At 66.7% G+C, this 55,402-nt stretch carries 55 protein-coding genes and 1 riboswitch (1 of these 56 running past the window's edge); of the genes, 40 read left to right on the forward strand and 15 right to left on the reverse strand.

All coding sequences use genetic code 11. The features are described from left to right. The first annotated feature begins 59 nt into the window (after positions 1–59). Positions 60–1,859 (forward strand): WG repeat-containing protein, encoded by a 1,800-nt coding sequence (locus tag HG262_RS06230; RefSeq protein ID WP_169270182.1) that lies wholly within the window; start codon positions 60–62, stop codon positions 1,857–1,859. 15 nt (positions 1,860–1,874) lie between these two features. Here the strand turns inward: HG262_RS06230 and HG262_RS06235 are convergent, their stop codons facing one another. Continuing rightward, positions 1,875–2,780 (reverse strand): LysR family transcriptional regulator, encoded by a 906-nt coding sequence (locus tag HG262_RS06235; RefSeq protein WP_169270183.1) that lies wholly within the window; start codon positions 2,778–2,780, stop codon positions 1,875–1,877. Between the two features lie 163 nt (positions 2,781–2,943). Between HG262_RS06235 and HG262_RS06240 the strand changes: the two genes are divergently transcribed. Together HG262_RS06240 and HG262_RS06245 are read left to right on the forward strand one after the other, a co-directional pair. Further along, positions 2,944–3,432 (forward strand): VOC family protein, encoded by a 489-nt coding sequence (locus tag HG262_RS06240; protein ID WP_169270184.1) that lies wholly within the window; start codon positions 2,944–2,946, stop codon positions 3,430–3,432. Between the two features lie 17 nt (positions 3,433–3,449). Then, entirely contained in the window at positions 3,450–4,118 is a 669-nt protein-coding gene (locus HG262_RS06245) for a flavin reductase family protein (RefSeq protein WP_169270185.1), read from the forward strand. 87 nt (positions 4,119–4,205) lie between these two features. Here HG262_RS06245 and HG262_RS06250 read toward each other — a convergent pair whose 3' ends face one another. After that, a complete protein-coding gene (locus HG262_RS06250; RefSeq protein WP_169270186.1) occupies positions 4,206–5,138 on the reverse strand; it encodes a LysR substrate-binding domain-containing protein in 933 nt (310 codons plus the stop codon). Positions 5,139–5,309: 171 nt separating this feature from the next. Between HG262_RS06250 and HG262_RS06255 the strand changes: the two genes are divergently transcribed. The 6 genes from HG262_RS06255 to HG262_RS06280 all read left to right on the forward strand — a co-directional run bounded on the left by HG262_RS06255 (position 5,310) and on the right by HG262_RS06280 (position 10,563). Next, positions 5,310–6,221, forward strand: coding sequence for an amino acid ABC transporter substrate-binding protein (locus HG262_RS06255; RefSeq protein ID WP_169270187.1), 912 nt, complete (start codon positions 5,310–5,312; stop codon positions 6,219–6,221). Between the two features lie 84 nt (positions 6,222–6,305). Beyond that, a complete protein-coding gene (locus HG262_RS06260) occupies positions 6,306–7,055 on the forward strand; it encodes an amino acid ABC transporter permease (protein ID WP_169270188.1) in 750 nt (249 codons plus the stop codon). 8 nt (positions 7,056–7,063) lie between these two features. Continuing rightward, a complete protein-coding gene (locus HG262_RS06265) occupies positions 7,064–7,753 on the forward strand; it encodes an ABC transporter permease subunit (protein ID WP_169270189.1) in 690 nt (229 codons plus the stop codon). Between the two features lie 63 nt (positions 7,754–7,816). After that, positions 7,817–8,551, forward strand: coding sequence for an amino acid ABC transporter ATP-binding protein (locus HG262_RS06270; RefSeq protein WP_169270242.1), 735 nt, complete (start codon positions 7,817–7,819; stop codon positions 8,549–8,551). A 5-nt stretch (positions 8,552–8,556) separates the two neighbouring features. After that, a complete protein-coding gene (locus HG262_RS06275) occupies positions 8,557–9,615 on the forward strand; it encodes a GntG family PLP-dependent aldolase (RefSeq protein ID WP_169270190.1) in 1,059 nt (352 codons plus the stop codon). 42 nt (positions 9,616–9,657) lie between these two features. Continuing rightward, on the forward strand, positions 9,658–10,563 hold the full coding sequence (locus tag HG262_RS06280; RefSeq protein ID WP_169270191.1) for an EamA family transporter: 906 nt from the start codon (positions 9,658–9,660) through the stop codon (positions 10,561–10,563). A 74-nt stretch (positions 10,564–10,637) separates the two neighbouring features. Here the strand turns inward: HG262_RS06280 and HG262_RS06285 are convergent, their stop codons facing one another. Continuing rightward, positions 10,638–10,934, reverse strand: coding sequence for an acylphosphatase (locus HG262_RS06285; RefSeq protein WP_169270192.1), 297 nt, complete (start codon positions 10,932–10,934; stop codon positions 10,638–10,640). Between the two features lie 163 nt (positions 10,935–11,097). On the opposite strand from HG262_RS06285, the gene HG262_RS06290 reads away from it, so the two are divergent. Then, positions 11,098–11,994: a phytanoyl-CoA dioxygenase family protein gene (locus tag HG262_RS06290; protein WP_169270193.1), complete on the forward strand. Its 897-nt coding sequence runs from the start codon at positions 11,098–11,100 to the stop codon at positions 11,992–11,994. Positions 11,995–12,201: 207 nt separating this feature from the next. Beyond that, positions 12,202–13,365, forward strand: a complete 1,164-nt coding sequence (locus HG262_RS06295; RefSeq protein WP_169270194.1) for an alpha-hydroxy acid oxidase — start codon at positions 12,202–12,204, stop codon at positions 13,363–13,365. A 70-nt stretch (positions 13,366–13,435) separates the two neighbouring features. Here HG262_RS06295 and HG262_RS06300 read toward each other — a convergent pair whose 3' ends face one another. Next, on the reverse strand, positions 13,436–14,278 hold the full coding sequence (locus tag HG262_RS06300) for an IclR family transcriptional regulator (protein ID WP_169270195.1): 843 nt from the start codon (positions 14,276–14,278) through the stop codon (positions 13,436–13,438). Between the two features lie 216 nt (positions 14,279–14,494). Between HG262_RS06300 and HG262_RS06305 the strand changes: the two genes are divergently transcribed. The 9 genes from HG262_RS06305 to HG262_RS06345 all read left to right on the forward strand — a co-directional run bounded on the left by HG262_RS06305 (position 14,495) and on the right by HG262_RS06345 (position 23,663). After that, a complete protein-coding gene (locus HG262_RS06305; RefSeq protein ID WP_169270196.1) occupies positions 14,495–15,562 on the forward strand; it encodes an ABC transporter ATP-binding protein in 1,068 nt (355 codons plus the stop codon). Between the two features lies 1 nt (position 15,563). Next, positions 15,564–16,451 (forward strand): ABC transporter permease, encoded by an 888-nt coding sequence (locus HG262_RS06310; RefSeq protein WP_169270197.1) that lies wholly within the window; start codon positions 15,564–15,566, stop codon positions 16,449–16,451. A gap of 15 nt (positions 16,452–16,466) precedes the next feature. Next, entirely contained in the window at positions 16,467–17,261 is a 795-nt protein-coding gene (locus HG262_RS06315) for an ABC transporter permease (RefSeq protein ID WP_169270198.1), read from the forward strand. A 37-nt stretch (positions 17,262–17,298) separates the two neighbouring features. Next, positions 17,299–17,640: a (2Fe-2S)-binding protein gene (locus HG262_RS06320; RefSeq protein ID WP_169270199.1), complete on the forward strand. Its 342-nt coding sequence runs from the start codon at positions 17,299–17,301 to the stop codon at positions 17,638–17,640. Then, a complete protein-coding gene (locus HG262_RS06325; protein ID WP_169270200.1) occupies positions 17,637–19,022 on the forward strand; it encodes an FAD/NAD(P)-binding oxidoreductase in 1,386 nt (461 codons plus the stop codon). The genes HG262_RS06320 and HG262_RS06325 overlap by 4 nt, the downstream gene beginning before the upstream one ends. Further along, the gene (locus tag HG262_RS06330; protein WP_169270201.1) at positions 19,019–20,191 is read left to right on the forward strand and encodes an FAD-dependent oxidoreductase; all 1,173 of its coding nucleotides are present in this window, start codon (positions 19,019–19,021) and stop codon (positions 20,189–20,191) included. Before HG262_RS06325 ends, HG262_RS06330 begins: the two co-directional genes overlap by 4 nt. Then, on the forward strand, positions 20,188–21,258 hold the full coding sequence (locus tag HG262_RS06335) for an ABC transporter substrate-binding protein (RefSeq protein ID WP_169270202.1): 1,071 nt from the start codon (positions 20,188–20,190) through the stop codon (positions 21,256–21,258). The genes HG262_RS06330 and HG262_RS06335 overlap by 4 nt, the downstream gene beginning before the upstream one ends. Positions 21,259–21,354: 96 nt before the next feature. Then, positions 21,355–22,290: a glyoxylate/hydroxypyruvate reductase A gene (locus HG262_RS06340; protein WP_169270203.1), complete on the forward strand. Its 936-nt coding sequence runs from the start codon at positions 21,355–21,357 to the stop codon at positions 22,288–22,290. 539 nt (positions 22,291–22,829) lie between these two features. Further along, complete coding sequence (locus HG262_RS06345; protein ID WP_169270204.1) at positions 22,830–23,663, forward strand: AraC family transcriptional regulator; 834 nt, start codon at positions 22,830–22,832, stop codon at positions 23,661–23,663. Positions 23,664–23,672: 9 nt separating this feature from the next. On the opposite strand, the gene HG262_RS06350 is transcribed toward HG262_RS06345, so the two are convergent. After that, positions 23,673–24,554, reverse strand: coding sequence for a LysR family transcriptional regulator (locus HG262_RS06350; protein WP_169270205.1), 882 nt, complete (start codon positions 24,552–24,554; stop codon positions 23,673–23,675). A 174-nt stretch (positions 24,555–24,728) separates the two neighbouring features. On the opposite strand from HG262_RS06350, the gene HG262_RS06355 reads away from it, so the two are divergent. The 3 genes from HG262_RS06355 to HG262_RS06365 are packed head-to-tail and all read left to right on the forward strand — an operon-like array spanning position 24,729 to position 29,520. Beyond that, positions 24,729–25,709, forward strand: coding sequence for a tripartite tricarboxylate transporter substrate binding protein (locus tag HG262_RS06355; protein ID WP_169270206.1), 981 nt, complete (start codon positions 24,729–24,731; stop codon positions 25,707–25,709). A 38-nt stretch (positions 25,710–25,747) separates the two neighbouring features. Next, entirely contained in the window at positions 25,748–27,802 is a 2,055-nt protein-coding gene (locus HG262_RS06360) for a hydantoinase/oxoprolinase family protein (RefSeq protein WP_169270207.1), read from the forward strand. Beyond that, positions 27,799–29,520, forward strand: a complete 1,722-nt coding sequence (locus tag HG262_RS06365; protein ID WP_169270208.1) for a hydantoinase B/oxoprolinase family protein — start codon at positions 27,799–27,801, stop codon at positions 29,518–29,520. Before HG262_RS06360 ends, HG262_RS06365 begins: the two co-directional genes overlap by 4 nt. Here HG262_RS06365 and HG262_RS06370 read toward each other — a convergent pair. After that, the gene (locus tag HG262_RS06370; protein WP_169270209.1) at positions 29,507–30,310 is read right to left on the reverse strand and encodes a GntR family transcriptional regulator; all 804 of its coding nucleotides are present in this window, start codon (positions 30,308–30,310) and stop codon (positions 29,507–29,509) included. The genes HG262_RS06365 and HG262_RS06370 overlap by 14 nt on opposite strands. Positions 30,311–30,441: 131 nt before the next feature. On the opposite strand from HG262_RS06370, the gene HG262_RS06375 reads away from it, so the two are divergent. From HG262_RS06375 to HG262_RS06415, 9 genes are read left to right on the forward strand one after another with little or no spacing between them, the layout of a single operon-like run. Continuing rightward, the gene (locus HG262_RS06375) at positions 30,442–31,473 is read left to right on the forward strand and encodes an ABC transporter substrate-binding protein (RefSeq protein WP_169270210.1); all 1,032 of its coding nucleotides are present in this window, start codon (positions 30,442–30,444) and stop codon (positions 31,471–31,473) included. A gap of 55 nt (positions 31,474–31,528) precedes the next feature. After that, positions 31,529–32,590: an ABC transporter ATP-binding protein gene (locus tag HG262_RS06380; RefSeq protein WP_169270211.1), complete on the forward strand. Its 1,062-nt coding sequence runs from the start codon at positions 31,529–31,531 to the stop codon at positions 32,588–32,590. Further along, positions 32,587–33,453, forward strand: a complete 867-nt coding sequence (locus HG262_RS06385; protein WP_169270212.1) for an ABC transporter permease — start codon at positions 32,587–32,589, stop codon at positions 33,451–33,453. The genes HG262_RS06380 and HG262_RS06385 overlap by 4 nt, the downstream gene beginning before the upstream one ends. Before the next feature lies 1 nt (position 33,454). Then, complete coding sequence (locus tag HG262_RS06390; protein WP_169270213.1) at positions 33,455–34,255, forward strand: ABC transporter permease; 801 nt, start codon at positions 33,455–33,457, stop codon at positions 34,253–34,255. Next, complete coding sequence (locus HG262_RS06395; RefSeq protein ID WP_169270214.1) at positions 34,255–35,412, forward strand: FAD-dependent oxidoreductase; 1,158 nt, start codon at positions 34,255–34,257, stop codon at positions 35,410–35,412. The genes HG262_RS06390 and HG262_RS06395 overlap by 1 nt, the downstream gene beginning before the upstream one ends. Beyond that, the gene (locus tag HG262_RS06400; RefSeq protein ID WP_006227750.1) at positions 35,396–35,704 is read left to right on the forward strand and encodes a (2Fe-2S)-binding protein; all 309 of its coding nucleotides are present in this window, start codon (positions 35,396–35,398) and stop codon (positions 35,702–35,704) included. The genes HG262_RS06395 and HG262_RS06400 overlap by 17 nt, the downstream gene beginning before the upstream one ends. Beyond that, entirely contained in the window at positions 35,701–37,143 is a 1,443-nt protein-coding gene (locus tag HG262_RS06405) for an NAD(P)/FAD-dependent oxidoreductase (protein WP_169270215.1), read from the forward strand. Before HG262_RS06400 ends, HG262_RS06405 begins: the two co-directional genes overlap by 4 nt. A gap of 4 nt (positions 37,144–37,147) precedes the next feature. Next, a complete protein-coding gene (locus HG262_RS06410) occupies positions 37,148–38,311 on the forward strand; it encodes an FAD-dependent oxidoreductase (protein ID WP_169270216.1) in 1,164 nt (387 codons plus the stop codon). Further along, entirely contained in the window at positions 38,308–38,697 is a 390-nt protein-coding gene (locus tag HG262_RS06415; protein ID WP_169270217.1) for a RidA family protein, read from the forward strand. Before HG262_RS06410 ends, HG262_RS06415 begins: the two co-directional genes overlap by 4 nt. Here HG262_RS06415 and HG262_RS06420 read toward each other — a convergent pair. The 5 genes from HG262_RS06420 to HG262_RS06440 all read right to left on the reverse strand — a co-directional run bounded on the left by HG262_RS06420 (position 38,672) and on the right by HG262_RS06440 (position 44,765). Further along, the gene (locus HG262_RS06420) at positions 38,672–39,952 is read right to left on the reverse strand and encodes an amidohydrolase family protein (protein WP_169270218.1); all 1,281 of its coding nucleotides are present in this window, start codon (positions 39,950–39,952) and stop codon (positions 38,672–38,674) included. The genes HG262_RS06415 and HG262_RS06420 overlap by 26 nt on opposite strands. Before the next feature lie 168 nt (positions 39,953–40,120). Next, positions 40,121–41,071 carry an ABC transporter permease gene (locus HG262_RS06425; protein WP_169270219.1) on the reverse strand — a complete coding sequence of 317 codons (951 nt, stop codon included), beginning with the start codon at positions 41,069–41,071 and terminating at the stop codon, positions 40,121–40,123. Positions 41,072–41,081: 10 nt separating this feature from the next. Further along, positions 41,082–42,155, reverse strand: a complete 1,074-nt coding sequence (locus HG262_RS06430; RefSeq protein WP_169270220.1) for an ABC transporter permease — start codon at positions 42,153–42,155, stop codon at positions 41,082–41,084. Positions 42,156–42,204: 49 nt separating this feature from the next. Then, positions 42,205–43,734, reverse strand: coding sequence for an ABC transporter ATP-binding protein (locus HG262_RS06435; RefSeq protein ID WP_169270221.1), 1,530 nt, complete (start codon positions 43,732–43,734; stop codon positions 42,205–42,207). Beyond that, the gene (locus HG262_RS06440) at positions 43,731–44,765 is read right to left on the reverse strand and encodes a BMP family protein (RefSeq protein ID WP_169270222.1); all 1,035 of its coding nucleotides are present in this window, start codon (positions 44,763–44,765) and stop codon (positions 43,731–43,733) included. The genes HG262_RS06435 and HG262_RS06440 overlap by 4 nt, the downstream gene beginning before the upstream one ends. 432 nt (positions 44,766–45,197) lie before the next feature. On the opposite strand from HG262_RS06440, the gene HG262_RS06445 reads away from it, so the two are divergent. The 6 genes from HG262_RS06445 (at position 45,198) to HG262_RS06470 (ending at position 49,622) form a co-directional block, all read left to right on the forward strand. After that, positions 45,198–46,112 carry a DedA family protein/thiosulfate sulfurtransferase GlpE gene (locus tag HG262_RS06445; RefSeq protein ID WP_169270223.1) on the forward strand — a complete coding sequence of 305 codons (915 nt, stop codon included), beginning with the start codon at positions 45,198–45,200 and terminating at the stop codon, positions 46,110–46,112. A 132-nt stretch (positions 46,113–46,244) separates the two neighbouring features. Continuing rightward, a complete protein-coding gene (gene panE / locus HG262_RS06450) occupies positions 46,245–47,171 on the forward strand; it encodes a 2-dehydropantoate 2-reductase (protein WP_169270224.1) in 927 nt (308 codons plus the stop codon). A 157-nt stretch (positions 47,172–47,328) separates the two neighbouring features. After that, entirely contained in the window at positions 47,329–47,940 is a 612-nt protein-coding gene (locus HG262_RS06455) for an NAD(P)-dependent oxidoreductase (protein ID WP_169270225.1), read from the forward strand. A gap of 129 nt (positions 47,941–48,069) precedes the next feature. Next, complete coding sequence (locus HG262_RS06460) at positions 48,070–48,528, forward strand: nuclear transport factor 2 family protein (RefSeq protein ID WP_169270226.1); 459 nt, start codon at positions 48,070–48,072, stop codon at positions 48,526–48,528. A gap of 9 nt (positions 48,529–48,537) precedes the next feature. Then, the gene (locus HG262_RS06465; protein ID WP_169270227.1) at positions 48,538–49,107 is read left to right on the forward strand and encodes a flavin reductase family protein; all 570 of its coding nucleotides are present in this window, start codon (positions 48,538–48,540) and stop codon (positions 49,105–49,107) included. A gap of 5 nt (positions 49,108–49,112) precedes the next feature. Next, positions 49,113–49,622, forward strand: a complete 510-nt coding sequence (locus tag HG262_RS06470; protein ID WP_169270228.1) for a nucleoside 2-deoxyribosyltransferase — start codon at positions 49,113–49,115, stop codon at positions 49,620–49,622. Positions 49,623–49,692: 70 nt separating this feature from the next. On the opposite strand, the gene HG262_RS06475 is transcribed toward HG262_RS06470, so the two are convergent. Further along, positions 49,693–50,400: a TetR/AcrR family transcriptional regulator gene (locus HG262_RS06475; RefSeq protein WP_248293254.1), complete on the reverse strand. Its 708-nt coding sequence runs from the start codon at positions 50,398–50,400 to the stop codon at positions 49,693–49,695. Positions 50,401–50,550: 150 nt separating this feature from the next. Between HG262_RS06475 and HG262_RS06480 the strand changes: the two genes are divergently transcribed. After that, positions 50,551–51,756, forward strand: a complete 1,206-nt coding sequence (locus tag HG262_RS06480) for an MFS transporter (protein WP_169270229.1) — start codon at positions 50,551–50,553, stop codon at positions 51,754–51,756. A gap of 117 nt (positions 51,757–51,873) precedes the next feature. Here HG262_RS06480 and ribB read toward each other — a convergent pair whose 3' ends face one another. After that, the gene (ribB, locus tag HG262_RS06485; RefSeq protein ID WP_169270230.1) at positions 51,874–52,587 is read right to left on the reverse strand and encodes a 3,4-dihydroxy-2-butanone-4-phosphate synthase; all 714 of its coding nucleotides are present in this window, start codon (positions 52,585–52,587) and stop codon (positions 51,874–51,876) included. Between the two features lie 111 nt (positions 52,588–52,698). Continuing rightward, positions 52,699–52,853: riboswitch (FMN riboswitch) on the reverse strand. A gap of 464 nt (positions 52,854–53,317) precedes the next feature. Beyond that, positions 53,318–53,893, reverse strand: coding sequence for an SET domain-containing protein-lysine N-methyltransferase (locus HG262_RS06490; protein WP_169270231.1), 576 nt, complete (start codon positions 53,891–53,893; stop codon positions 53,318–53,320). 104 nt (positions 53,894–53,997) lie between these two features. Between HG262_RS06490 and HG262_RS06495 the strand changes: the two genes are divergently transcribed. After that, positions 53,998–54,918: a bestrophin family ion channel gene (locus HG262_RS06495; RefSeq protein ID WP_169270232.1), complete on the forward strand. Its 921-nt coding sequence runs from the start codon at positions 53,998–54,000 to the stop codon at positions 54,916–54,918. A 52-nt stretch (positions 54,919–54,970) separates the two neighbouring features. Here the strand turns inward: HG262_RS06495 and HG262_RS06500 are convergent, their stop codons facing one another. After that, positions 54,971–55,402: the 3' portion of an Lrp/AsnC family transcriptional regulator gene (locus tag HG262_RS06500; RefSeq protein ID WP_105559432.1), read on the reverse strand. Its footprint extends 39 nt past the window's final position; 432 of the gene's 471 nt are visible here — the last part of the coding sequence; the start codon falls outside the window, past its right edge; it ends in the stop codon at positions 54,971–54,973.

A 55,402-nucleotide genomic window follows, 5' to 3' on the forward strand; every position in this document is an offset into this window, starting at 1 on the left:
GTAGCGAAGGCCAGCCTTGACGGGCTGGCCTTTGTTTTTTCTGTTGCAAGGATGCAGTGATGGGTAATCGGGCGTGGTTGGGTTTGCAGTCGGAACACGATCGCCAGGCGGTGTCGGCGGAAATCGCCAGCGCCAACGGCAATTTGCCGACCTTGTGGCAGGTGCTGTTGGCCGATGGCGAGTTGTCGCAAGCGGACACGTCGCAGCGGGTGTTCGGCGATGCCGGCGCCGCGGGACTGGCAGCGCCGGCGCACGCGGCGCATGACCGCTTGTGCGAGGTTGCGGCGTTCTTGCTGTCGCATGCCGCAAGCGGCGATGCGCCCTATTGTCTGCAGCTGGATGCCGCAGCCACGTATCTGGCCGAACGGATCGACGGGGAACCCGAAGACGCCCCCTTGTGGATAAGCGCGAATCTGGACGAGCTGGCGTGGATGCATGACGGCGGCGCGGCGGCGTATGCCGGCCATGTGCGCGATCTGTGCAACCGGCGTTGGCTGGCGTTGCGCGAGGCGATGGCGGCGCAAGACGTGGCGGGCGTCCTGCGCTTGCTGGAAGTGCGCGATGTGGATGATGCCTCGGGGTGGGCGTGGCGCTTCGGGTTTGGCGGCCTGGATCATCCCTACTTCGTCGAGCAGGAGCCGGCGCGTGCCGTTCGGTATGAAGACTTCGTGGCTGATGCCGGCGAAGGGGGCGACGACGACCGCGACGATACGCACCTGGGCGAAGGATTGCATCGCTTTGTTGTGGACAACGCGTGGGGCGTGCGCGTTGGGCCGGCCGATGGCGGACCGGTGGTGTTGGCGCCGCAGTTCGACGCGATCTGGCCATTTGAGGACGGCGTCGCCACGGTGTTGAAGGACGACAGGCTGGGTTTGATCGACACCGGGGGCCGTGCGCTGATGCCGTGCGTGCTGGATGAGGTGTGGAGTTATGCACAGGGTCTGGTGATGGCGCGCGTCGGGGAGAGAATCGGGTTTGTGGATAAGCAGGGGGCGTGGGCCATCCCGCCGCGTTTCGAGTCCGCAGGCGATTTCTCGCCCGGAGGTTTGGCCCCCGCGTATGAGGCCGGGCAATGGGGCTTGATCGACTTGCACGGCGCGTGGCGGGTGCCGCCGCAGTGGGACGACATCAATTGGGAAGACGCGCTGCATGCTTATGTGACGCAGCGCGGCGCAATGCAGGGGTTGATCGATGTACAGGGATGCCAGGTGCTGGACGCCGTGTACGACGCAATGGGGCCGGTGGATACCGAGACGGATGCCGCGGCGCAATGGGCCAACGGCCAGATGCGGATCCGCGTCCTGACCGGGGACAACCAGCGCGGAATCGTCGACGGCCAGGGCAAGGTGCGGGTGCCCGTGGCGTACACCGATCTGGGCGACATCGTGTGGTTGCCGTCGGACGATCCCGCCGAAATCACCCCCGCGCCTGCCGGGCAGGCTGGCCGGTATGTGCGCGTGTTGCAGTGCGAGGACCACTCGGAATGGGACGCGTGGTTCCAAGGCGTCTACGACATGCGGGAAGGCCGCGAGGTGGTGCCTTGCGCGCAGCAGATGGTGTTCGGCTTGAAATGGGGGGTGGCCTACGGTTGGTTATGCGCGGCGGCGCCCGAGACCCCTTCAGAACACAGCCCGGACGGTTTGCAGGTGGGCATTGCGGCGGCGGATGGCGCCTGGGTGCATGAACCGGTCTACGCCTGGATCGGCGCGCCGGCCTCGTTGCGGACGGTTGACGGCATCCATGGCGGGCCGCCTGAGATTACGCGGCAGTGGGGTCAGGGGCTGGCCGTGCGGGCGGCACGGGCAGACACGGGAACGTTGGAGTGGCTGTATCCGGATGGCCGGACGGCGCGTTCGTAGGGGTATCGCCGGGCGCTAGGCCGCCACGTCGCACACCTGCTTGATCGTCTGCCGCAACCACCGGTGCGCCGGGTCGCTGTCCAGGCGCGGCGGCCAGGCCTGCACGACTCGCACGGGTGGCATGGACAGCGGCACGGGAAAGCTGCGCAATGCCAAGCCCAGCCGTTCAATTCCGGGCATCAGATGCTGCGGCATGGATGGCAGGATCAGGTCGGAATCGGCCAGGGCGAAGATAGCGGCGTGGAACGTGGGCGTGATGAGCGAGACGCGCCGGGTCAGGCTCAGATCGGCCAGCGCCAGGTCGATGGGCCCTTGCGCCCGGCCGCGGCGGGACACGCTGATGTGGTCGTAGGCCGTCAGGCGCTGCGGGGTGATGGCGCCTTTGAAGATGGCGTGCTCGGCGCGCGCCAGGCCGCAGAATGAGGTGGTGAAGAGCGTTTGCACCTTGATGTCCGCGCCGAATTTCTGCGACGAGCCGATATAGAGGTCGGCGTCGCCGCTGAGCGCGTCGCTGTCGTCTTCGCCTTCGGAAAGAAAGCGCAGCACGCTGTGGGGAGCATAACGGCGCAGGTGTTCGCGCAGGCGGCCGCCGAAGGCGCCGACGAACACGTCATTGGCGCGCAGGGTGAAGACGCGCGTCAACGTGCCCAGGTTGACGTCCTGGCTGAAGGCGGAGAACACGGATTGCGCCTGCTCGACCACGCTGCGCACCTGGTCGCGCAGTTCAAGCGCGCGCGGCGTGGGCGCCAGGCCCCGGCCTGAACGCACAAGGACCGGATCGCCCACCGCTTCGCGGATGCGGGCCAGGGTGCGGCTCATGGCCGGGGTGCTCAGGTTGAGCCGGCGCGCGGCACCGGCGACGCTGCCTTCCTGGATCAGCACGTCCAGAGTCAGCAGCAGGTTGAGGTCTGGCGTATTCATGGCGCCAAGCATAGCGCGCCCATACGGCCAGGCGTCGCGTTCAGGGTTGCGCCAGGCGCAATCGTGGATTGCACGCGGCGGCATTCCCCGGTGCGGGAGCGGACGCCACTATTGCGCACCTGGCGGTGCATGGGCGCCAGCCGGACAAACCAAGGAGAGACAAATGGCGCTGGACGTACTGGAGCTGCATCATCACGCGGTGCGCATGCCGCTTGGCAAGGTGGCGGCCATGGGCGCGTTCTATGGGGACGTGCTGGGATTGGATACGGATAACGGCCGCTGGGAGATCCCGGGTATCGCGGGGTACTTCCTGGACCTGGGCAACGATTGCCAGATCCATCTGCTGGGCAGCGACGGCCCCTCGCCCTATTCCCAAGGGCCCGGCTGCGACCCGGTGGAAAACCACGTGGCGCTGGCGGTGCGGGATATCGCCGAAGCCGAAGCCGAGCTGCAGCGGCAGGGCGTGGACTACTGGAAGCTGGACAACGTGGCGGCACCCGAGCTGATGCAGTTGTTCCTGCGCGACCCGGTGGGCAACCTGATTGAACTGCATCAGATCGGCCGGTGCCGCTGTAAGCGCAGCGACCGCTTGTTCGCCGACCAGAAGGCGGCGGCCGGCGCGGCGCCGACGCAAGCCGCCGCACAAGACTGATGCGCCGGGGATAAGCCATGTTCATCGATTTGAATGCGCTGTCGGGCCCCGCCCGCTACAAGCTGCTGACCGCCGCGATCGTGCCGCGCCCCATTGCCTGGATCGTGTCGCGCGATGCGCGGGGGGCGACGAACGTGGCACCCTTCTCGTTCTTCAACCTGATGTCGGGTGACCCGCCGCTGATCTGCGTGGGCATCGGGATGCGCGACGGCGCGCCCAAGGACACCGCCCGTAATATTGCCGAGCGCGGCGAGTTCACCGTCAATCTGGTGTCGGTGCGCCTGGCCGCCAGAATGAACGTCACGGCGGTGGACTTTCCGGCCGGCGTGGACGAATCGGTGGAGGCCGGCCTGGTGTTGTCGCCCTCCGAGCGCATCGGCGTGCCGCGGGTGATGCAGTCACCCGTCGCGTTCGAGTGCCGGGTGCACGAACTGCTGCGCATCGACGGCCGCAGCCTGGTGGTGGCCGATGTGGCGGCCATGCACGTGCAGGATGATCTGGTGGCCGACCGGGAACACTTGTACCTGGACGGCCCGAAAATGGACTTGCTGGCCAGGTTGCACAACCCCGGCTGGTACAGCCGCCCGCAGCCGGCCTTCCAGATGCCGCAACTGAACCTGGCCCAGTGGGAGGCCTTGAAGCAGTCGGGCGAGGCGGAGCGCTACCTGGAGACGCCGCGGATATAGGACGGTGGCGCGCGCTGTCCGGCCTGGCGCGCCCCTCTCTTTCAGCGCGCAGGCCCCTGCAGCGCCCTTTCCTTCACCGCCTTCCCGTCATCGCGCCGGCCGCGCTTTCAGGTCGGCCATCTCTTCGGTCATCAATTGGTGCGCATAGCGCGAGAACACGCTGACCAGCCGCGTGCGGGTGTGGTACGGCGGATATAGCAGCGCCACCGTGACTGGCACTGACGGGCTGAAAGGCCGGACCTCGACGCCGTTGGCTTCGTATTCTTCGCGGGCGGCCAGCGGGTTGATCAGGGCCACGCCCAGGCCGGCGCCCACCAGCGCGCACACCGACGAGCCCAGCCCGGCCTCGGCCACCGTCTGCCGTTCCACCTTGGCGGCCTTGAAGACGGCGTCGATCTTCTCGCGCAGCGGGGTGGCGCTGGGAAACGAGATGAAGGGCTCGCCCGCGAAGTCGGCGGGCTTGAGTTTTTTCAACTTGGTCAGCCGGTGCCCTTTCGGCAGGACCGCCACGCAGCTCATCGTGAGCACCGGCTCGACCTGGATGCCGGGGCTGTCGCCCGACAGCATGGCCAGCCCCGTGTCGCAGAACCCCGAACTGATCCAGTTATGCACCGCGCTGGCGTTGCCGGAATGGATGGAGACCATCACGTCCGGGTATTCCGTCTTGAAGGCCGCGACGATGCGCGCCAGGATGCCGCCAGCCAGCCGGGGCATGGCGGCCACGCTCAACCGGCTGGCGCTGAACGAGCGGATGCTGGCCGCCGCCGACTCCAGTCCGGCCAGGCCGATGAAGGTCTTTTCGACCTCCTGGAAGAAGCGTGACCCGTCCTGCGTGGGGCTCAGGCGGCTGCCATTGCGGTCGAACAAGGGAAACTGGGTGATCGCTTCCAATTGCGCTATTAAGCGGCTAACGTGCGGCTGCGAGGTATGTACGCGCCGCGCCGCGGCCGTCATCGAGCCGGTCATCATGACGGCTCGGAAGGCCTCGATGTGTCTTAAGCCCATCCGTGGAATGGCCATATCAAATCCGTATAGAGGAATACCTGATTGGAACTGGATAAAACCATACTGCTAGTTGATACTTTTTGCCAGCCGCGGGGCTCATCGCGGGACGCGGCGGCCGCCAAACCTTCTGGCGCCGCCGATCGTGAATACAAACACGCGCCGCACGCACGGCGCCAAGGGAATCAGATGAAAGCATTTGCCGCGATCTCCGTCGCCGCCGCCCTGCTGGGCAGCGCCGCCACCGTTCACGCCGAGGGCCCCAGCCGCCTGGACAAGATCCGGGAAACCGGCGTGATCACCATCGGCCATCCTGAGACCTCGGTCCCCTTCGCCTACCTGGACGGCAACCAGAAGCCGGTCGGTTACACGGTGGAGATCTGCCAGGAAGTCGCCCAGTACGTGAAAGCCGCGCTGAAGCTGCCCAAGCTGGAAGTGCGCTACAACCCGACGACCTCCGCCACGCGCATCCCGCTGCTGGCCAATGGCACGATCGACCTGGAATGCGGCAACACCACGAATAACGTGGACCGCCACAAGCTGGTGTCGTTCGCGCCCACGACCTTCGTGGCGCAAGTGGTGCTGGTGGCGCGCAAGGACGGCGGCGTGGATCCCAACAACCTGGAATCGTTCCGCGGCAAGACCATCGCGGCCCAGGCCGGCGGCCAGACCTTCCGGCTGATTTCGGGCCTGAACGCCAAGGGCAACCTGGGCATCACCATGGCGCCCACGAAGGATACCGCCGAGACCATCCTGATGGTGGAATCGGGCCGCGCCGCGGGGTCGGCCAATGACGACGGTATCGCCTACGGCGCCGTGGCCTCGTCGAAGAACCCGGACGCGTTCGTGATCGGCAAGAAGGGTCTGGAAGTGGCGCCCTACGGCATCATGGAACCCAAGGACGACCCTGCCTTCAAGAAGGTGGTGGACGACGCCGTGCTGGACCTGATCAAGACCGGTAAAGTGGCCGCGATCTATGACAAGTACTTCAATTCGCCGATCCCGCCCAAGCAGATCAACCTGAAGTATCCGATGAGCGACGCCCTGAAGCGCGCGCTGGCCAACCCGACCGATTCGGGCGACCCCAAGGCATACGAGTAAGCAGGTTGTCCGCGGGACGCCATGTGCGTCCCGCGGCGGTTTTGGGGCAAGGCGCCGCGGCCGGCGCCGATCTAGGGCACAGGCATGAATTACAACTGGAGTTGGAGCGTCTTCCTGGAGATGTCGCCGGATGGCGTGCATACCTTCCTGGAAACGATCCTGATCGGCGTGGGCTGGACGCTGGCGCTGGCGTTGACGGCGTGGGTGTTTTCGCTGCTGTTGGGATCGTGGCTGGGCGTGATGCGCACGGCGCAGTCCCGGCTGATGAATGTGCTGGGCGCGACGTATGTGGAGATCTTCCGCAACGTGCCGCTGCTGGTGCAGATGTTCCTGTGGTATTTCGTGCTGCCCGAATTGCTGCCGCATGCGTGGGGCCTGGCGATGAAGCAGATGCCGCAGCCCTGGGGGCAGTTCGTGCCTGCCGTGCTGTGCCTGGGCTTTTACGGGTCGGCGCGGGTGGCCGAGCAATTGCGCGCGGGCATCCAGTCGCTGCCACGCGGCCAGTTCCAGGCGGGCACCGCGCTGGGGCTGACCGAGGTGCAGGTGTACCGCTACATCATCCTGCCCGAGGCGTTCCGCATCGTGCTGCCGCCCTTGACGTCGGAATTCATGGGCACCATCAAGTATTCGTCGGTGGCGCTGACGATCGGCCTGTTGGAGCTGACCGGCCAGGCGCGCTCCATGCAGGAATTCAGCTTCCATATTTTCGAGGCGTTCTCCGCCGCCACGGTGATCTACCTGATCATCAACGGCATCGTCGTGCTGGGCATGCGCCTGCTTGAGCGCCATGTCGCGGTTCCCGGGCTGATCGGTTCAACCGGCAAGAGCCGCTAGGGGGCGCCATGGGTAAATTCGATTTCGATGTGATCTGGACCGCGTTGCCCTATCTGTTCCAGACGGGCATGACATTCACGCTGACGCTGACCGCGCTGGCTGCGGTGATGGGGCTGGCGCTGGGCACGCTGCTGGCCATGATGCGGTTGTCGCGCTTCAAGATCCTGTCGGTGCCGGCGGGCATCTATGTGAACGTGATGCGATCGATCCCGCTGCTGCTGGTGATCTTCTGGTTCTACTTCCTGGTGCCGTACATCGCCGCCTGGGTGGTGGGGTCGCCCACGCCGTTGCGCGTGGGGGCGTTCAATTCGGCGGTGATCACCTTCACCCTGTTCGAGGCCGCGTACTTTTGCGAAATCATGCGCGCGGGCATCCAGTCGATTGCGCGCGGGCAGGTGTCGGCCAGCATGGCGATCGGCCTCTCGCCCTGGCAGGGCATGCGCTACGTGGTGCTGCCGCAGGCCTTCCGCAACATGGTGCCGGCGCTGCTGACGCGCGTGATCATCCTGTTCCAGGACACGTCGCTGGTCTACGTGCTGTCGTTGACGGATTTCCTGGGCGCGGCCTCCAAGATCGGCCAGCGCGACGGCCGGCTGGTTGAACTCTATCTTTTCGTGGCGGTGGTGTATTTCGTGATCTGTTTCACGGCATCCCGTCTGGTCAAGCTGCTGGAAAAGCGCACCCGGGTGTTGCGCTGAGCGCCCCGGCTCCGCTATCCGTTATCCACAGGTTCTACGATGCAACTCTCTCCGACGCCTCCGATGATCGAGATCAACCAGGTCAGCAAGTGGTATGGCGCCTTTCAGGTGCTGGATGCCTGCACGACGAAAGTCGAAAAAGGCGAGGTCGTGGTGGTCTGCGGGCCGTCGGGATCCGGCAAGTCGACCCTGATCAAGACCGTGAACGCGCTGGAACCCTTCCAGAAGGGCGACATCACGGTCAACGGCATTTCGGTCGGCGATCCGCGCACCAACCTGCCCAAGCTGCGATCGGTGGCCGGCATGGTGTTCCAGCACTTTGAGCTGTTCCCGCACCTGTCGGTGACCGAGAACCTGTGCCTGGGCCAGGTGAAGGTGCTGCGCCGAAGCAAGGACGAGGCCCGCGCGCGGGCGCTGTCGCTGCTTGAACGCGTGGGCCTGTCGGCGCACAAGGACAAGCATCCCGGCGAACTGTCTGGCGGCCAGCAGCAGCGCGTGGCGATCGCGCGCGCGCTGTCGATGGACCCGGTGGTGATGCTGTTCGACGAGCCGACCTCGGCCCTGGACCCGGAGATGGTCAACGAGGTGCTGGACGTGATGACCGACCTGGCCAGCGAAGGCATGACGATGATGGTGGTGACCCATGAAATGGGATTCGCCCGCCGTGTCGCCGACCGTGTGATCTTCATGGACGGCGGCAAGATTGTCGAAGACTGCGTGAAAGACGCGTTCTTCGGCAATGTGGAGGAGCGTGCCCCGCGCACGCGCCAGTTTCTTTCCAAAATTCTGCAGCACTGAAAGCCATGACCCAGCGGACCCCCGCCGACCTTCCCAGCGCCTCTGTCGACCTGCGCAGCGATACGGTCACCCACCCCACCGCAGCCATGTACGAGCGCATGCGCACTGCGCCGATCGGCGATGACGGCCTGGACGGCGACCCTTCCGTGCGTGCGCTGGAAGCGCATGTGGCGGCCCGCCTGGGCAAGGAAGCCGGGCTGTTCGTGCCCAGCTGCACCATGGCCAACCTGTTGGCCGTGCTGGCGCAGACGCAGCGCAACGAGCAGGTCGTGCTGGAGTCGTCGGCCCACATGTACACGTCCGAGCGCGGCGCCGCCACCTTCACCGGCCTGTTCTACCAGGGCGTGTCCGGCACCGACGGTGCGATGGACCTGAACCGGCTGGACGACGCGCTGCTGTCCGGCGGCCATCGCCTGAAGACCTCGCTGGTGGCGATGGAAACCTCGCACAACAACGCCGGGGGCGCCGTCCTGCCGCTGGACCACATGCGGGCGGTGTACGGCATGGCCAACGGCGCCGGCATCCCGGTACACCTGGACGGCGCGCGCCTGTTCAACGCGGCCGTGGCGCTGGACGTACCGGCCGCGGAGATCACGCAATTCGCCGACACGGTGTCGCTGTGCCTGTCCAAGGGCCTGAGCGCGCCCGTGGGCGCCGTGCTGGCGGGCAGCAAGGCGGTGATGTCGCGCGCCCGTACCTTGCGTCGCATGCTGGGCGGCACCCAGCGCCAGTCGGGCATCATGGCGGCGGCCGGGCTGGAAGGCGTGCAGTCGATGACCGAACGGCTGGTCGAAGACCATGCTCGCGCGCGCCGCTTGAGCGACGGCATCAACCGCCTGGCGCCCGCGCTGTCGGCCACCGTGCCGCAGACCAACATCGTGCAGGTCGAGACCGCGGGCACCGGCATGACGAATGCCGAATGGGTGGCCGCCCTGCAGGCGCAAGGCCTGCTGACCCGGCCTTGGGGTCGCACGCGGCTGCGTTGCGTGACCCATCGCCATATCGAAGACGAGGACATCGACATTGCCGTGCAGGCCTTCGCGAAGGTGCTGGAAAAGCAGTGAATTCACCCCGCTGGCGGGTGCCAGCGATGCGATAATAGAGGGATGTCCACGACTCACCTCACCCGAAAAGACTATTTCTGCGCACTGGCGGTCGTGGTCATCTGGGGGCTGAACTTTGTTGTCATGAAGGTCGGCATGCGGGGCTTGTCCCCCATGATGCTTGGCGCGCTGCGGTTTGCGCTGGCGGCCTTCCCCCTGATCCTCTTCGTGCGCCGGCCGCAGCTGCCGTGGCACTGGATCGCGGCCTACGGGCTGGTGCAGGGGTTGGGGCAATTCGGCCTGCTGTTCACCGCGCTGAAATTCGGCATGCCCGCGGGCATGGCCTCGCTGGTCATCCAGACCCAGGCGTTCTTCACCTTGCTGCTGGCCGCGCCCGTGCTGGGCGAGCGAGCCCGCCGCCATCATTGGATCGGACTGGGCGTGGCCGCGGTGGGCCTGGCAGTGATTGCCGGCGGCCGCGGTGAAGGGCCTGGCCAGATGACGATGCTGGGCTTCGCGCTGACGCTGGGCGGGGCGTTCATGTGGGCGGTGTCCAACCTGATCGTGCGCTTGGCCAGCCGCAAAGCGCCTGGCTACGACCCCTTTGCCTTCATCGCCTGGAGCAGCGCCGCGCCGGTGCTGCCGTTCCTGTTGCTGGCGGTGCTGATCGACGGCTGGGAACCGGTGGTGGGCATGGTGACGGGCATCGGCTGGGGCGAGGCGCTGTCGGTGCTGTACCTGGCGGTGCTGGCGACGCTGGTGGCCTACACCTTGTGGACGCAGTTGCTGACGCGCCACCCCGCGGCCAAGATCGCCCCGTTTTCGCTGCTGGTGCCGGTAGTGGGCCTGTGGGCGGCGTCCATGGCCTTCGGCGAGCGCCTGCAGCCGCTGCAATGGGTGGGGGCGGGCTGCGTGCTGGCCGGCCTCATTATCAATCAGGTGGGCGGGCGCTGGATGCGTACCCGCTGACCTTTCGGCTGGCCCCTCGGCTGATCGGACTACGCCATCGCGCCGAGGCGGCGGGGCGCCCCTGCCTCTCGCGCCTACACCTGTTCGAAGCGGATGTAACGCTTGTCGGTGTACTCCCGGCGCGTCGTGATTTCCTGCACCTGCGCGCCCGGCGGGCCGCGCCGCAACCATTCCAGCATGTGGTCGACCTGGTCGGGCGAGCCCTGCACCAGGGCCTCTACCGTGCCGTCCAGCAGATTCTGCACCCATCCCGTCACGCCCAGCAGGTGAGCGCGGCGCACGGTGGCGTGGCGGTATCCCACGCCTTGCACCGTACCGCTGACGGTGACGAGGACGGTTTCGATATGGGTGTCGGAGCGAGGGGCTTGCATGGATATTTTCCTTCGGATGATGCGCCGCCCGACGCGTAGAGCGTAGGCGGTTGTGGCTACGGCAGATGGTCTATAGGCCCGGTGGGCATCGAAGCGATACGTTAGAGCTCATGTCAAAACGTGCCAACGGGAACACCCGCTACCAGAGCTTGGAGAAGCCATTATGGAAGAGACCAGTTTGTTGTCGGAAACAGAGACAGCGCGCTACAGGGACCAGGGTTACCTGGCCCTGAAGGACATGTGCCCGCAGGATGAGGTCGGGTACATCCGCCGGACGCTGCTGGACCTGTTCGCGAACAAGACCGGCTACAACGAGGGGGCGCAGTACGACTTCGTCAGCCGGGACGATCCGTCCAAGCCGGCCAAGTTTCCCAGCCTGCACGATCCGCGCCATTATGCCCCTGGTCTGCTGAAGACGGCGTATCACGAGCGCACGCTGGACCTGGCGCGGCAGCTGCTGGGCGAGGACGCCGCCCTGTACGGGGAACACGCGTTGCTCAAGCCCGGCCCGCACGGTCCGGAAACCCCTTGGCACCAGGACGAGGCGTTCCGGTCGCCCGATTTCATCTACAACGAACTGAGCATCTGGCTGGCCCTGCAGCCGGCGACCATCGAGAACGGATGCATGCAATTCATCCCGGGCTCGAACAAATGGGATGTGCTGGAGCACCGTTCGCCCGGCGGCGACAAGACGCTGCACCCGCTGGAGTGCTGCGGCGACTTTGCCCGCGACCAGGCCGTGGCCGAACCGCTGGACCCGGGCGGCATCACCGTGCATGACGCCCGCACGCTGCACTTCACCGGCCCCAATACGTCGCCGTCGCCGCGGCTGGCCTACATCCTGATCTACAACACCCCGCCCGTTTACAAGCCGGGGCGGCGCGAATTCCCGTGGCTGGAAGGCCGCTGGACCGACAGCCAGACCCGCAAGAAGCAGTGGCATAAGCGCGGCGGGCTGGCCGTGGACGTGATGCGGCGGCTGCCGGGCGCGCGGCTGACCAGCCCGCGCTGGGTGGCTTGGGCCACGATCCGGGCGGTCAGCAAGGTCTGGCCGAGATAGCTTGGGTGGACAGGGGCCGCAGAGCTCCGGTCCGAGGGGGGCGAACGAGGCCGGCAAGCGCACGCTTGCCGGCCTCGGCGCGTATACTGGGCGGCGCCGCGGGGCGTTGCCGCCCCTGCGCAGTGGCGAAGCCGCCGCAGCCGGCGGCACCAGACTCCAGAAAAACGAAACGCAGCTGGCGCACCTCTATCACTCCTCAGACCTCCCATGACCGCTAACCTTTCTACGATCACCTGCATCGAAGATTTGCGCGCCATTGCGCAAAAGCGCGTGCCGCGCATGTTCTACGACTACGCCGATTCCGGCGCCTGGACCGAAGGCACCTACCGCGCCAATGAAAGCGACTTCCAGAAGATCAAGCTGCGCCAGCGCGTGGCGGTGAACATGGAAGGCCGGTCGTTGCGCACCACCATGGCGGGCCATGATGTCGTGATGCCGCTGGCGATCTCGCCTACCGGCCTGACCGGCATGCAGCATGCGGACGGGGAGATCCTGGCGGCCAAGGCCGCGGCCGACTTCGGCGTGCCGTTCACCTTGTCCACGATGAGCATCTGCTCGCTGGAAGACGTGGCCGAGGCCACCAAAAAGCCGTTCTGGTTCCAGCTCTACGTGATGCGTGACCGCGAATTCGTGGCCAACCTGATCGACCGCGCCAAGGCCGCGGGCTGCACCGCCCTGGTGCTGACGCTGGACTTGCAGATCCTGGGCCAGCGCCACAAGGACATCAAAAATGGCCTGTCGACGCCGCCCAAGCCCACGCTGCGCAACCTGATCAATCTGGCGACCAAGCCGCGTTGGTGCATGGGCATGCTGGGCACCAAGCGCCGCACTTTCGGCAACATCGTGGGCCACGCCAAGGGCGTGAGCGACCTGTCGTCCCTGTCGGCGTGGACGGCCGAACAATTCGACCCGCGCCTGAGCTGGGACGACGTGGAATGGATCAAGCAGCGCTGGGGCGGCAAGCTGATCATCAAGGGCATCCTGGATGCGGAAGACGCGCAATTGGCGGCCGATAGCGGCGCCGACGCGCTGATCGTCAGCAACCATGGCGGACGCCAGCTGGACGGCGCCATGTCCTCGATCGCGGCCTTGCCGTCGATCGCCGACGCGGTGGGCTCGAAGATCGAAGTCTGGATGGACGGCGGCATCCGTTCAGGCCAGGACATCCTGAAGGCCGTGGCGCTGGGCGCGCGCGGCACGATGATCGGACGCGCTTTCCTGTACGGCCTGGGCGCCTACGGCCAGGCGGGCGTGACCCGCGTGCTGGAGCTGCTGTACAAGGAAATGGACACGACGATGGCATTGTGCGGCCGCCGCAATATCGTACCGGGCGACCGCAGCATCCTGTTGCCGGGCACGTACCCGACCTGACGCTACGGGTAAGGCACGACGGCCTGGACATCGGATGCCCAGGCCGTTTTTGTTTCGCGGCGCCGTGTCGTCAGCCCGCGTTTCCCGCACCCAGGAACTGGCTCGGGCGCCGTAGCGCGGGGTCGAACGGGTTGATCTGCGCGCCGACGGCGTCGGCTTCGCGGCGCAGCATTTCCACGATCAGCGGCAGGCGTTCGTCATTGATGCGTTCGATCGGGGCGGCCACGCTCAGCGCCGCCACGGTCACGCCGTTGGGGTCGTAGACCGGCACCGCCAGCCCCGCGATGTTGGGGAACACGCCCTGCCCCTGGCTGCGCGCGTATCGCAGTTCCAGGCATTCCCGAATGCGCACGCGCATCGAGATCTCGTCCACGAAACCCAGATGGTGCAACCGCGGGATATTGAAGCGGATGACCTCTTCGCGTTCGGCCTCCGGCAGGCTGGCCAGCAGCACCAGGCCCCCCTGGCCCATGCCCAGCGGGACGCGGCCGCCGATGTCGCCCGTGTGCGAACGCACAGGAAAAGCGCCGTCGACGCGGTCCACGCAGACCGCGTCGAACCCGCTGCGCACCAACAGGAAGATCGTGTCGTTCAGCATGCCCGACAAGCGCAGCATGGCCGGCCGGTATAGCGAGCGCAGGCTGGACTGGTGCGTGCCGGCTGCCGCCGCCAAGGAGAAGAACGCCACGCTGAGCTGATAGCCCTTGCTTTGGGCGGGCTGCTCCACCACGCCTTCCTGCATCAACCCCTGCAGCACGCGGTGCGCGGTGGCCTGGGCCTGGCCGGTGCGGGCCGCGATGTCGGTCAGGCGCAGCTTTTCGCCTTTGGCGTCGGCCAGCACGCGCAAGACTGCAAAGGCCCGTTGCAAGACGCCCTGGCCGGCGGATTCTTCGCTTGTCTCTGATTTCTTCATTCTGCGGTTCCGATAATCAAAAATATCAGCCTTATTTTTATCAGGAAATTCTAATCAATGGAATTACAAGATAAAAAATTCGATTCTTCGGAAAACCCTAATTGACCCTAGGTTTTAGCAAAACCTAGACTGCCCCATCAAATAAGCCGCCAGGGCGCCGGAAAACCGGCTTGCCGTGGGGGCGCAAAGCCCGCCATGGGCTACGGGGTTTGGAATATGTCATTTCTGCGGCTGGACAACGTCTCCAAGAACTACGGCGACCTGCGCGTCGTTTCCGACCTGAGCCTGGCGGTCGAGCAAGGCGAATTCGTCTCGCTGCTGGGGCCCTCCGGTTGCGGCAAGACGACGACCTTGCAGATGATTGCCGGCTTTGCCGACGTGACCCGGGGCACCATTACGCTGGACGGCCGCGACATCACCCACGCCAAGCCGAACACGCGCGGCCTGGGGATCGTGTTCCAGAGCTATGCGCTGTTCCCGCACCTGACCGTCACCGACAACGTGGCATTCGGCCTGAAGATGCGCAACGTCGAACGCGCCGAGCGCCAGGCGCGCGTGCGCGAGGCGCTGGCGCTGGTGAAGCTGGACAAGCATGCTGACCGCTTTCCGCGCGAGCTGTCGGGCGGCCAGCGCCAACGCGTGGCGCTGGCGCGCGCGCTGGTCATCCGGCCGCCCGTGCTGCTGCTGGACGAACCGTTGTCCAACCTGGACGCCAAGCTGCGCGAAGAGATGCAGTTCGAATTGCGCAGCATCCAGAAGAAGATCGGCACGACGACGGTGATGGTCACGCACGACCAGGCCGAAGCGCTGTCGATCAGCGACCGCGTCGTGGTCATGCAGGACGGGCGCGCCACGCAGGTGGATGCGCCCTTTCGCATGTATGAGCATCCGCAAAGCGAGTTCATCTCGCGCTTCGTGGGCAAGACCAATCTGCTGCCGGGCCGCGTCACGCGCTGCGGCGCACAGGCCGAGATCGAGACCGGCGCCCTGCGTGTCGTGGTCGACGGCGAAGGCCTGCGCCATGGCGACAGCGTGCAGTTGTCGCTGCGTCCTGAAAAACTGGTGCCGGTGCCGGCGGGCCAGGGCAAGCTGTCCTGTGTGGTCAGCACGCGCTATTTCCTGGGCAGCCAGTGGATGTATGACCTGGATTCGCCGGTGGGCGCGTTGACCGTCCTGACGCCCAACGATGGCCGCCGACCGCACGACGACGGCGAGGCCATCGGCCTGGACTGGGCCGAGGGCGTATTGCGCGTGCTGCGCGCGCCCGCGCAGGAAGAGGCCTGACATGGCGGCGCTGACACAACCGGGCGCGGTTGCGGGCCCCAAGCCGCGCAACGACGGCCTGTTCGCCATCCTGGGTTCCATTCCGCTGGCCATTGTCTTCCTGACGCTGGTGCTGACGCCGCTGGCGCTGACCTTCGTGCTGTCCTTCCGCCCGTTCGACTATGGCGCGGGCATCTTGCCGGGACACACCTTCGAGCACTACCTGGCGGTTGTCACCGACAGCTATTTCCTGGAGATCTTCTGGCGCACGTTCTGGATCGCCGGCGTCACCACCCTGATCTGTGTGCTGATCGGCGCGCCGGAGGCCTACATCCTGTCGCGCATGGGCAAGCCCTGGCGCTCCATCTTCCTGCTGGTGGTGCTGTCGCCGCTGCTGATCTCGCTGGTGGTCCGCGCCTTCGGGTGGAGCATGCTGCTGGGGCCAGGCGGCGCCATCGGCCGTGCGGCCGCCGCGCTGGGGTTGGGGCCGCTGCTGTACACGCCCACCGCCGTCATCATCGGGCTGGTGCACGTGATGCTGCCGTTCATGGTCATCCCCATCTGGACGTCCTTGCAGAAGCTGGACCCTACGGTGGAGCACGCCGCGCTGTCGCTGAACGCGTCGCGCTTCCAGACGCTGACGCGCATCGTGCTGCCCCAGGCGATGCCGGGCATCCTGTCGGGCAGCCTGATCGTGTTCGGCCTGTCGGCCAGTTCGTTCGCGATACCCGCGCTGTTGGGCGGCCGTCGCCTGAAGATGGTCGCGACCGTCGTGTATGACGAATTCCTGACCGAGCTGAACTGGCCGCTGGGCGCGGCCATCGCGATCGTGCTGCTGGTGGTCAACGTGATCATCATGATGGCGTACAACCGCGTCGTGGAACGCTCTTACCGGCGCAGCCTGGGCTAACGCAAAGGAATCGACATGCAGAAGAACGGTCCTATCGCGCTGGCGTTCAATTTCCTGGTGGTGGCGTTCGTGTTGGCGCCGCTGGTCATCGTGTGCCTGGTGGCGTTCACGCCGGACACGACGCTGACGGTGCCGACCACGAGCTTTTCGCTGCGCTGGTTCCGCGCCGTGTTCGACCACCCCAATTTCATGCAGGCTTTCCAGAACAGCCTGTGGCTGGCGTTTCTGTCGGCCACCATCGCGGTGTGCCTGGCGGTGCCCGCCGCGATTGCCATCACGCGCTACCGCTTTCCGGGGCGCGACGTGCTGAACGGCCTGTTCCTGTCGCCGCTGATGATCCCGCACCTGGTGCTGGGCGTGGCGCTGCTGCGTTTTTTCGCGCTGATGGGCATGGCCGGCAGCTTTGCGTGGCTGGTGGCCGCGCACGTCGTCGTCATCACGCCGTATGTCATGCGGCTGGTGATCGGCGCGCTGGTCGGCTTTGACCGGTCCATCGAGCATGCCGCGCTGTCGCTGGGCGCCAGCCGCGCCACGGTGTTCTTCCAGGTGACGCTGCCATTGATCATTCCGGGCGTGTCGGGCGGCTGGCTGCTGGCCTTCATCAACAGCTTCGACGAACTGACGATGTCGGTGTTCATTACCGCACCGTCGACGATCACGCTGCCGGTTCGCATGTACATGTACGCCACCGAATCCATCGATCCGATGATGGCGGCCGTGTCCGCGCTGGTCATCGGGTTGACGGCGGTCACCATGCTGCTGCTGGACCGCGTGTATGGCCTGGACCGCGTGCTGGTGGGGCAGAAATGAAGCGTCCGCTTACGGCGAAGAGAGAGGCGCCGGCATCATGGCAATACTGAAACGCCTGGCCGAAACGGCCCGGCCTGCGGTCCCGTTCACGTTGGATGGCCAGGCCTGCACCGCGCTGGCCGGCGATACGGTATTGACCGCGGTGCTGACACAGGCCGACTGCGTGCGCCATTCGGAATTCGGCGGCGCTCCGCGCGCGGGCTTTTGCATGATGGGCGCCTGCCAGGACTGCTGGATGCAGCTTGAAGACGGGACGCGCGTGCGCGCGTGTTCCACGCTGATCGAGCCGGGCATGCGCCTGCAAACCACGCCATTGGCGTTCGCGGCGGCGCCCGGCACGCTGGCCGCCGCGGCATGGCCAGAGGGCGACGCGCCATGAGCATGGTGATGCCCGTTATCGTCGGCGCCGGACCTGCAGGCGTGCGCGCGGCCGAAGCGCTGGTTGCGCAAGGCCTGCGGCCTGTGATCCTGGACGAAGCCCCGCGCGCGGGCGGCCAGATCTACCGGCAGCCGCCGCAGGGGTTTCAACGCCCCAAGCAGGAACTGTACGGCTTCGAGCACCGCAAGGCCGACGCCGTGCACCGCGCCATGGCCGCTCTGCTGCCGCAGGTGGACTATCGCCCGGGCAGCCTGGTGTGGAACCTGGAAGGCAAGACGCTGGATGTCTTGCAGGATGGCGTCAGCACGGCGGTCCCGTACACGCACCTGATCCTGGCCACGGGAGCAACCGACCGCGTGCTGCCCTTTCCTGGCTGGCTGACCCCAGGCGTCTACACCCTGGGCGGGTCACAGGTGGCGCTGAAGTACCAGGGCTGCGCCATCGGCGCGCGCGTCGTCTTCATGGGCACGGGCCCTTTGCTGTACCTGGTGGCGTATCAATATGCCAAGGCCGGTGCGCAGGTGGCCGCGGTGCTGGACACGTCGCGCTTTGCCGACCGGTGGGCCGCGTTGCCGGGCATGTTGCGCGCACCCGGTCTGCTGGCCAAGGGGCTGTATTACATGGCGTGGCTGCGCGCGCACGGCGTGCCGTTGCACAGCGGCGTGCGGCCGGTGGCGGTGCAGGGCAAGGAACGCGTGACGGGGCTGACCTATCGCCAGGGCGCACGCACGTATACGGTCGATTGCGACGCGCTGGCCTATGGCCTGGCCCTGCGTTCCGAAACCCAGCTGGCCAGCCTTGCCGGCTGTGAATTCGAATACAACACACGCGACCGCAATTGGGCGCCGTGCCGCGACGCCGCCGGACGCAGCAGCGTGCCGGGCGTCTATGTCGCGGGTGACGGCGCCGCGATCGGGGGGGCGGACGCCGCGGAACTGGCGGGCGAACGCGCCGCGATAGCGCTGCTGGAAGACATCAACCATCCGCACGATGCGCAGCGCGCCCGCGGTCTGGAAGCTCGGTTGGCGGCAAACAGCCGCGTGCGCGCGGCGCTGGAACGCGCATTTCCCTTTCCCGACGATTGGGCCCAAGGCATCGCCGACGACACCGTGGTCTGCCGCTGCGAGGAAGTCACGGCCGGCACGTTGCGCCAAGCCGTCAACGACACGGCCGCGCAGGAACTGAACCGCTTGAAAGCGCTGACGCGCGTGGGCATGGGACGTTGCCAGGGCCGCATGTGCGGCGCGGCCGCGGCCGAGGTGCTGGCCCATGCTTGCGGCCGCTCGCCTGCCGAGGTCGGGCGCTTGCGCAACCAGCCGCCGGTCAAACCCGTGCCGGTGCGCGTGGTGTGCCTGGAGCGCCGCGAAAAGGTGTCGTCATGACGCAGCGTATCGATACCGAAGTCGCCATCATCGGCGGGGGCATCGTCGGCGGCAGCGCCGCGCTGTTCCTGCGCCGCCAGGGCGTGCCCGTCGTGCTGCTGGAAGCCGGGCTGTGCGGCGCACGCGCCAGCGGCGTGAACTACGGCGGCGTGCGCCGCCAGGGCCGCGGGCTGGAGCAGATGCCGCTGACGCAGCGCGCACACGAACTCTGGAGCCAATTGCCGGCGTTGATCGGCATCGACGGCGAGTACGTGCGTTCCGGCCATTTGAAGCTGGCGGCGTCGGACGCGGACATGGCGCTGCTGGAAGCCTACCGGGCGCGCACGCGGGGCTTCGGCATGCATCTGGAAATGCTGGACCGCCGCGCGCTGGCGCGCCGCTTCGGCTGGCTGGGCCAGGACGTGGCGGGCGGATCGTTTTGTCCGGAAGACGGCCACGCGAATCCTCGGTTGGTGTCGCCCGCGTTCGGCCGCGCGGCCAGCGCGTTGGGGGCCGATGTGCGCGAAGGCGTGCGCGTGGCGTCTGCGGAACATGACGGATCGCGCTTCATCCTGCGCACGGACGACGGGCTGGAAGTGCGCTCGCGGTTCCTGCTCAATTGCGCGGGGGCGTGGGCCGGACGCTTTGCCGAGGGCTTTGGCGAACCCGTGCCGGAAACCTCCATTTATCCGTTGATGATGGTGACCGAGCCGCTGCCGGTGTTCATGGGCGTCAGCTTGGGGATACAGGGCGGCGGCATCTATGCGCGCCAGGTGGCACGCGGCAATTGCGTGATCGGCGGGGGACGCGGCCAGTCTTCGAACCCGGATTTCGCGCGGCCGGGCCGTGCCGGACTGGGCACGCTGATGGCCAACGCCACGAAGCTGCTGCCGGTGCTGCGCGGCGCGCAGGTCATCCGGTTCTGGACGGGCGTGGAAGGCAATATGCCCGACCACAACCCGGTGCTGGGGCCCAGTTCCACCGTGCCTGGCCTGTTCCACGCCTTCGGGCTGTCGGGCGCGGGCTTTCAGATCGGCCCCGCCGTGGGCGAAGTGCTGTCCGAACTGGTCGTGCGCGGCCGGTCCTCCATTCCTATCGATGCCTTCCGCATTGAACGGTACACGGCCGCCGCTCACGGCGCCGCGGGCCGGCCTGAGAGTGTTCGTGAGCAAACGCTGGAGTCACCATGATGGATAAGAAACAGGGCGCATCGCGCCTGAGCAAGGGGAAGTGGCTGTTGGGCGCGGCGGTGATGACGTTGCTGTCCGCGGGCGCCATGGCGCAACAGAAGACGTTGTACGTCGGCATGAACGGCGGCGACATGGAGCGCGCCTTCACGCAGTACGTGTTCCCGGATTTCGAAAAAGCCAATAACGTGAAGATCGTTGTGGTGCCGGGTACCTCGACGGACGTGCTGGCCAAGGCGCAGGCCTACAAGGACAAGCCGCAGATGCACGTCATGTTCCTGGACGACGGCATCATGTCGCGTGCGATCACGATGGGCCTGTGCGAACAGCTGAACGACGACCCGGTGCTGAAAGAGCTGTACCCCACCGCCGTGATGAAGGACCGCATGGCGGCCGGCATCGACATCGGCATGACGGGCCTGGGCTACAACACCAAGATGTTCGCTGACAAGGGTTGGGCGCCGCCCACGTCGTGGATGGACCTGGCCGACCCGAAGTACAAGGGCCACGTCGTGTTCCAGTCCGCCGCCGGCAGCACCTTCGGACTGCACGGCTTCCTGATGTTCAACCGCATCCAGGGCGGCGACGACAAGAACTACGAGCCGGGCTTCAAGAAGTGGCCCGATACCATCGGCCCCAACGTGCTGGAGTACATCCCCAATTCGGCCAAGCTGGCCGAGATGATCCAGTCCAACGAAGCCGCGATCTTTCCGCTGACGCCCACGGCGATCGCTCGCCTGAAGAAGCGCGACATCCCGGTGGAATACGCACAGCCCAAGGAAGGCTCGGTGATCCTGATGGTGGGCGAATGCGTCATCGCCAAGAACAGCGAACCGGAACTGGCGCAGAAGCTGGCGCTGTACCTGCTGTCGGCCAGCGCCCAGGCGAAGGCGTTGGAAATGGGCGGCCACTTCCCGTCCAACAAAAACGTAAAGGCCCCCGCCGACAACGCCGAAGCCCTCAAGCGCTTCCAGGGCTACATGGAAAACGCCAAGATCCTGGACTGGGATCAGATCAACACGACCCGGCCCGCATTCAACGCGCGCTGGAACCGCACCGTCGAACGTTGATAAGATCTTGCGGCGCGCCGCCTGTGGATAAACCGCAGGCGCGCACCGCGCACAGCCTGGGCGCCTGGCGCGCCCGCAGACAGGGGAAGGACCCGCATGCGGCTCATCATCAATTCCGGCGGCCCATCCGCGATCGACGCATGGCGCGCGCAGTTCCGCGCGGTCGCGCCTGACCTGGACGTGGTGGGCTGGCATGAAGACATCGACCCCGCCACCGTCGACTACGCGCTGGTCTGGGCCCCCGACGCCGGCCGTCTGGCCACCTTCACCAACCTGAAACTCATCATCAGCGCCGGCGCCGGCGTCGACCACATCCTGGCCGACCCGCACCTGCCGCGCCACCTGTCCATCGCCCGCATGGTCACGGCCCGCACCCGCACCGAAATGGCCGAGTTCGTGCTGACGTCCGCGCTGATGCTGACGCGCGACATCAAGCGGGTTGTGGACAACCAGTCGCGCCGCCACTGGGAGCTGTTCGACTCCCTGCGCGTCGCGGCTGACATGCGCGTGGGCATCATGGGCCTGGGCCACCTGGGCGTCGCCGCCGCCCAACTGCTGACCCGCGTCGGATTCCCCGTCACCGGCTGGTCACGCGGCGCCAGCACGCTGGAAGGCCTGCCCTCCTACGCCGGCCAGGAGCAGTTCGGCGAATTCCTGGCAGGCACCGACCTGCTCGTCTGCCTGCTGCCCGCTACCGACGCCACCAAGGGCATCCTCAACACCGCGACACTATCGCAATTGCCCCGCGGCGCCAGCCTGATCAACGCCGGCCGCGGATCGCACATGGTGACGCAAGACGTCATCGATGCGCTGGATAGCGGTCAGTTGCACCAGGCCGTACTCGATGTATTTGAACAAGAACCGCTACCCGAAGACTCCCCGCTGTGGACCCACCCCGGCATCATCATCACGCCGCATTGCGCGGCGATCCCCGATCGCAAAGAGCGCGCGCGCCATACGGCGTTGTTGATTGAGGCGAATGAGCGCGGCGAAGCGTTGCCGAATATCTTCGATCCGGTGCGTGGATATTGAATTGATCCCCCGAGCATGATGGGTTGCGCGCGTTCCGCACCGTCGCAATAACCCGACCCGAACGCGCTCCACCCATCCTACGGGTCAACGCAGCGACGAGTGCACGTACCCGCATCCCTCCGACGCAAGACGCCGCGTAAGCCCCAAAAGGCCGCTCGCGCGGCCGGCCTGGGGCGGGCCCCGCAAGATCCTCCACCACTCCCCGTTCGTGATGAGGACCCCAAGCAAGAAATCCGCCCCGGCTGACGTGAGATTGCCATTGACCGAGCCTGGTGTGGCGGCCGCCGGCGGGGCGCGGGGAGTCGATCAGCCCGAGGGAATCTGTAGGCAGTTGCCGCAGGCAACAACGAAGATGACGACGGGGCGGTCCGGAGCGAAGGCTCCGGACCGCAATCGTTGACCCGCGCTCCGCCGGCGGCCGCCACACCAGGCGCCAAAAGAACATCGCATCACGCATCAGAACAACGACAATACTCCCCCAAGAAAAACCGCAAAATCTGCAAACCCCCCAAAGCTACATTGCCCTCCAAGGAGCAAGCATGAAGCCCGAAACCCGAACCCTCTACGCTCAACGCCTCGACCCCGTCCTGCGCTGGCTGGCCTCCCACCCGGATGCCGACCCTGACCTGCACCGGCTGGCGGACCTGGCCTGCCTGTCCCCCTATCACTTCCACCGCGTCTACCGCGCCATGATGGGGGAGACCGTCAACGCCACCGTCCAGCGCATCCGCATGCATCGCGCCGCGGTCGCGCTGGCGGGGTCGCAGGCACCGTTGAGGGACGTTGCGCAACGCGCCGGCTACGAATCCGACGCCGCGTTCAACCGGGCATTCGGGGCCGTCTTCGGCATTTCGCCGGGCCGGTATCGGACTGCGCGCTCCCAACCCCTCGACTCCCAGGAGCTTGCCATGTACCCCGTTGCCATCGAACACTTTCCCGGCGTCACGCTGGCCGCGCTGCCGCACCGCGGCAGCTATCAAGAAATCGGCACCGTCTTCAGCCGCGCCTTCATGCTGGCCATCGGCCGGGGCATCGCCAACCCGGCGACCGTCGGCTTCGGCGTGTACTTCGACGACCCTGAACAAGTACCGGAAAGCCAGCTGCGTTCGCTGGCCGGCATGCCGGTTGCGCCCGATGCGGAACTGGGTGGCGAACTGGAACGCTTCGAGATCCCGGCCGGCCGCTGCGCGATCCTTACCTACACCGGCCCTTACAACGAAATGGGCAAGCCCTATAACTGGCTGTTCTCGGAATGGCTGCCCGCCAGCGGCATGGTGCCGGCCGACTTCCCCATGTTCGAGCAGTACATGAACGACCCGCGCACCACCCTGCCCGCGCAATTGCAGACCCGCATCTGCCTGCCGCTGAAATAAGGGCCGCGCCTACCCCAGCACGCCGGCCAGGTACTGCCTGAGCCAGGCGTGCGCGGGATCGTCCTGATAGCGCTCGTGCCAGTACAGCGACACGGCGATCGGCGGCAGCGTCAGCGGCACCTTCAACGTGACAATGCGCGCCGCGCCCGTCATTGCACGCGCAATGCTGACCGGCATCGTCGCGATCAGGTCCGAGCCTTCCACGATGAACGGGCAGACCAGATAGCTGGACAACGTCGCCACGATCTTGCGGCTACGGTTCTGCCCCATCAGGATGCGGTCGATCGCGGTGCTGAAATAGCGCGTGTGCGCCGCCAGGTCCAGGTGACCGTAGCGCAGATAGGCATCCAGGTTCCAGCGCTTTCGCAGGCACGGATGTCCTTCGCGCACGATGCAGACCGCCGGCTCCTGGTACAGGAAGCGCGTGCGCAGGTCCGGCGTCGGGTCTGGAAAATAGCCCGCGATCAATTCCACGTGATTCGTGTCCAGCATGCTCAGACCGTGCTGCGGGCGCGCCGGCACGATCTGCAACTGGAAGTGCGGCGCGTCCACCGCCAGCCGTGGGATCAGCTTGGGCAACAGCGTGAACTGCACATAGTCCGTGGCATAGAACGTCAGCGTGCGCGACGAGTGCGCCGGGTCGAAGGCCTCGCGGGTGCGCGTGGCCCGGTGCCAGCTTTCCAGGAACGGCTTGAAATTCTGGTGCAGCTCCATCGCCCGCAACGTGGGCTGCCAGGCACCCCCTTCACGTACCAGCAACGGGTCGCCGAACAGCTGGCGCAGCCGGTTCATCGCCGCGCTCATCGCCGGCTGGCTGATGTTCAGCTGCTCTGCCGCCCGCGAAACATTGCGGCACGCCATCAGGGCGTCGAAATGCAGAAGCAGATTCAAGTCCGGATTCTTCACGGCCGCGTACCTATAAATGGCAGTTATACAAATATAAACCTGCAGGGCTGCTGTCATTGAACCCGCAGGCCTAGCATGGCCTTGTTGTTGCAGCGAACCAAGGCCGGACACGCATGATCCGGCCACAAGGAAGTTCTATCAACAAGGGGAAACCAAGCCATGAACTCAGGGCTGATACGCCGTTGCTGTCGCATTGCCGCCGGGGTCGCGTTGTTTGCGGCCACCGGATCCGCCAGCGCCGCCTGGCCGGATAAAGTGATTCGCATCGTCGTGCCGTTCGCGGCCGGCGGCTCGACCGACCTGATCGCGCGCAAGGTGGCCGAAGGACTGGGCCAACGCCTGTCCGCCAACGTCATCGTCGAAAACCGCCCCGGTGCGGGCGGCACCGTGGGCACCGAATACGTGGCCCGGCAACCCGCCGACGGCTACACCATCCTGATGGGGTCGGTCAGCACGCATGGCAGTGCGCCCTGCGTGTATTCCAAGCTGCCGTACGACGCCATCAAGGACTTCACGCCGCTGAGCGTGGTGGCCACGATTCCCAACGTGATGTCGGTCAACCAATCGGTGCCCGCCAACACCTTGCAAGAATTCGTGGCGCTGTTGAAGAAGGAACCCGAAAAGTACTCCTTCGCCTCCAACGGCCAGGGCACGTCCAACCACCTGGCGGCGGAACTCTTCAAGACCACGGCCGGTGTATCCATGGTGCACGTGCCTTATCGCGGTTCGGGGCCGGCGCTGATCGACCTGGTGGGCGGGCAGATCAACATGATGGTGGACGTGGTGATGACGTCCTACCCCTACATCAAGGACGGCAAGATCAAGGCGCTGGCGGTGACCTCGCCGCAGCGTTCGCCGATGCTGCCCGATGTGCCGACCGTGGCGGAATCCGGCTATCCGGGTTACGAGGCCATGGTGTGGTTCGGCATGCTGGCGCCGGCCGGCCTGCCCGAACCGCTGCGCCAAAAACTCACCGACGGCCTGGTGCAGACCTTGCACGCGCCCGCCATGAAGACATATCTGGAGCAGCAAGGCGCCCAGGTGTCGGATGTGGCCGGGCCCGCGTTCGGCACGATGATCAAAGATGAAATCAGCAAGTGGTGCCAGGTGGTGAAGAAGGCTGACATCCGTCTGGATTGATCCGCCCGCTCCACAAGACTCTTTTTGGAAAGAACGATATGTATCGCATAGGGATAGACGTCGGAGGCACGTTTACCGATTTCACGATGATCGACGAGGACGCCGGCGTGGTGCACTTTCACAAAGTGCCTTCCACGCCGCACGACCCCTCGGAAGCCATCGCCACCGGCATTGGCCAGATGCTGGCGGACCACGGCGTGACGTCCTCGCAGGTGTCGCACGTGGGGCATGGCACGACAGTCGCCACCAACCTCATCATCGAACGCAAAGGCGCGCGCGTGGGGCTGATCACCACGCGTGGCTTTCGCGACGTGCTGGAGATCGGCCGCCAGACGCGGCCTCACCTGTACGACTACAGCGTGGGCAAGCCGCCCGTGGCCGTGTTGCGCGAATTCCGCATCGAAGTCGACGAGCGCGTGAACGCGGCGGGCGAGGTGCTGACGCCGCTGGACGATGCGCAGGTGCTGGCCGCCGCGCGCCAGTTCGCCGCGGCCGGCATCGAGGCCGTGACGATCTGCTTCCTGCATGCATATCGCAATCCTGAACACGAGCGCCGTGCCGCGCAGATCGTGGCCGACGCCATGCCCGGCGTCTACATCAGCCAGTCATCCGACGTGCTGCCCGAATTCCGCGAATACGAGCGCCTGTCCACCACGGTACTCAATGCCGCCGTAGGGCCGAAGATGGCACGCTACCTGGAACGGTTCCTGCAGCGGGTGCGCGACCTGGGCATCGGCCACGAACCGCACACCATCCACTCCAACGGCGGCCTGATGTCGATCGCCACCGTGCGCCAGTATCCGGTGCGGACCTGCCTGTCCGGGCCGGCGGCGGGCGTGGTGGGCGCGGCCGCTGTGGGCCGCGCCATCGGCAGCCTGAACCTCGTCACGTTCGACGTGGGCGGCACCAGCACGGATGTGTCGCTGGTGTGCGACGGCCGTCCGCTGTTCACCTCGCATCGTCACGTGGCGGGCTATCCCGTCAAGACGCCGATGGTGGACATTCATGTGATCGGCGCGGGCGGTGGCAGCATCGCGTGGCTGGACGATGCCGGCGCGCTGAAAGTGGGCCCGCACAGCGCGGGCGCGGTCCCGGGGCCGGTGGGCTATGGCCGCGGCGGCCAGGAGCCGACCATCACCGATGCCGAGATCGCCTTGCAGCGGCTGAACCCGGTGGCGCTGCTGAACGGCCGCATGCCGGTGCACGCGGAGGCGGCGCGGCAGGTGATCGAAGACCGCGTGGCCAAGCCGCTGGGCCTGGACCGGGACGCGGCTGCCGAAGGCATCCTGCGCATCGCGGCGGCGAACATGAGCCGCGCGATTCGAGCGGTGTCCACCGAGCGCGGCTACGACCTGTCGAACTTTGCGCTGTACGCCTACGGCGGCGCAGGGCCCTTGCATGCGGTGGAAGTGGCCGAGGAATGCGGCATCCCTGTTGTGATCGTGCCGCAGGAGCCGGGCACCATGTGTGCGCGCGGCATCCTGCTTAGCGACATCTCGTTCGACTTCGTGCGTAGCGAGATCTCGCTGGCGGGAGAAGACACGTGGCCTGCGATCGCGGCCATCTTCGAGGGCCTGCGCACGCAAGCCGAAAACTGGCTGGCGGAGGAGCGCGTGGATCCCGCGCTTCGCGTCTACCGCAGCGCCATCGACGCGCGCTACGAAGGCCAGAACTTTGAAGTGCAGGTCAGCCTGGACGACACTGGCGCGGGCGGCCACGCGGAATTCGCGCGCCGCTTCGCCGACGCGCACGAACGCGAATACGGCTACACGGTGGATGACCGCAAGGTGCAGATCATCAACTGCCGCATGCAGGCCGTGGGCCAGGTGGTGAAGGCGCCGCTTGCGCCGCGCCAGATCGGCGGCGTGCTCGCGGACGCCAGGATCGGTCAGCGCAAGGCCTATTTCGGCGCCGTGCACGGTTGGCAGGAGACACCGGTATACGACCGCGACCGCGTGCCGACCGGTGCGCGCTTCACCGGCCCCGCCCTGCTGGAGGAAATGAGCTCCACCACCGTTGTCGGCGTTGGCCAGCATGCCAGCGTGGACGAATACGGCAACCTGATCATCCGTTTGCAAGGAGGCTTCGCATGACCCAGCCCGACCATTCCGGCTCCAGCGTCGCGCTGGCCGACCCGATCGGCATGGAGGTGTTCTGCAACCGCCTGCTGTCCATCACCGAAGACATGAACAACACGCTGGTGCGCGCCTCGTTCTCGACCAACATCAAGGAGCGCAAGGACTGCTCGGTGGCCTTGTTTGATGCGGCCGGCCGGCTGGTGGCGCAAGGCACGCAGATCCCGCTGCACCTGGGGTCGCTGGACGGCGCGATGGGCGCGATCCTGCGCACGTTCAAGACTGACGACATCCGCGACGGCGACGTCTTCATCTGCAATGACCCCTACCTGGCGGACGGCAGCCATTTGCCCGACATCAACATCGTCACCCCCGTGTTCTGGGAAGGAAAACTGCGCTTCTTCGCGGCTAATATCGCGCACCATTCCGATGTGGGCGGGGCCGTGCCGGGATCCATCGCGGGCGGCCTGAAATCCATTTTCGAGGAAGGCATCCGCATTCCCGCCTGCCGCATCGCCAAACACGGCGAGACGGACGAGGACATGCTGCGCCTGATCTGCGCCAACACGCGCGATCCCGAGGAGCGCGTGCTGGACCTGCGCGTGCAGATGGCGACCAACCGCCGGGGCGCGGCCGCCGTGCAAGGCCTGATTCGGCAGATGGGGCTGGATGCGGTGCTGCGTTCGGTGGACGACGTGATCGCCTACACGCGCCGCCGCCTGCTGAACCGCATCGCGGAGCTGCAGCAGGGCAGCTATACCTTCCGCAGCGATCTGGACGACGATGGCATGGGCGGCGATCCGGTGCCGATCCAGGTGACGTTGACGGTTCGCCCTGGCAACCTGCATTTCGATTTCGAGGGTTCCGGCAAGCAGGCGCGGGGCGCGATGAACCTGCCGTTCAACGCGTTGCGCGCTTGCGTGTACTACGCCGTCAAGGCGCTGCTGGATCCGGACCTGGCGCCCAACGCCGGCCTGTTCGATCCCATCACGGTCTCGGCCCCGGCAGGCACCATCACCAACCCGGAGCATCCGGCGGCGGTGGGCGCGCGGTCGATCACGGCGCAGAAAGTGGCGGGTGCGATTTTCGGCGCGTTCCGCGGCTTGCTGCCGCCTGAGAAGACCATGGCGTCCAGCAACGATTGCTGCCCCGCCATCGTGTTTTCGGGCCGTTGGCGCGAACGTGCCGGGCACTTTGTGTATCTGGAAACGCTGGGTGGCGGCGCGGGCGCGCGCTTCGATGCGGACGGCATGGACGCGGTGCATGTGCATATGACCAACACGTCCAACCTGCCTGTCGAAGCGCTGGAAAACGAGTATCCGTTGATGATGGACGAATACGCCATGATCCCCGATTCGGGCGGTGTGGGGCGCACGCGAGGCGGGCTGGCGATCGCCAAGCAGATCCGCGCGGTGGGGCCGGGCATCGTGTTCTCGGCGCGGTCGGACAGCCATACAGTGGGCGTGGCCGCCGGCGTGGACGGCGGTGGCGACGGGCGCCGCGCGCGGCTGATCCGCAACTTCGGTACGCCGCAGGAGGAAGAATTGTTCTCCAAGACGGCCAATATTGCCCTGGCGCCGGGGGACAGCGTGCGCATCGAGACGCCGGGCGGCGGCGGGTATGGCGCGCCTGCCGGGCGGGCCCGCGCCCGCATCGAGCGGGACTTGGCGGACGGGAAGATCAGCGATCAGGCGGCGCTTGCCGCCTATGGCGCCGCGCCCCTCATCCCACGTTGAGCGTCATCGAATACTTCATCTTGTCGTGCGGGAAGGTGGTGATGGTGGCCAGCAGCAGCAGGCCGCCGTCGCCGTAGTAGCGGCGGGTGATGACGAAACCCGCCGTCTTGGGTTCGACCTTGAGTTGTTTGGCGATCGTGGCGTTGATGGGCGTGGCCGAGAACTCCTGGTTGACCTCGGTGATGCGGTCGCCGAAGTGATCTTCGATCAGGCGCAGCAGCGAAATGCGCGACTTGACCTCGACGCGCACGTCCGAATGTTCGGGGTCGGCGTAGATCAGCGTGCTGGCCGCGGCGGTGTCCTGATCGTCCAGGGTCTTGATGGAATTGATGTGCAGCCAGGACTTGTCGGCGGTGCAACCCAGCGCTTCCGCCAGCCGCTTGGGCAGCTTGATGGTGCGCACGTCCTGCACCAGCAGGGCCGCATTGCGCGCGTATTGCAGCAGGTCGGGAAACTGCGAGATGCGCTGCGTGAACCGGGTGCTGGCGCGGGCGGTTTCGACGCGGGTGCCCACGCCGGGGCGGCGAGACACCATGCCGGCCACCGTCAGCATGCGGATGGCTTCGCGGACGGTGTGGCGGCTGGCGTTGAACTGGTCGCAAAGCTCGTGCTCGGTCGGCAGCAGCGTCATGACGGGGTAGCGGCCGGCGCTGATGTCCTGCGACAGCGTTTGAAAAATGCTCTTGTACCGGGGGCCGCCACCGTCGCCATCCGGCGCGTGCGATTCGGGTTTCCCGCGCGCTTGCCGTGCTCCGCCAGGGCCGGCCGCGCGCTCGGAGGATCGGGTCATGGGGAGGGCTCCTTGCATTGTTATATGGGGTTTGTACGGACAATAACCGATTGACAACGGTGTCTCGTCGGATTCATTATTTGTCCGGACATTCATGTACGGACAAAGTGTACCAACAATCGGGGGTTCTCATGGGCAAGGTACTTGCAGTGATCGCGGCCGCAACGGTGGCCGCAGGGCTCAGCGCCAATGCGGCGGCGCAGCAGAAGCTGGTGGTGGCCGGTTACGGCGGCTCGTTCGAAGACATCATGCGCAAGGACATCTTCCCGCCGTTTGCCAAGCAGCATGGCGTCGAGCTGGACTACGTGGCCGGCAACTCCACCAACACGGTGGCGCGGCTGCAGGCGCAGAAAAGCAACCAGCAGATCGACGTGGCCATCATCGACGACGGCCCCATGTACCAGGCCATCGCGCTGGGATTTTGCGAGCCCATCAAGGGCTTGCCTGCCGACGATATCTACAGCACCGCGCGCTACAAGGACGACAAGGCCGTCGCCATCGGTATCGTGGCTACCGGCATCATGTACAACAAGAAAGTCTTCGACGAAAAGAAGTGGGCGCCGCCCACGTCGTGGAAGGACTTGAAAGATCCCAAGTACAAGAAGCAGCTGGTCGTTCCGCCGCTGAACAACACCTATGGCCTGCACGCGCTGGTGGAGTACGCCCGCGAAGGCGGCGGAGGCGAGAAGAAGATCGACGCCGGCTTCACCACGTTCAAGAACGAGGTCGGCCCCAACGTGCTGGTCTACGAGCCGTCTCCCGGCAAGATGACGGAACTGTTCTCCAGCGGCCAGGCGGTGATCTCGGTCTGGGGCAGCGGCCGTGCCAAGTCGTTTGCCGACACCGGTTTCCCGGTGGGTTTCGTCTATCCGCAGGAAGGCGCCTATGCCTTGCTGTCGTCCGTCTGCCCGGTCGCCAAGTCGGCCACCAACCCGATGGCGCAGGCCTTCGTGCAGTACCTGGTCACGCCCGAGGTGCAGGAAAAGCTGGCGTCCGCCTACGGCTACGGGCCCGTCAACAAGAAGGCCAAGGTGGAGGACGACCCCCGCGTGCCGCTGCCGATCGGCAAGCGGGCGGCTGATCTGATCGTGATCGACTGGGACACGGTCAACCAGAACCGGGACGAGTGGAACAAGCGCTGGACGCGGGAAATCGAGCGCTGACGCGCAGCCGGCAGTGAAAACGGGGCGGCGCAGTCCGCCGCCCACGGGAGCTTTCATGACCTATCTAGTGTTGGACCGCCTCTCCAAACGCTACGGCGACACGACCGCCGTCGAAGCGCTGAGCCTGTCGGTGAATCGGGGCGAGTTCATTTCCCTGCTGGGGCCGTCGGGCTGCGGCAAGACCACCACCCTGCAGATGATCGCGGGCTTTGTCGAACCCACCGGCGGCAGCATCGTGCTGGATGGCCGCGACGTCAGCCGCGTGCCGGCGAACAAGCGCGGCCTGGGTCTGGTGTTCCAGAACTACGCGCTGTTTCCGCACATGACCGCGGCCGAGAACGTGTCGTTCGGCCTGGAGATGCAGCGGATAAAAAAAGATGAACGCGAGTCGCGCGTGGCCGACGCGCTGAAGCTGGTGGGTTTGGCGCATCTGGCGGACCGCCATCCGGCGCGGATGTCCGGCGGGCAGCAGCAGCGCGTGGCGCTGGCGCGCGCGCTGGTCATCCGGCCCAGCGTGCTGTTGCTGGATGAGCCGTTGTCGAACCTGGACGCCAAGCTGCGCGAGGAAATGCAGCTGGAACTGCGCAGCATCCAGCGCACGATCGGCACTACCACCATCCTGGTGACGCACGACCAGTCCGAAGCGCTGGCGCTGTCGGACCGCATCGTGGTGATGAACCAGGGCCGCGTGGAACAGGTGGCCGACCCGTTCCAGGCCTATGAAGGCCCCGCCAGCCATTTCGTGGGCGGCTTCCTGGGCAAGGCCAACGTGTTCACGCCGCTGCCCGAGCAATACGACGGCGAAACGCGCGCCCGCGTGGGCGATGCGCATATTCCCATGCATGGCGCGCCCGTGCCGCAGGGCACGGTGATCGTGCGCCCCGAGAAGATCCTGTTTTCCGAACCGGCCGCCTGTGCGCTGCCCGGACGCATGAAGACGCGCGTCTTCCAGGGCAACCATTGGTTGTGCCAGGTCGAGACGTCGGTGGGCGAGGTGATGGTGATCCGCCAGAACGACGGCGTGCCGGTGCCTGCAGAAGGCGAGACCGTGCATCTGCGCTGGCGTGCGCAGGACATGTGCACGGTGGCGTCCGCGCCGCAAGGCCGCCCGTCATGAGTGCGCGCGCCAACCCCTGGGTGCTGAGCGCGCCGGCGCTGGTGGTGTACGCCACCTTCCTGGTGGTGCCGATGGCGCTGGTGTTCCTGATCAGCTTCTTCGACTTCCAGTTCTACGGCGGCATGCAGGCCACGTTCACGTGGAAGAACTACATCGAGATCCTGACCGACGGCTACTACTACGAGATCTACGCGCGCACCTTCGGCGTGGCGGCCGCCGTCACGCTGGCCTGCCTGGTGCTGGGCACGGCCGAGGCCTACGTGCTGTCGCGCATGGCCAATCCGTGGAAGGGCCTGTTCCTGATGGTGGTGCTGGGACCGCTGCTGATTTCGGTGGTGGTGCGCACCCTGGGCTGGGCGCTGCTGTTCGGTTCCACTGGCCTGATCAACAAGGCCTTGATGGCCATCGGGCTGATCTCCACGCCCGTGGACCTGATGTACAGCAACCTGGGCGTGGCGATTGCGCTGACGCACGTGCTGGTGCCGTTCATGGTGATTTCGGTGTGGGCGTCGCTGCAGCGGATCAACCCGGCCACGGAAGCCGCGGCGCTGTCGCTGGGCGCCTCGCAGTTCACCGTGATCCGCCGAGTCATCGTGCCGCAGGTCATGCCGGGCATCCTGTCGGGCGCGATCATGGTGTTCGCGATGGCGGCCAGTTCCTTCGCCACGCCGGCCATCATCGGCGGGCGCCGGTTAAAGAACGTGGCCACGGCGGCCTACGACGAATTCCTGAACACGCTGAACTGGCCATTGGGCGCGGCGCTGGCGGTGGTGCTGCTGTTGGCGACAGTGGTCGTGCTGCTATCGGCCAACCGGATCATCGAGCGCAAGTACGGCGCCGTCTTCAACCAGTCGGGAGCCTGAGATGCCATTCCGAAACGGTCCCATCGGCCTGATCTTCCATGCGGTTTTCATCCTGTTCATCCTGGCGCCCATCGTCATGGTGTGCGCGGTGGCGTTCACCTCCGAGGGGTTCATATCGCTGCCGACGGGCGGGCTGTCGCTGCGCTGGTTTCGCGCCATCCTGGACAACCCGCGTTTCATCGAGGCGTTCTGGTTCAGCTTGGGGCTGGGCACCTTGTCGGCCACGCTGGCGATCGCACTGGCAGTGCCCAGCGCGCTGGCCCTGGCCCGCAACCGCTTCCGCGGCCGTGAGGCGCTGGTCGCGTTCTTCCTGTCGCCGCTGATGATTCCGCATGTGGTGCTGGGCCTGGCCTTCCTGAAGTTCTTCACGACGGTGGACCTGGCCGGCACCTACGTGGGCCTGGTGATCGCGCACGTCATCCTGGTCATGCCGTACGCGCTGCGCCTGGTGCTGGCGTCGGCCACCGGCATCGACCCGGCGCTGGAGCGTGCCGCGCAGTCGCTGGGCGCCTCGAACTGGACGGCGTTTCGCCGCGTGGTGCTGCCGCTGCTGCTGCCCGGGGTGGTGAGCGGCTGGGTCATCGCCTTCATCACCAGTTTCGACGAACTGACGATGTCCATCTTCATCGCCTCGCCGTCCACGACCACCCTGCCGGTACGCATCTTCCTGCATATCGAAGACACCATCGACCCGCTGGTGACCGCCGTGTCGGCCGTGCTCATTTATGTAACGATCATCGCCATCTTCATCCTGGACCGCGTGGTCGGCCTGGAAAAGCTGTTTGTAGGAAAGGGACGCTAATGACGGACGAGAAAGAACTGGCGCCCCGCGCGCCCGTGCATCGCGGCATCTACGACGCCGCGGTGATCGGCGGCGGGCTGGTGGGCTCCGCGATTGCCTACGGCTTGCGGCGCGAACTGGACCATGTCGCGGTGCTGGACGAAGGCGATGTGGCGTATCGCGCGTCGCGCGGCAACTTCGGACTGGTGTGGGTGCAGAGCAAGGGCATGGGCCTGCCGCGCTACGGCGTGTGGACGATGACGTCGGCCTCGGGCTGGCCCCGGCTTGCCGCGCAGCTGCTGGAGGAAACCGGCGTGGACGTGCATCTGGAGCAGCGTGGTGGCCTGCATGCGCTCTTGAGCGATGAAGAGATGGAGGCCCGCGCCACGTTCATGCGGACCCTGCTGGCGCAGCCCGGCATGGCGCAATACGACTGGAAGCTGCTGGATCGCGCGGAAGTCGCGGACCTGGTGCCCGGCATCGGGCCCGAGGTGCGGGGCGCGACGTGGACGCCGGTGGACGGCATTGCCAATCCGCTGAAGCTGTTGCGCGCACTGCACATGAGTTTTGCACAGCGGGTTGTGGATTACCTGCCGCGTCGCCCGGCGCTCAGTATCAAGCAGCGGGACGGCGTGTTCGATATCGGCACGCCTGCCGGCACCGTGCGTGCGCGCAAGGTCGTGCTGGCCTCGGGCCTGTCGAACAAGGACCTGGGCGCGCAGGTGGGCCTGGATGTGCCGGTACGCCCGCAGCGCGGCCAGATCGTGGTGTTGGAACGCACGCGGCGCATGCTGGAGACGCCGTTGTCCACCCTTCGCCAAACCGATGAGGGCACGTGGCTGATCGGCGACTCGCAAGAGGAAGCGGGCTATGTGGACAACCTGGTGGGCCTGCCCATCCTGGGCACGCTGGCCGACCGCGCCGTGCGCACCCTGCCCGCCTTGCGGGAGGTCCGGGTGGTGCGTAGCTGGGCGGCGCTGCGCGTGATGTCCAAGGACGGTTTTCCGATCTATCAGCAATCCGAAACGTGCCCCGGCGCCTTCGTCGCCACCTGTCACAGCGGCGTGACGCTGGCCGCCGCGCACGCCCTCAATCTGGCGCCCATGATCGTGGCCGGCAAGCTTGCCGACGACATGGCGCCCTTCTCGACCCGGAGGTTCCATGTTCAAGAGGCTTGACGAGGCGCAGCGCCAGACGCAAGGCGCGCCGGTGCGCGTGACGGTCAACGGGGCCGAACTGCAATGCCGGCAGGGCGACAGCGTGGCGGCGGCGCTGTTTGCCGGCGGGGTATCGGCCTGTCGCGATACGGCCGTGAACGAGGTGCCGCGCGGGCCCTATTGCATGATGGGCGTGTGCTACGACTGCCTGGTCACTATCGACGGACAGGCAAACCAGCAGGGCTGCATGACGGCCGTGCGCGAAGGCATGAAGATCGAGCGCCAGCTGGGCGCGCGCAAGGTGCAGGCATGATCGATACGACGCAATGCGATTTGCTGGTGGTGGGCGCAGGCCCGGCCGGATTGGCGGCGGCGACGCTGGCCGCCGGCCTGGGCGTTGACACGGTGCTGCTGGATGAACAGCCGGCGCCGGGCGGACAGATCTATCGGGCCATCACCACTACGCCCGTGACCGACCGCGGCATCCTGGGCGAAGACTATTGGCATGGCGCATCGCTGGTCGCGCCCTTCCTGCAGTCCGGCGCGCGCTATGTGCCGGGCGCCACCGTCTGGGCCGTGGCGGAACATACGGCGCCGCATCCGGAGAAGGGCTTCGAGGTGGCATATTCAGTGGCGGGCGAGGCGCGCATCGTGCACGCGCGCCGGCTGCTGCTGGCCACGGGCGCCCAGGAACGTCCCTTCCCCATCCCGGGCTGGACGCTGCCCGGCGTCATCACGGCGGGCGCGGCGCAGATCCTGCTGAAGTCCGCGGGCGTGGTGCCGGCGGACCGGACCGTGCTGGCCGGCAGCGGCCCGCTGCTGTATCTGGTGGCCTGGCAATACCTGAACGCCGGCGTGAAGATCGACGCGTTGCTGGAGACCACGCCGCCAGGACGCATGGGCCAGGCGCTGTCCAAGGTTTGGGGTTTCCTGCGGTCGCCCTATCTGGGTAAAGGGCTGAAGCTGCTGCGCGCCGTCAAGGCCGCCGTGCCCATCGTCAAGGGCGTCACGTCGCTGGAAGCGCTGGGCGACGACAAGCTGCAAAGTGTGCGCTACACCGCCGGCGGCGTCACCAAGACGCTGCCCGCCGATCAGCTGATGCTGCACCAGGGCGTGGTGCCCAACGTGAACCTGTCGCGCGCGGTGGGCGTGGAACACCGCTGGAACGACGCGCTGGACTGTTGGGAGCCGCAGGTCGACGCATGGGGCCTGACATCCGTCGACGGCATCGGCATGGCAGGCGACGGCGCCGGCATCGCGGGCGCATTGGCGGCGGAGCACCGCGGGCGGCTGGCCGCGTTGCAGGCGGCGCATCTGCTGGGCCGCATCGATGCCCGCAAACGCGACAGCGAGGCCGTGGCGCCGCGCGACGCCTTGGCCCGTGCCGTGAGGGGCCGCGAGTTCTTCGACGCGCTCTACAAGGCGCCTGACGCCTTCCGGCGCCCCACCGGCGACACCATCGTCTGCCGTTGCGAGGAAGTCACGGCCGCGCAAGTGCGCGAGACGGTCAAACTGGGTTGCATGGGGCCGAACCAGATGAAGGCTTTCCTGCGTTGCGGCATGGGGCCCTGCCAGGGCCGCTTCTGCGGGCTGACCGTGGCAGAGATCATCGCCGAAGAGCGCGGCGTGCCGACGCAGGAAGTTGGCTATTACCGGCTGCGCTTTCCGACCAAGCCGCTGACCTTGGGAGAGCTTGCGTCGCTGCCGCAGACCGACGATTCGCGTCAAGCCGTCGTCCGCCTGAAAAAGTGACGCCATGACCGGTGCAACGCGGTCGGCAGAGGTCATCATTATCGGCGGGGGGCTGCATGGCAGCTCGGCGGCGCTGCACCTGGCGCGCGCCGGGGTCCGCGCCCTGGTGATCGAAAAGAACTATGTGGGGCGGCACGCCTCCGGCGTGAATGCGGGCGGCGTGCGCACCCTGGCGCGGCATCTGGCCGAGGTGCCGCTGGCCTTGGCCTCGCGCGAACTCTGGTACCGCATCGGCGATCTGGTCGATGATGATTGCGGCTTCGAGCAGCATGGGCAGGTACGGGTGGCGGAGAACGCCGCGGATGCCGATACCCTGCGACAGCGCCTGCAGACGATGACCGGCCATGGCTACACGCACGAGCAGTGGATCAGCCCCGAGGACTTGCTGGACATGATCCCGGCGCTGGCGCCTACCATCCATGGCGGGCTGATTGCGCGCGAGGACGCGGCAGCCGACCCGTATCGCACGACGCTGGCGTTCCGCCTGAAGGCCGCCAGCCTGGGTGCGCGTTTCCTGGAGGGCGTCCGGGTGGACGGCGTTACGCGTGCCGACGGCCAGTGGCGCGTGGACACGGATGCCGGCGTGTACACCGCGCCGCAGGTGCTGAATTGCGCGGGCGCATGGGCCGACCGCATCGCCGCGCAGTGGGGCGAGCCGGTGCCGCTTGCCGCCATCAGTCCGATGATGCTGGTGACGCTGCGCATGGACCATTTCCTGGACCCGGTGGTGCTGGGCACCGGGCGCGCGCTATCGTTCAAGCAGCGCACGAACGGCACGGTGCTGATCGGCGGCGGGCGCCGTGCCTGGGTGGACCGCGACGCGGAATGGACCGAACTGGATTTCCGTTCGTTGGCTGAAGGCGCCCGCACGGTCTGTGACCTGTTCCCGCACATGCGGGACGCGGTGGTGAACCGGGGCTGGGCGGGCATCGAGGCGGCCATGCCGGACGAGATCCCGGTAATCGGGCGCAGCAGCCGCCACGAGACTGCCTTTCACGCATTCGGCTTTTCGGCGCACGGCTTCGAGCTGGGGCCGATCGTCGGCCGCATCATGGCCGACTTGATGACCACCGGCGCGACGGACATGCCGATCGCGCCGTTCCGGATTGAGCGTTTCTCGGATGCCGCACTGGCGTCCCCCCCATCGGAAAAGGAGCAAGACGAATGAACGACGATATCGTGCGCAAGGAGACCAACCAGCGCTTAAGCCGCATCGTGATCCACGGAGACACGGTGTATGTGGCGGGCGTGACGTCGTCGGCGGCCGGCGGCATCGCCGCGCAGACCCGCGACGCGTTGGCGAAGATCGATGGCTATCTGGCCCAGGCGGGCACGGACAAGTCGCGGCTGTTGTCGGTGCAGATCTGGCTGGCGGACATCGACCGCGACTTCGCCGGCATGAACGGCGTGTGGGCCGAATGGGCGCTGCCCGATGCGATGCCCACCCGCGCCACCTGCGAGGCCAAGCTGGCCGCGCCGGAGCTGCTGGTGGAGATCATCGTGACGGCCGCGAAGCGGCCGGCGTATGTCAGCGGGCCGGTGTCTGAAAGCTGACCTGGCCCGGGCGGCCCGGCAGGTTCAAGGTGGCGGTGGCGGGCGGCGTGGTCGCGATCACGTTGCCGGCGCGCAGCACCATCAGGCGGGTGGCGCGCAGGCGTAGCGCTTCGACCGGATCGCGCGCTTGCAGCAGCACCAGGTCGGCGCGCTTGCCGACCGCGATGCCCGTGTCGTCCAGCCCCAGGATCTTCGCGGGCGTGGTCGTCACGGCTTCGAAACAGGCGCGCATGGCGTCCTGGCCCGTCATCTGGGCCACGTGCAGGCCCATGTGCGCCACTTCCAGCATGTCGCCGGAGCCCAGGCTGTACCAGGGGTCCATCACGCAGTCATGGCCGAACGCCACCGGCACGCCAGCGGCCAGCAGTTCCGGCACGCGCGTCATGCCGCGACGCTTCGGATAGGTGTCGTGGCGGCCCTGGAGCGTGATGTTGATCAGCGGGTTGGCGATGGCCGCGACGCCGGCCTCGCGTATCAGCGGGATCAGCTTGGACACGTAGTAGTTGTCCATGGAGTGCATGGACGTCAGGTGCGAACCCGTGACGCGGCCGTGCAGGCCCAGGCGCTGCGTGTGAAAGGCCAGTGTTTCGATGTGGCGTGACAACGGGTCGTCGCTTTCGTCGCAGTGCATGTCCACGCGCAGGCCGCGTTCGGCGGCCAGTTCGCACAGGATGCGCACGGATTCCGCACCGTCCTGCATGGTGCGTTCAAAGTGCGGAATGCCGCCCACCACATCCACGCCCATGTCGAGCGCCCGCTTCAGGTTGTCCAGCGCGCCGGGCGCGCGCAGCACGCCATCCTGCGGGAAGGCCACCAGTTGCAGGTCCAGATAGGGTTTGACCTTCTCGCGCACGTGCAGCAGCGCTTCGGTGGCCAGCAGACGCGGATCGCAGACGTCGACGTGCGAGCGGATGGCCAGCAGGCCGCGCGCCACCGCCCAGTCACAATACGCCAGCGCGCGTTCCACCAGCGCTTCCTGCGTCAACAGCGGCTTGAGTTCGCCCCACAGCGCGATACCTTCCAGCAGCGTGCCCGACTGGTTCACGCGCGGCAGGCCGAACGACAGGGTCGAGTCCATGTGGAAGTGCGCGTCCACGAAGGGCGACGACACCAGCTGGCCGGCCGCGTCCACGGTCTGCGCAGCCTCAGCCTTCAGGGCCGGCTCCAGCGCGACGATGCGGCAATTGGCGATGCCAATGTCGATGTTCTGGCGGCCATCGGGCAGCGAGCAGTGTCTAAAAATCAAGTCGAGCATGCGATTTCCTTGCGGAAGGTTTTCAGTGGTTCATGGTACTGCGAGCCCCGTCGTCGCATCACTCAGGCGCGGCCCCAATCGGGGTCGCACGGATCCGGCTTTGCCGGTCCGTAGCGACGCCCCCTTGAGGGGGGAGCGCGCAGCGCTTCGGGGGTGGGTCACCCCCCTCTATCTCTCACCCTTGCGGTAGGGCTTCATCAGGGCCTGCGGGTAGGCGGCGCGTCGCGCCATCACCACCAGGGCCAGGATGGACAGGATGTAGGGCAGCATCAGGTAGACCTGATACGGCAGTTCAGGCAGGCCGGGCAAGGCGGCCCCGCCCTGTTGCAGGCGCAGTTGCAGCGCGTCGAAGAAGGCGAAAATCAGCGCGCCCAGCAGCGCCTTGCCGGGCCGCCACGAGGCGAACACGACAAGCGCCACGCACACCCAGCCACGGCCGTTGACCATGTTGAAAAAGAACGCGTTGAACGCTGCCAGCGTCAGGAAGCTGCCGGCTACACCCATCAGCGCGGAGCCCGCGACAATGGCGCCCATGCGCAGGCGCGTGACGGACAGGCCCTGCCCTTCGGCTGCCGCCGGGTTTTCGCCCACCATGCGGATCGCCAGGCCGACCGGGGTTCGGTTCAGCACCCAGGCAAGGATCGGCACCGCGGCCAGCGCGATCAGCGTCATGGGCGTCTGCCCCGCCAGCACCGGCCCGATCAGCGGAATGCCGTCCAGGAATTTCATTTCGGCAAACGGCGTGATGGTGGGCGGCGTGTTCACGCTGGGGAAGGTCACGCGGTAGGCGAAGTAGCTGAGGCTGGTGGCCAGCAAGGTCACCCCCAGGCCCGAGACGTGTTGCGACAGCCCCAGCGGCACCGTCAGCACCGCATGCAGCAGGCCGAACACCGCGCCTGCCAACGCGGCCGCCAGCACGCCCACGTACAGCGGCGCGCCCAGGTAGACGACAAGCCATCCCGTGAAGGCCCCGGCGGCCATGATGCCTTCGATGCCCAGGTTCAGGACGCCGGCGCGTTCGCACAGCAAGACGCCCAGGGTGCCCAGGATCAACGGCGTCGCCAGGCGCAGCACGGCAACCCAGAAGGCCTGGGAACTGATCAGATCCATCCATTCCATGTCGTGCTCCTCAAGCCCGGTTGCGGCGCAGGCGGTACTGCGCAAATAGCGTCGCGACCAGCATGGCAAGCAACGAGGTGGCGACGATGACGTCGGCGATGTAGTTCGGCACCGAGATGGCGCGGCTCATGCTGTCCGCTCCCACCAGCATGCCGGCCACGAAAATGCTGGCCAGGATCACGCCCAGCGGGTGCAGGCCGGCCAGCATGGCGACGACGACGCCCGTGTAGCCGTAGCCCGGCGACATGTCCAGCGTGACGTAGCCCGTGCGGCCCGCCACTTCGATGGCGCCGGCAAGGCCTGCCAGCGCCCCCGACAGCATGGCGGTGCCCAGCATCACGCGGTTCACCGGCAGGCCCAGGAAGCGCGAGGCGTGGGCGTTGGCGCCCACGGCGCGCATCTGGAAGCCGAACACGGTGTAGCGGTTCAAGAGCCACAGGCCGAGCGCCAGCCCGGCCGCCCACAAAAGGCCGGTGTGGGCGCGCGTGCGTTCGATCAGCTTGCCCAGTTCCAGGTCGCCGTTGAGCGCCACGGATTGCGGCCAGCCCATCGCCATCGGGTCCTTCATCGGGCCGTCCAGCATCATGGACACGAACAGCAGCACGATGAAGTTGCCCAGCAGCGTGGTGACGACTTCGTCTACGCCCAGCCGTGTCTTAAGCAAGGCCGGGATCAGCAGCAGCAAGGCGCCGGCCAGCGCCGCCGCCAACATCATGCCGCCGAACAGCACGGGCACCGGCAGGTCGAAGCCGGTGCCGTCATGCAGGCCGCCGATGGCGACGGCCGCCAGCGCCCCAAGATACAGCTGGCCTTCGGCGCCGATGTTGTAGAAGCGGGCGCGGAACGCCACGGCACAGGCCAGGCCCGTCAACATCAGCGGGGTGGCGCGGGTCAGCGTTTCGGACAGGGCGAAGCGCGAGCCGAACGCGCCTTCGAACAGCAGCGCGTAGGTGCGGCCCACGGGGGCGCCGGCCCAGGCCACCAGCAAGGTGCAGACCGCCAGCGTAAAGAGGATGGCCGCGATGGGGGCCAAGGCCAGCGCCAGACGGCTGGGCTCGGGGCGACGTTCCAGGATCAATTTCATGCGAGTGATGCTCAATAGAGGGGGCGTCGGCAAACGGCGGCGCGCGCCGTCATGCGCGGGTGCCCGTCATGGCCAGGCCGACGGTGGCGGGCGTCCAGTCGGCCACCGGCTTGACGGCCACCAGCTTGCCGCCGCACAGCACGGCGATGCGGTCGGCCAGGGCGAAGATTTCTTCCAGGTCTTCGGACACCAGCAGCACGCCGGCGCCGCGCGCGCGGGCGGCCAGCAACTGCTCGCGCACATAGGCGACGGCGCCGATGTCCAGGCCCCAGGTGGGCTGGTCGGCCACGATGAAGCGCGGTTCGCGCGCCAAGGTGCGGCCCAGGATCAGCTTTTGCATATTGCCGCCGGATAGGCTGCGCGTGCGCACGTCCAGCGAGGCCGCGCGCACGTCGAACTGCTTGGCCAGCGCCGCCGCATACGCCTTGCCCGCGCGGGCGCGGATCAGGCCGTAGCGCGCGAAGCGCTTGTCCTTCAGGTCTTCGACGATGGCGTTTTCCCAAAGCGGGCTGTCGCCGATCATGCCTTCGCCGTGGCGGTCTTCCGGAATGCGGCCGACTCGGGCGGCGGTCCAGCCGGCGGGCGTAGTGGGCGCGGCGGCATGTTCGGCGCCCAGCCGGATCGTGCCATCGGAGGGCTGGCGCAAGCCGGTCAGGACCGACACCAGCGCCTGCTGGCCGTTGCCGGCCACACCGGCGACCGCCACGATCTCGTGCTTGTGGACGACAAGGTCCAGGCTGTCCAGGCGCGGCGCGCCGTCGCGGCCGTCGCGCACGGTGACCTGCGACAGGGTCACGACGGGCGCGGCCTGTTCGGCGGCGGCCACCGCTTCGGCGCGCGGCATGACGACTTTGCGGCCGACCATCAATTCCGCCAGTTCGGCGGGGCTGGTGCCCGCTGTGTCGCGTTCGGCTACCAGCTTGCCCTGACGCAGCACCGCCACGCGGCGCGACACGGCCATCACTTCGTCCAGCTTGTGCGAAATGAAGATCACGGCCAGGCCGTCGTCGACGAAGCCGCGCAGGGTCGCGAACAGGTCCTGCACTTCCTGCGGCGTGAGCACCGCGGTGGGCTCGTCCAGGATCAGCACGCGCGCGCCGCGGTATAGCGCCTTCAGGATCTCGACGCGCTGCTTCTCGCCGACGGAAAGCGCGCCCACGCGCGCATCCGGATCCACGGCCAGCCCGAAGCGCTTGCCAAGTTCCACCAGGCGGCGGCGCGCCTTGCCGCGACCGGACGCCAGCTTCCACAGCGACTCGGTGCCGACCATGATGTTGTCCAGCACGGTCAGGTTGTCGGCCAGGGTGAAGTGCTGATGCACCATCCCCACGCCCGCCGCCAGCGCGGCGTCGGGCCGGCCGGGCGGCAGGGGCTTGCCGAAGACGTCGATACTGCCGGCGTCGGCCACATAGTGGCCGAACAGGATCGACACCAGGGTCGATTTGCCGGCGCCGTTCTCGCCCAGCAGGGCCAAGACTTCGCCTTGCGCGAGCGTCAGCGAGACATCGTCATTGGCCGTCAGGCTGCCGAAGCGCTTGGTGATCCCCGTCAGTTGCAGGGCGAGAGGCGCTTGGTTCATCGTGCCGAGGACTTGGGTTCTTTGTCGACGACCTTCACCGTGAAGCTGCCGTCCAGGATGGCCTTTTGCTTGGCCTGCACGCGAGCGATCAGCTCGGCCGGAATCTTCGATTCAAAGGTGCCCAGCGGCGCCAGCGACGACCCCTTGTGCTTCATCAGCGAATACTGGCCGTAGTCGTCGGCCTTGAACGTGCCGGCCTTCACTTGCTTGAGCGCTTCGTCGATCGTGGGCTCCATGCTCCACAGGGCCGACGCCACGACGGTTTCCGGGTACTGCGGCTGCGTGTCGATCACGTTGCCGATGGCCAGCTTGCCGCGTTCCTTGGCCGCGTCCGATACGCCGAAACGTTCGGCGTACAGCACGTCCGCACCCTTGTCGATCATGGCGAAGGCCGCTTCCTTGGCCTTCGGGGGATCGAACCACGAACCGATGAAGGTCACGGTGAATTCGGCCTTCGGGTTCACTTCCTTGGCGCCTTCGATGAAGGCTTGCATCAGGCGGTTCACTTCGGGGATGGGGTAGCCGCCGACCAGGCCGATCTTGCCGGTCTTGCTCATGCCGCCGGCGATCATGCCGGTCAGGTAGGCGGGTTCCTGGATGTAGTTGTCGAACACCGAGAAGTTGGGTTGCTGCGGCTTGCCCGAAGATCCCATCAGGAAGGCGGTCTGCGGATAGTCCTTGGCCACCTTGCGGGCCGCGGCTTCCACCGCGAAGGCTTCACCCACCACCAGCTTGTTGCCCTGCTCGGCGTACTGGCGCATGACGCGCTCGTAGTCGGCGTTGGTGACGTTTTCCGAGAAGGTGTATTCGATCTCGCCACGGTCGCGGGCGGCCGTCAGCGCCTTGTGGATGCGCGACACCCATTGCTGTTCGACCGGCACCGTATAGATGGCGGCGACGCGGGTCTTGGCCGGGGCCTGGGCTTGCGCCGCGCCCGAGAACAGCAAGGCGCCAGCGGCGGCAGCGGCCGCCAGCTTGAGCAGGCCGCGGCGGGCGATGCCGCCGGCGGACGGGGTGGACAGGGATTTCATGCGGGAGACTCCTTCGCGGGGATGGAAAGGGGGAACCGTTGGGGCGACGATGCGGAGGCCTGGCTGCGGCCGCCGGCGGGCAGGGTCGGCGCAAGCGGACGAAAACGTAGGCGTGAGATCAGTCATGGGGATGGGGGCGCCGGGGGCGCGTCCCATCCGAATGGTCGGTGCGCAGCCAGTCCAGGCGAAGCAAGTTGTATGCCATGAGGCATTCCTGCGACAAGTCGGGGAAACCTGATGGACGGGCAGGATTATAGGCACCCCGGCGGGGAAACGTGGCACCAAGATGGTGCGCCGTGTCCCACGGGATGGACGTGCCGCGCATGAAACGCCGTGTTGCGGTGCATGAAGCGCCGGCAATGCGTCCGATGGGCCGCGGCGCGCCTAAAATCCCGCGATAAGCTGCGCTCCGCGCGGCAAGCTGGAAGGTCCATGCAAGACATTCAATTGCTGCTCGAGCAGTACGGCGGGTGGCTGGTGTTCGCGAACGTGCTCGTTGAACAGGCGGGCCTGCCCGTGCCCGCCTATCCCATGCTGATCGCGGCGGGCGCCCTGGGCGGCGCGGCGGGATGGCTGACGCCGTGGCTGGCCGCCACCGTGGCCTGCCTCCTGGCCGACTCCCTCTGGTATCTCGCCGGCCGCCGGTACGGCGCGCGCTTGCTGGGCGTGATCTGCAAGATGTCCTTGTCGCAGGATTCCTGCATCCGCCAGACGCAACGCCTGTACCTGCGCATCGGCGTGCGGGCGCTGCTGGTGTGCAAGTTCCTGCCCGGCGCGGGCGCGCTGTCCACCGTCATGGCGGGGCTGACGGGCACCGCCTACCGTCGCTTCCTGCTCTATGACCTGGTGGGCGCCATGATCTGGGCGGGTTCCGCCTTGCTGCTGGGCGGCTTGTTCCACAGCGTGGTCAACGACGTGCTGGAAATCCTGGGCACCTACGGCGCCATGGGCCTGGGCGTGCTGGCGGCGGTGCTGGCGCTGTATATCCTCACGCGTTTCCTGCGCCGCCGGATCCTGCTGCGCAGCCTGCGCGTCATCCCCCGCGTGTCCGTCGACGAACTGATGCAATGGCGCCAGGACGGCCGCAACACGGTGGTCTTCGACGTGCGTCCCGAAGCGCAGCGCGATGCCGAACGCATCCCGGGCGCCATCGCCGTGGACCTGAAGGCGCCGCTGCCGGCGCTGGATCCGGGCGCGCTGGAGTCCGACATCGTGGTCTATTGCGCCTGCCCCAACGAAGTATCGGCCGCGCTGCTGGCCTCGCGCCTGCGCGCGGCGGGCTATCCCAAGACCTGGGCGCTACGCGGCGGCTACGAAGCCTGGGCGGAGCACAACCACGCGGTCTGAGCCGGCCGCACGGCCGGTGCGCCCCTGTCCGGCGCGTGGGCAGCAGGCGCTTGCAGGATGCGCTGGCCGCCGCGCCAAGCGCATAATTCCGTATCAGCCCGCGAAACAGGCGGGCAGCGACAGGAGAGACAAATGCGGTTGTTGTTCTTGGGTGCCGGCGGCACCGGCGGTTATTTCGGCGGACGCGCCGCCCAGGCGGGCGCGGACGTGACCTTCCTGGTGCGCGAACCGCGCGCGGCTCGGATTCGCGAACAGGGCTTGCGCATCCAAAGCCCGTTCGGCGACGCCACGCTGCATCCCAAGCTGGCCACGCAACAGACCCTGCAAGGCCAGTACGACGTGGTCGTGCTCAGCTGCAAGGCCTATGACCTGGCCAGCGCCATCGACGCTATCCGTCCCGCGGTCGGCCCCGATACGGCGGTGTTGCCCATCATGAACGGCGTGCTGCAATACGACGTGCTGGACCGCGAATTCGAGCCGCACCGCGTCTTGGGCGGGCTGTGCCAGATCAACGCCACGCTCGGCCCCGAGGGCGAAGTGGTGCACCTGGGCAAGCATGCCAGCATAGTCTTCGGCGAACGCGCGGGCCCGGCCCGCAGTGAACGCTGCGTGGCGCTGGAGCAAGCGCTGGCCGGCGGCGAATACGTCAGTCGCCTGAGCGAGGACATTCACCAGGACATCTGGGAAAAGTACGTCATGCTGACGACGTTGGCCGCCGGCACCTGCCTGATGCGTGGCGCGATCGGGCAGATCGCCTCCACTGACGACGGCATCGACATCCTGAAAAGCCTGCTGCAGGAATCGCAGGCCGTGGCGGCCGCGTCCGGCCATGCGGTCCGCCCTGAAGCCGATGCTTTCGCGCAAAAGCTGATGAGCGACCGCACGCAACCCATGACGGCGTCCATGTTCCGCGACTTGCGCCAGGGTTTGCCGGTCGAGGCTGACCATATCGTGGGCGACATGGTGCGCCGCGCCCGCACGTTGGGCGTGGATGCGACCTATCTGCGGGTAGCGTACTCGCACCTGCAGGTCTATCAGGCGCAGCGCAACGCGGGTTGAATCCGTCAGATTGATGCATGAATTGCAAAAAACTCTTCCCGTTTACTGGGTTTTTTGTTCGGATTCGACCGAATAGTATGGATTTGCCTGAACCGGGGCGCGTTGCGGTGCGTCGTGCGCCGCCCTCCCCGATTCTTCCTCCCCAAGGAGCAAGACCATGAAAATCGCATTGATCGGAATCACCGGCCGCGTGGGATCACGCGTGGCGGACGAATTGTTGAAGCGCGGCCACCAGGTGACGGGCATCGCCCGCAATCCGGCCGACGTGAACGCCCAGCCCGGCCTGACCATCCAGCAGGGCGACGCCACCGATCCCGAAGCCCTGACGCCGTTGTTGACCGGCCACGACGCCGTCATCAGCGCCACGCGATTTGTCTCGACCGACGCGCGGCCGTTGTTGGCCGCCGTGAAGAACGCCGGCGTGCCGCGTCTGCTGGTCGTGGGCGGTGCGGGCAGCCTGTTGGTGGCGCCCGGCAAACTGCTGATCGACACCCCGGAATTCCCCGACGCCTACAAGCCCGAGGCCCGCGCCGGCGTCGTATTCCTGGACACGCTGCGCCAGGAAAAGGTGCTGAACTGGACCTTCCTGTCGCCGTCCGCGCTATTCGAGCCGGGCGAGCGCACGGGCACGTTCCGCGTGGGCGATGACCACCTCCTGGCCGACGACGAAGGCAAGAGCTGGATCTCGATGGAAGACTACGCGATCGCGCTGGCTGATGAGATCGAGACGCCCAAGCATTCGCGCCGGCGCTTCACCGTCGGGTATTGATCCGCGCGCCAGGCAAGGAACAGGGAGCCCGTCAAGGGCTCCTTTTTTCATTGTGCGGCAGGGTCGGAACCCGTGCTTTTATTTGTAAACTGGCAGGCCGCCAGCCGGCGTCATCCTGAGTTGTCCTGTATGCGTATGAAGTTGAAATCGTTGGCCGCCTGTGCGCTGGTCGCCTCCCTCTGCCTGGCGGCGTCGCCAGCGCTTGCGGCTGCGCCCCAGTCGAACAAGGAGATCGTCACGACGTTCTTCCGGATGATGTTCCAGGACCGCGAGATCGACGAGGCGGTACGCCTGTACGTCAGCCCGAACTACGTGCAGCACAACCCCTACATGCGCGACGGCGTCGGGCCGATGGTGGATTTCTTCCCGCCCTATTTCGATCAGCATCCGCAAGCCATCGTCGAGATCAAGCGCGTGATCGCCGAAGGCGACCTGGTGATGATCCACAACCAGTGGCGCGACTCGCCGGAAGACCGTGGCCAGGCGGTTGTGGATATCTTCCGTGTGGATAAGGGCAAGATCGTCGAGCATTGGGACGTCAGCCAGGAAATCCCCGAAAACCCCGCCAATCAGAACGGCATGTTCTAAGCCCCTGCCATGTCCAACATCCAAGCCGTCGACCTGCCTCGCTCCTACCTGCTGCTGAACCACGGGCCTACGGTGCTGGTGACCAGCGCCCACGGCGACGCGCGCAACGTCATGGCGGCCGCCTGGGCGATGCCGTTGGACTTCAACCCGGCCAAGATGCTGGTAGTGGTGGACAAGAACACCTACACGCGCGAACTGATCGAAGCGTCGGGGGAATTCGCGCTGTGCATCCCGTCGCGCGCGCAAGCCGCCGCCACGTTGAAAGTGGGTTCGGAATCGGGGCGCGGCGAAGACAAGTTCCAGGCCAGCGGCCTGTCGACGTTTCCCGCCAGCAAGATCGGCGCGCCGCTGGTGGCCGGTTGCCTGGGCTGGCTGGAATGCAAGGTGGTGCCCGAACTGCACAATCAACAGGCTTATGATCTGTTCATCGGCGAGGTCGTCGCCGCATGGGCGGCGCCGGACGTGTTTTCGGACAACCGCTGGCACTTCCCGCAAGACGACCGGCGTTCGGTGCACTACCTGGCCGGCGGCTCGTTTTTTGCCACCGGCGAAGCCTTCAACGTTTCAGAACCGGAGTAGCCCTTATGCGCAGCGTGTATCTCGCGGGTTTCGACGTATTCCTGCCCGATGCCGTGGCGCATGGACAGCGGCTCAAGGCGCTGTGCGCCACCTACGGCTTCGACGGTCTGTTCCCGCTGGACAACACGGCGACCAAGGACCTGACGGGCCCCGCGCTGGCGCAGTGGATCTACCGCGAGAACGTCGCGCTGATCCGGCGCGCCGACATGGTGATGGCCAACCTGAACGCCTTCCGTGGCGCAGAACCCGATTCGGGCACGGCTTTTGAGGTGGGCTACGCCATCGCCTGCGGCAAGCCGGTGTGGGGCTATACCGGCCAGGCCGGCTCGCTGGTCGACCAGGTGGCGGTGGGGGCGGCGGCAGACGATGGCATGTCGCGCATGGTGGATGCCGAGGGCTACACGGTCGAAGACTTCGGCCTGAACCTGAACCTGATGCTGGCATGCAGCGCCCGCATCGTGGTGGGCAAGGCATCGGACTGCCTGGCCCGCATGGCCGAAGACGCCAACCGCTGATCGCCGGCTACCCGCCGCGGGTGGCTGGGGGCGGGTTGTCCGCGCGGATTGCAGGCCGCCGAGTTCCGGCTCAGGCCGTCGTTTTCCGGCGCGTGGCCTTCTTGGCCGGGGCCGCGGCTTTACCGGTTTTCGGGGCGCTTGCCTTCTTGCGCGGCGCGGCGCCGCCCGGCGTCGCCAGATACCCCATCACCGCATCCACCACCGCCTGTTCAAGCTGCCCGGGGGAGAACCCCGCCGGCGGTTCCAGCGCCGCCGCATGCACCAGCGATTCCATGATGCGCAGCACCACATAGGTCGCCAGGTCGCGGTCCTGTTGCGCGATCTCGGCGCGGTGCAGCTCCAGCAGATGCCGCATGCGACGATGGATGTCCTGGTCGGCCAGGCTGTGTTCGCGCGGCGTGTCGAACAATGGGAACTCGCGTTCCAGCACGCGGTGCAGCGCGGGCTCCAGCAGGTGCGCGTGCAGCATCGCCTGGACGATGGCGGCCACGCGCTCTTGAAGCGTGGCGGCGGGGTTGCTGTTCAACACGTTGTCGATGACATCCAGCATCTGGTTGTCGTGGCGCTGATGCAGGGCGGCGATCAGCGCGTTCTTGTTCGGAAAGTACTGGTACAGCGATCCGACGCTGACGCCTGCGGTTTCGGCGATCAGGTTGGTGTTGGTGCCCGCATAGCCGTTCGTGGCCAAAACGCGAGCTGTCGCCTGCAGAATCGTGTCGACGGTGTGCTGCGACCGAAGTTGGCGCGGCGATTTTCGGGGCTGGGGAATGTCGGTCATGGATGCGGGGAAAGGCGAGTATCAAACCTGAGCTTCGGCTCATAAAATTTGCAGCAGGCAATCCGATTTGTCACCCGCAAGCGCGGATTATGCCATCGGCGAATTCTCCGCGATGGTTTCGGATTGTCATGACCCTTTCAAGGATTTTTCATGTCGAACGTTTCGACGGCTGGGGCTATGCCCGCGGCCCGTGGACCCGTGCGCTCGGTTTTTGCGCAATTGCTGCCTTTGGTCCTGGCGGTGTTCATCGGATTTTTCATGGTCGGCCTGCCGATGCCGGTATTGCCGCTGTATGTGAACGGCACGCTGGGGATGGGTGCGCTGGTGGTGGGCGTGGTGGCGGGCCTGCAGTTCGCTGCCGCGCTGTTGTCGCGGGCCTACTCCGGCGCGCTGGTCGATCGCCGGGGCGCCAAGCGCGCGGTGGTGACGGGCTTCATGCTGGGCGCGGCGGCGGGTTTGCTCTATGTGCTGGCCGAGGCGTTGTCCGCGCGGCCGCAGGCGGCGCTCTCCGCGTTGCTGGCCGGCCGCGCGCTGATGGGATGCGCGGAAAGCCTGATCGCCACGGGCGCGCTCGCCTGGGGCGTGGGCCGCGTGGGGCCGCAGAACGCGGGCCGCGTGATGGCGTGGGTGGGCGTCGCGATCTACGGCGCGTACGCGCTGGGCGCGCCTGCCGGGATGCGGCTGTATGACGCCGCGGGTTTCGCGGGCATCGCTTGGGCGACGGTCCTGATTCCGCTGGCGGCGTTGGCGGTGGTGCTGCCCCAGGGCGGCGTGGCGGCCGTGGGCGGCGTGCGCACGCCCTTCTACCGCGTGCTGGGCCTGGTGCTGCTGCCCGGTATGGGCCTGGCGTTGACCAGCGTGGGCTTTGGCGTGATCACCGCGTTCGTCAGCCTGTTCTTCGCGGAGCGCGGTTGGGACGGCGCGGCGTGGATGTTCAGCGCGTTCGGGGTGGGCTTTATCCTGGCCCGGGTGTTCTTCGCGGGACTGCCGGACAAGCTGGGCGGCGCGCGCGTGGCGCTCGTGTGCGTGGTGATCGAGGCCGTGGGCCAGTGGCTCATCTGGTCGGGCGCGACGCCGATGTGGGCGTATGGCGGCGCGTTGCTGACCGGGGCGGGCTATTCGCTGGCGTTCCCCGCTTTTGGCGTGGAGGCTGTGCGGCGCGTGCCGGCGGCAAGCCGCGGCGCGGCCATGGGGGCGTATGTGGCGTTTTTGGACGTGGCCCTGGGCATCAGCGGCCCGGCGGCGGGATGGCTGGCGGCCGGGCAAGGATATGGCGCGGTGTACCTGATGGGCGGGACGTGCGCGCTGGCCGCGGTGCTGGTGGCCTTGGCGTTGAGGCGCCCGGCGCGGCCGTGACGCGTCAAGGCGGCGGGCCGGGGCGTTGCCTGTAGGGTGTTGATCGGGGCCGAGGCCCCGGGCCCGCTTGCGTATCGGGGCTGTGGTGCGCCACAGCCCCGATGCGTCCCGCCGGCATCAGACGGTGGCGGCCATTTCCAGGACTTCGTCGTCGGCGGTTTCGGCTTGGCCGTCCTTGAGCTTTTGCAGATGGTCGGCCAGTTCGGCGATGGTCAGCGCCACCAGGCCGTGCTGGGCGGCGTAGCGCTCAAGCGAGGCGCCGCGCATCATGGTGCCGTCGGCGTTCATCAGTTCGCACAGCACGCCGGCCGGGCGCAGGCCGGCCAGCACGGCCAGGTCCACCGAGCCTTCGGTGTGGCCGCGGCGGGTCAGCACGCCGCCGGGCTGGGCGCGCAGCGGGAACACGTGGCCGGGGCTGACGATGTCTTCGCTTTGGGCCGAAGGCGAGATGGCGGCGCGGATGGTGGTGACGCGGTCGACGGCGGATACGCCGGTGCTGACGCCTTCGCGCGCTTCGATGGAAACGGTGAAGGCGGTGGCGAAGCGGCTCTGGTTGCGCTGGACCATCGGGGGGAGTTCCAGGCGGTCGAGGGTTTCGCCGGGCAGGCACAGGCAGACGATGCCGCTGCCGTCGCGGATCAGCTGGGCCATGACGGGCACGGTCAGCTTGTCCGCGGCGACGATCAGGTCGGCCTCGTTTTCACGGTCGAAGTCGTCCATGAGGATGACGGGGCGGCCCAGGCGCAGATGATGCAGGGCGCGCTGCAGGCGGGCGGCGAAAGGCTGTGAAGCCAGGCTGGGAAGGGACTGCTGGGTATTGAGGGTGGACATTGAAACGCTCTCGCAGGTGAAGGGGGCGAAAAACGTTTCAGGGCTAATCGACAGCCGAACGCAATACGGTCGTCCGGGCGCAGGTGCGCCCGGGCAATCGGGAATGTGCCGGCACATCTTCTCTCATCCGGACTATGACCGTCGGCTCTGGCATTTCACCAGATCTGCTGACCCCGATGTCCGTGAAGGACGCCGGGCGCTCGCGGGCTCGCCACATTGCATGGCATACCGCCGGTGGGGAATTGCACCCCGCCCTGAAGACGTACTGCATGTCGTGTTAACGACTTGTCGAATTGTACGCCTGTCTGATTTTTGATGCGGAATATGCTTATTGCGGGTGGGGGGCGAAGCGCGAGTGGGTTCTTGAGACGCCTGGCGCGGGGGCGGCCCGGGGTGTGCGGGTCAACGATTGCGGTCCGGAGCCTGCGCTCCGGACTGCCCCTGCGTCATCCTCGTTGCCGCCTGCGGCGGCTGCCTTCGGATTCCCTTGGGCGCATCGACTCCCCGCACACCCCGGGCCGCCCCCACGCCAGGCTCTGGTTTCGACACTTCACCGCCTCAGGGGCGGGTGGTGTGCTTGGCATTTTTCTGCCGGGCGGTTTGGAGATGGAGGATCTTGTGGGGTCGCCAAAAAGGGCCGCGCGGGCGGCCCTTTTTGGCATTGGGGTGTCTTGCGGGTGTGGGGGCGCCGCGCGCGGTTGGGGGCGCGGCGGCTGGAGGTTGGGCTGTCTTACTTTGCTGTGGCGGGTGTTTTTGCCGCGGTTGCCGAATCGGCGGATTCGGCCGCTTCCACGACGCTTTCCGTTGCGGGCGTTTCTGCTTTCTTCTTTTTCTTTTTCGGCAGTGCCAGCATCGTGCCGCGGCACGGAGGAGTGCCGCACAGGCAGCGGTAGCCTTCCTTCAGCGCCTTGGTGATGCGGCCGTCCAGGACCAGGCCGTAGTCGTACGACAGTTCGGTGCCGCGCGGCAGGTCGCGCAGGGCGACGATGTAGACGCGCTTGCCGTGCTTGCCTTCCTGGGCCTCGCAGTTGGGCTCACAGGAATGGTTGATCCAGCGGGCGTCGTTGCCGCAGTCGCCGCCGTCGATCACGCGGCCGGAGCTGAGCGCGAAGAAGAAGGTGTGGAAGGGATCGTCCGGGTTGGTCGGGTGGCGGCGGTCGGCTTCCTTGGCGCTGATGCGCGCGCCGCCGTATTCGATGATGCGCGTGCCCGCAGGGATCTTGCGGGCGGCGAAGACGCCGTTGCCGTGCAGCTTGGAGCGGCGGACGACATGCCAGGGCTTGATCGGGGTGTCTTCGGTGGTCATGGAGGCGTGGGTAGGCGGTGAGACGAAACAGAATTATATCGACGCGTCTTTGACAGAACGACAGGCGTATAGTTAGCGCGCCTTGTCCTTACTTGATATTCATCATGATCGTCCGTCCGCGTCCCTCTGCGCTGGCCTTGTTCTTTATTTTGCGCGGCTCCATCATCCCGCGCATTTTCAGCCGGATCCTCGTGATCTCGCTACTGTCCTGCGTGGTGGTGTGGATGTACCACCGCCAGCTGTTTTCGCCGGCGCACCTGACGGCGGTGCCGTTCTCGCTCTTCGGCCTGGCGCTGTCGGTCTTCATGGGCTTTCGCAACAACGTCTGCTATGACCGCTGGTGGGAAGCCCGCAAGCAGTGGGGCGACCTGATTGTGCAGGCGCGCAGCCTGGCGCGCGAAAGCGCGGTGCTGCTGGCGGCCAGCACGGCCAACCCGGTCCAGGAACGGCTGGTGCGGCGCTGCATCGGTTTCGGGTACGGGCTGGCGGCGCGCTTGCGCGGGCAGGACATGGTGGAAGCCGTGCGCCCCTGGGTGCAGCAAGACGAGCTGGATACGCTGGCCGGTTGCCGCAATGTGCCGGACGCCCTGCTCATGGCGATCAACCGCGATCTGGCGTCCTGTCTGCGGCGTGGCGAACTCACCGATATCCTGTATCAAGGGCTGACCCAGCGCGTGGCGCAGTGCGCCGCCATCCAGGCCGCCTGCGAACGCATCAAGTTCACGCCCTGTCCGTTCGCCTATTCGCTGCTGCTGCATCGCACGGCGTGGCTGTTCTGCCTGCTGCTGCCGTTCGGGCTGGTGGGCACGCTGGAATACCTGACCCCGGTGGCGGTCATCATCATCGCCTACACCTTCTTCGGGCTGGACGCGCTGGGCGACGAGCTGGAAGACCCCTTCGGCCTGGAAGAAAACGACCTGCCGCTGTCGGCGCTGGCCCGCGTAATCGAAATCGACCTGCTGGAAGGCCTGGGCGTGCGTCCGCTGCCGGAGGCGGCCCAACCGGTGGGGTTCGTGCTGCGATAGGGATGATGCGCGGGAACAGGCGCCAGGCCGGCCAGGCCCTGGCGCAGCCGCATCATCCGGCCGGCCCCATCAGCGGCAGCATGGTTTCCTTCAGGCGGCGCAGCACGAAGCAGGATTTGCTGTGGCGGATGCCGGGGATGCGGTAGAGCTGTTCGCGCAGCAGGCGTTCGTAGTCGCGGGTGTCGCGCACGGCGATGCGGATGTAGTAGTCGTAGTCGCCCGACACCAGAAAGGCCTCCAGTACCTCGGGGATGGCCGCCAGCGCGCGGCCGAACTCGTACAGCGTTTCCTCGCTGTGGCTCTCCAGCGTGACGTGCACGATCACCGTGTCCATGAAGCCCAGGCTGGCCGGATCGATGTCCACGGTATAGCCGCGGATCACCCCGGCGCTTTCCATGCGCTTGATGCGGTTCCAGCACGGCGTGGACGACAGGCCGACTGCGGCGCCGATGTCGTTCAGGCTGGCGCGCGCGTTCTCTTGCAG

Source organism: Achromobacter sp. Bel (assembly GCF_012928505.1).
Taxonomy (GTDB): Bacteria; Pseudomonadota; Gammaproteobacteria; order Burkholderiales; family Burkholderiaceae_B; genus Achromobacter.

Bases quoted from the DNA above. Each gene is read 5' to 3' on its own strand.
- HG262_RS06230 (WP_169270182.1), top strand. From the start codon at position 60: ATGGGTAATCGGGCGTGGTTGGGTTTGCAGTCGGAACACGATCGCCAG.
- HG262_RS06235 (WP_169270183.1), bottom strand. From the start codon at position 2,780: ATGAATACGCCAGACCTCAACCTGCTGCTGACTCTGGACGTGCTGATC.
- HG262_RS06240 (WP_169270184.1), top strand. From the start codon at position 2,944: ATGGCGCTGGACGTACTGGAGCTGCATCATCACGCGGTGCGCATGCCG.
- HG262_RS06245 (WP_169270185.1), top strand. From the start codon at position 3,450: ATGTTCATCGATTTGAATGCGCTGTCGGGCCCCGCCCGCTACAAGCTG.
- HG262_RS06250 (WP_169270186.1), bottom strand. From the start codon at position 5,138: ATGGCCATTCCACGGATGGGCTTAAGACACATCGAGGCCTTCCGAGCC.
- HG262_RS06255 (WP_169270187.1), top strand. From the start codon at position 5,310: ATGAAAGCATTTGCCGCGATCTCCGTCGCCGCCGCCCTGCTGGGCAGC.
- HG262_RS06260 (WP_169270188.1), top strand. From the start codon at position 6,306: ATGAATTACAACTGGAGTTGGAGCGTCTTCCTGGAGATGTCGCCGGAT.
- HG262_RS06265 (WP_169270189.1), top strand. From the start codon at position 7,064: ATGGGTAAATTCGATTTCGATGTGATCTGGACCGCGTTGCCCTATCTG.
- HG262_RS06270 (WP_169270242.1), top strand. From the start codon at position 7,817: ATGATCGAGATCAACCAGGTCAGCAAGTGGTATGGCGCCTTTCAGGTG.
- HG262_RS06275 (WP_169270190.1), top strand. From the start codon at position 8,557: ATGACCCAGCGGACCCCCGCCGACCTTCCCAGCGCCTCTGTCGACCTG.
- HG262_RS06280 (WP_169270191.1), top strand. From the start codon at position 9,658: ATGTCCACGACTCACCTCACCCGAAAAGACTATTTCTGCGCACTGGCG.
- HG262_RS06285 (WP_169270192.1), bottom strand. From the start codon at position 10,934: ATGCAAGCCCCTCGCTCCGACACCCATATCGAAACCGTCCTCGTCACC.
- HG262_RS06290 (WP_169270193.1), top strand. From the start codon at position 11,098: ATGGAAGAGACCAGTTTGTTGTCGGAAACAGAGACAGCGCGCTACAGG.
- HG262_RS06295 (WP_169270194.1), top strand. From the start codon at position 12,202: ATGACCGCTAACCTTTCTACGATCACCTGCATCGAAGATTTGCGCGCC.
- HG262_RS06300 (WP_169270195.1), bottom strand. From the start codon at position 14,278: ATGAAGAAATCAGAGACAAGCGAAGAATCCGCCGGCCAGGGCGTCTTG.
- HG262_RS06305 (WP_169270196.1), top strand. From the start codon at position 14,495: ATGTCATTTCTGCGGCTGGACAACGTCTCCAAGAACTACGGCGACCTG.
- HG262_RS06310 (WP_169270197.1), top strand. From the start codon at position 15,564: ATGGCGGCGCTGACACAACCGGGCGCGGTTGCGGGCCCCAAGCCGCGC.
- HG262_RS06315 (WP_169270198.1), top strand. From the start codon at position 16,467: ATGCAGAAGAACGGTCCTATCGCGCTGGCGTTCAATTTCCTGGTGGTG.
- HG262_RS06320 (WP_169270199.1), top strand. From the start codon at position 17,299: ATGGCAATACTGAAACGCCTGGCCGAAACGGCCCGGCCTGCGGTCCCG.
- HG262_RS06325 (WP_169270200.1), top strand. From the start codon at position 17,637: ATGAGCATGGTGATGCCCGTTATCGTCGGCGCCGGACCTGCAGGCGTG.
- HG262_RS06330 (WP_169270201.1), top strand. From the start codon at position 19,019: ATGACGCAGCGTATCGATACCGAAGTCGCCATCATCGGCGGGGGCATC.
- HG262_RS06335 (WP_169270202.1), top strand. From the start codon at position 20,188: ATGATGGATAAGAAACAGGGCGCATCGCGCCTGAGCAAGGGGAAGTGG.
- HG262_RS06340 (WP_169270203.1), top strand. From the start codon at position 21,355: ATGCGGCTCATCATCAATTCCGGCGGCCCATCCGCGATCGACGCATGG.
- HG262_RS06345 (WP_169270204.1), top strand. From the start codon at position 22,830: ATGAAGCCCGAAACCCGAACCCTCTACGCTCAACGCCTCGACCCCGTC.
- HG262_RS06355 (WP_169270206.1), top strand. From the start codon at position 24,729: ATGAACTCAGGGCTGATACGCCGTTGCTGTCGCATTGCCGCCGGGGTC.
- HG262_RS06360 (WP_169270207.1), top strand. From the start codon at position 25,748: ATGTATCGCATAGGGATAGACGTCGGAGGCACGTTTACCGATTTCACG.
- HG262_RS06365 (WP_169270208.1), top strand. From the start codon at position 27,799: ATGACCCAGCCCGACCATTCCGGCTCCAGCGTCGCGCTGGCCGACCCG.
- HG262_RS06370 (WP_169270209.1), bottom strand. From the start codon at position 30,310: ATGACCCGATCCTCCGAGCGCGCGGCCGGCCCTGGCGGAGCACGGCAA.
- HG262_RS06375 (WP_169270210.1), top strand. From the start codon at position 30,442: ATGGGCAAGGTACTTGCAGTGATCGCGGCCGCAACGGTGGCCGCAGGG.
- HG262_RS06380 (WP_169270211.1), top strand. From the start codon at position 31,529: ATGACCTATCTAGTGTTGGACCGCCTCTCCAAACGCTACGGCGACACG.
- HG262_RS06385 (WP_169270212.1), top strand. From the start codon at position 32,587: ATGAGTGCGCGCGCCAACCCCTGGGTGCTGAGCGCGCCGGCGCTGGTG.
- HG262_RS06390 (WP_169270213.1), top strand. From the start codon at position 33,455: ATGCCATTCCGAAACGGTCCCATCGGCCTGATCTTCCATGCGGTTTTC.
- HG262_RS06395 (WP_169270214.1), top strand. From the start codon at position 34,255: ATGACGGACGAGAAAGAACTGGCGCCCCGCGCGCCCGTGCATCGCGGC.
- HG262_RS06400 (WP_006227750.1), top strand. From the start codon at position 35,396: ATGTTCAAGAGGCTTGACGAGGCGCAGCGCCAGACGCAAGGCGCGCCG.
- HG262_RS06405 (WP_169270215.1), top strand. From the start codon at position 35,701: ATGATCGATACGACGCAATGCGATTTGCTGGTGGTGGGCGCAGGCCCG.
- HG262_RS06410 (WP_169270216.1), top strand. From the start codon at position 37,148: ATGACCGGTGCAACGCGGTCGGCAGAGGTCATCATTATCGGCGGGGGG.
- HG262_RS06415 (WP_169270217.1), top strand. From the start codon at position 38,308: ATGAACGACGATATCGTGCGCAAGGAGACCAACCAGCGCTTAAGCCGC.
- HG262_RS06420 (WP_169270218.1), bottom strand. From the start codon at position 39,952: ATGCTCGACTTGATTTTTAGACACTGCTCGCTGCCCGATGGCCGCCAG.
- HG262_RS06425 (WP_169270219.1), bottom strand. From the start codon at position 41,071: ATGGAATGGATGGATCTGATCAGTTCCCAGGCCTTCTGGGTTGCCGTG.
- HG262_RS06430 (WP_169270220.1), bottom strand. From the start codon at position 42,155: ATGAAATTGATCCTGGAACGTCGCCCCGAGCCCAGCCGTCTGGCGCTG.
- HG262_RS06435 (WP_169270221.1), bottom strand. From the start codon at position 43,734: ATGAACCAAGCGCCTCTCGCCCTGCAACTGACGGGGATCACCAAGCGC.
- HG262_RS06440 (WP_169270222.1), bottom strand. From the start codon at position 44,765: ATGAAATCCCTGTCCACCCCGTCCGCCGGCGGCATCGCCCGCCGCGGC.
- HG262_RS06445 (WP_169270223.1), top strand. From the start codon at position 45,198: ATGCAAGACATTCAATTGCTGCTCGAGCAGTACGGCGGGTGGCTGGTG.
- panE (WP_169270224.1), top strand. From the start codon at position 46,245: ATGCGGTTGTTGTTCTTGGGTGCCGGCGGCACCGGCGGTTATTTCGGC.
- HG262_RS06455 (WP_169270225.1), top strand. From the start codon at position 47,329: ATGAAAATCGCATTGATCGGAATCACCGGCCGCGTGGGATCACGCGTG.
- HG262_RS06460 (WP_169270226.1), top strand. From the start codon at position 48,070: ATGCGTATGAAGTTGAAATCGTTGGCCGCCTGTGCGCTGGTCGCCTCC.
- HG262_RS06465 (WP_169270227.1), top strand. From the start codon at position 48,538: ATGTCCAACATCCAAGCCGTCGACCTGCCTCGCTCCTACCTGCTGCTG.
- HG262_RS06470 (WP_169270228.1), top strand. From the start codon at position 49,113: ATGCGCAGCGTGTATCTCGCGGGTTTCGACGTATTCCTGCCCGATGCC.
- HG262_RS06475 (WP_248293254.1), bottom strand. From the start codon at position 50,400: ATGACCGACATTCCCCAGCCCCGAAAATCGCCGCGCCAACTTCGGTCG.
- HG262_RS06480 (WP_169270229.1), top strand. From the start codon at position 50,551: ATGTCGAACGTTTCGACGGCTGGGGCTATGCCCGCGGCCCGTGGACCC.
- ribB (WP_169270230.1), bottom strand. From the start codon at position 52,587: ATGTCCACCCTCAATACCCAGCAGTCCCTTCCCAGCCTGGCTTCACAG.
- HG262_RS06490 (WP_169270231.1), bottom strand. From the start codon at position 53,893: ATGACCACCGAAGACACCCCGATCAAGCCCTGGCATGTCGTCCGCCGC.
- HG262_RS06495 (WP_169270232.1), top strand. From the start codon at position 53,998: ATGATCGTCCGTCCGCGTCCCTCTGCGCTGGCCTTGTTCTTTATTTTG.